The sequence below is a fragment of the Aureivirga sp. CE67 genome, from assembly GCF_015767245.1.
GTDB lineage: Bacteria > Bacteroidota > Bacteroidia > Flavobacteriales > Flavobacteriaceae > Aureivirga.
On record NZ_JADOTV010000002.1, the window covers coordinates 1 to 57671 of the forward strand.

Consider the following 57671-nt stretch of genomic DNA (forward strand, 5'->3'; position numbering starts at 1 on the left):
AGATTTCTTTATAAGGGTCGTGGGAGACTACCACGTTGATAGGCTATAGGTGTAAAGGCAGTAATGTCATAGCCAAGTAGTACTAATAACCCGTAGGCTTATGTACTAGCCGCTTTTTTATAAATATTCAAGATTAACAATTATAACGATATAAATTATTTCAGTATGTTACCTTATTAAGGTGATTATTGCGGTAGGGCTCACCTCTTTCCATCCCGAACAGAGAAGTTAAGCCTACCAGCGCAGATGGTACTGCCTTTGGTGGGAGAGTATGTCATCGCCTTTCTTTGAATCCTGATTCTTTTTTTGAATCAGGATTTTTTTTGCTTGAAACTTTCCTGAGGGGAAAGTTCATAGTGTTGCACACTATGCTTGTTTATATCGTCCCTTTGGGACTTTTTTTGTTTTTAGGGTTTACTCCTTTTTCTTATTTTCATTCAATTTATTTTCCTTTTTGTTTTACTAGTAATCTTTTGTAGAATGTTTCTGTTTTTCTGTTATTTGTGTGGTCATGAGTTACAAACTCACGCCAGCGAAAATTTAAAATTGATAAATCGTAGTAGAACGTGATGATTCTACCTTCAGAGAATCAACCGAGAAGGTTCTTAATCTAATGGTATGTGGTTATAGTTACTTAATTTAATTGTTTTAGCGGTTTTTAGAGTTGTTTGATAGAAATGTGAGGGTTTTGTTTGTTTTTGCGTTAGGGATTGTAGTGGCATCCTTTTTTGCTTTTCAGTTTGTTGCTTTTAGCAAAAAAGATATAACGAAAAGCCCGGCCTGGAGGGAAACGCCCAAATAATGATATTTGACTATTTATTTTTTAAATAATGATTTTAATTAAAAATGCCGAAATATGGATAGAATCTCATTTGTTGATAAGTTTTAAATCTAAATATGAAGGAATTTATTTTTGATATTTGAAAGGAAGACATAAAACATTCAAAATGAAAAACAATCATAATCTTTTCTAATCTATAAAATTAGTTGTAATTATGACTTAGTTTCAAGTTTACTTCAAAACTTAATTTGTAAATTTGTCATATGATTGAAGAAAAGAAAGTAACATCTGAAAAAACAGTTTTGATTGGTGTCATCACTCAATTACAAAACGAAGAAAAATCAAAAGAATATTTAGATGAATTAGAGTTTTTGACAACGACTGCTGGAGGAAATGCGGTAAAGAGATTTGTTCAAAAACTTGACAACCCACACCCAAAAACTTTCGTAGGAACTGGGAAACTAGATGAAATCAAGCAATATATTGATGGACATAATATTGGAACAGCAATATTTGATGATGAATTATCACCAGCACAATTAAGAAATATTGAAAAAATCTTAGATTGTAAAATCCTAGATAGAACTACTTTGATTCTTGATATCTTCGCACAAAGAGCGCAAACTAGCTATGCAAGAACACAAGTAGAATTGGCACAATGTCAATACATGCTTCCAAGATTAACTAGACTTTGGACGCACCTTGATAAACAAAAAGGGGGAATTGGACTTAGAGGACCAGGGGAAACAGAGATCGAAACGGATAGACGTATTATTCGTGATAAAATTGCTCTATTAAAAAAGAAGTTACAGACTATTGATAAACAAATGGCTGTACAAAGAAAAAATAGAGGAAAGATGGTTCGTGTTGCTTTGGTAGGATATACAAACGTTGGAAAGTCGACGTTGATGAATGCTATTAGTAAAAGTGAAGTGTTTGCAGAAAATAAACTTTTCGCTACATTAGATACTACTGTTAGAAAAGTTGTTATCAAAAATATTCCTTTCTTGATGACAGATACAGTAGGATTCATTCGTAAACTTCCTACGCAATTGGTTGAGTCTTTTAAATCAACTCTTGATGAAGTTCGTGAAGCAGATTTACTTTTACATGTTGTAGATATTTCTCATGGAAGTTTCGAAGATCATATTCATTCTGTAAATGAAATTTTACAAGACATTAAAAGTGCAGATAAACCAACTATAATGGTTTTTAATAAAATCGATCAGTACACGCATAAAACAATTGCGGAAGATGACTTGACTACAGAAAAAACGAAAGAACATTATACATTAGAAGATTGGAAGCAAACTTGGATGTCGAAAATGAAAGATCAATGTATTTTCATTTCTGCAACTAACAAAGAAAATTTCGAAGATTTTAAAGAAAAGGTTTATCAAGAAGTTCGTAAAATTCATGTTGAACGCTTCCCTTATAACAATTTCTTATACGACGAATATACAGAAGAGTAAAATTTAAGGCTCTTTTAGACATAAAAAAACACCGAAAATCAATAAGACTTTCGGTGTTTTTTATTTATATCTAAAGAAAAGATTACGAAATCATTTCTCCATTTCTTACATTATCTTCTTCAGCTTGCACAAAACTTAATTTTCCATCTTGTGTTTCTGCCATTAAGATCATTCCTTGACTTTCTACACCTCTCAATTTTCTTGGAGCTAAGTTCACTAAAACGCTCACTTTTTTCCCAATAATATCTTCAGGTTTGAAGCTTTCCGCAATTCCAGAAACGATTGTTCTTGTATCAATTCCTGTATCAACTTTTAAAACTAAAAGTTTCTTTGCTTTTGGCATTTTTTCCGCCTCGATAATCGTTCCTGTACGAATATCCATTTTAGTAAAATCTTCGAAAGTGATTGTTTCTTTCTCTGGTTCTACTACTTTATTTGCTTGTTCGTTTGCCAATTTTGTAGCTTCTAATTTATCTAATTGTGCTTGTACATCTTTATCTTCCACTTTTGAAAATAAAACTTCAGGCTTTCCAGTTTGAATTTGGTGACCAGCAGGAATTAAAACATCTTTTTCTGAAATTTCATCCCATCCAAGAGTTTCTATTTTTAAAATATTTTGAAGTTTTTTCGCTGTAAAAGGAATAAATGGCTCAGAAACTACTGTAAGAGCAGCTGCAAATTGTAAAGCAACATACATGATTGTTTTTACTCTCTCAGGATCTTCCTTGATTTTCTTCCAAGGTTCTTCATCTCCTAAATATTTATTTCCTAATCTAGAAAGATTCATCATTTCTTGAGAAGCTTCTCTGAAACGATATCTTTCAATTGATTTTCCAACAATTCCAGGATAGTTTTTAATTTCCTCCAGAACTTCTAAATCTAATTCTGAGAACTCATTTGGAGTAGGAACAATTCCATCGTAATATTTGTTAGTTAAGACAATAACTCTATTTACGAAGTTTCCAAAGTTAGCTACTAATTCATTGTTGTTTCTAGCTTGGAAATCTGACCAAGTGAAATCATTATCTTTTGTTTCTGGAGCATTCGCAGTTAAAGCATAACGTAAAACATCTTGCTTTCCTGGGAATTCTTCTAAATATTCATGTAACCAAACTGCCCAGTTTTTAGAAGTAGAAAGTTTATTTCCTTCTAAATTTAAAAACTCATTTGCAGGTACATTTTCTGGTAAAATATAATCTCCATGTGCTTTCAACATACTTGGGAAAATAATACAGTGGAATACAATATTATCTTTCCCGATGAAGTGTACTAATTTTGTATTTTCATCTTTCCAATATGGCTCCCAATCTTTTCCTTCTCTTTCTGCCCACTCTTTCGTTGCAGAAATATATCCAATTGGCGCATCAAACCAAACATAAAGAACTTTTCCTTCTGCTCCTTCAACAGGAACTGGAATTCCCCAGTCTAAATCTCTGGTTACAGCTCTTGGACGTAAACCATCCTCAATCCATGATTTTACTTGACCAAGTACATTTGGTTTCCAATCATCTTTATGCCCTTCTAAGATCCACTCTTTTAAGAAATCTTGATGCTTATCTAATGGTAAATACCAGTGTTTTGTTTCTTTTAAAGAAGGAACATTTCCAGTAATTGCAGATTTAGGATTAATTAAATCTGTAGCATTATGAGAAGTTCCACATTTTTCACACTGATCTCCGTAAGATTCTTCATTTCCACATTTAGGACAAGTACCAACAACAAAACGATCTGCTAAAAATTGTTTTGCTTCTTCGTCATAAAGTTGTTCTGTAACTTCTTCTACGAATTTTCCTTCGTTGTAAAGTTTTGTAAAGAAATCAGAAGCTGTTTTGTGGTGCACCTCTGCTGAAGTTCTTGAATAATTATCAAAAGAAATTCCGAAATCCTCGAAAGATTTTTTAATAATTGCATGATATTTATCCACAACATCCTGTGGTGTAATACCTTCTTTTTTTGCTTTGATCGTAATTGGAACTCCGTGTTCATCAGAACCACAAACAAAAACTACGTCTTGCTTTTTTTGACGTAAATATCTTGAGTAAATATCTGCTGGAACATACACTCCTGCCAAATGCCCAATATGAACAGGTCCATTTGTATAAGGTAGTGCTGCAGTGATTGTATATTTCTTTTGATTTGCCATATTCTTAATTTCTTAAGATGCAAAAGTAAGAAAAAGCATAAACTTCTCACCGAACTGATTTAAACTTTTTAAGTAAAATAAAAGCTAATTTACTTTGTCTCAGAGTTGAATTAAAAAGATTAAATCTGTTACTTATAATCTTTGTCAAAAAAATGTATTTTTACGAAAACTTTTTTATGAGAATTTTTAAACTTCAAATTTTACTTATTTCATTAATTACTTTGTTGAGTTGTAATACAGCAAATTCTAGCACGAAAAAAGAAGCAACTCCAACAAAATCAGAAAAAAATATGTCGCAAAATTTAATCAGACCTCCTTATTTAAAAAAGGGAGATACCATTATGATTGTTGCTCCTGCTGGAGTAATCAAAACAAGAGCTTTTGTTGAAAAAGGAAAGAAATTAGCCGAAAGTTGGGGTTTAAAAGTTATTGTTGGCGATGCAGTTTTTAAAAAACATCATCATTTTGCTGCGACAGATGAAAATCGTTTAAAAGATTTACAAAAAGGTTTGGATGATCCTTCGATTAAAGCTGTTTGGTCTGCTCGTGGTGGATATGGAACTGTGCGAATTGTAGATGATTTAGATTTTACAAAATTCAAAGAAAATCCGAAATGGATTGTTGGTTTTTCAGACATCACAGTTTTACACAATAAAATTAACCAATTAGGATATGAAACACTTCATGCGATGATGCCAGTAAATTTAATGGCAGAAGCTGCAAAGAGAAAACATACAGTTTCTACTTTCAAAAAAGCGATTTTTGGAGAAGATTTATCTTACACAATCCCAAGTTCAATTTATAATAAAGAAGGACAAGTTTCTGGAGAATTAGTTGGAGGAAATCTTTCGATTCTTTATAGTTTAGTTGGAACTCCTTTAAATATTGATACAAAAGATAAAATTGTTTTCATCGAAGAAGTTGGTGAATATTTATACCACATCGACAGAATGATGATTACAATGGATAAAGCTGGTTTCTTCAAAGATTGTAAAGGAGTTATTGTTGGAGATGTTTCTAGAGTTCGAAAAAATAATCCAGAATTTGGAAATAATTTAGAGCAAATCATTTTAGAGATTGTAGAAAAATATAATATTCCTGTTTGTTTTGATTTCCCTGCTGGGCATGAACCAGACAATAGAGCAATCTTTATGGGAAGAACAATTGATATGAATGTGACAAAACAAAATGTGAAGATTCAGTTTTAAATAAAAACTAAAAAAATACAAAACCTCCGTCAAGAAACTCAGTACTGACGGAGGTTTTTTGTTTTATATTATTTTTTAAATTCTACTTTTTCTCTTTTTATATAACCTACTTTTGAATTGGATTTTACTTTCACTTTTACCCATTTTCCTTTTTTTGCTAAAAAAATTAATTCTTCTCCATAATTCATGGTCATTTTTGAACTAGCATCATTTATTGGTTTTGCTTGAAGACTACAAAACTTCACATTCACATACATGATTTTTAAATAAGTATCCGAATTTTTCTGGTTTGAAAAATGTAATCCACTTGGTTTACTAGAAGATTTCCCACTACAAACACCACAATTTCCTCCATCTTTTTTACAATGTTTGCATCTAGAACAATCTGTACAAACTTTACAATTAGATTTCCCGACACATCTTCCTCCATCTTCGCCAATACAACACATTGCTAATTCTTTTCCTTTTTCGGTTGTTTGAGCAAAAATAGTTGAAGTACAAACCAAGAAAAATACACCAAAAAATATCTTTATTATTTTATTCATTTTGATTAAATCTTTTAATTTTTGGTAAAGTAAAAGATTCTCTTTCATACAAAATTGTGGAAACCCGTAAAGTGAAATGATTTTAAAATCATTATATTTAAAATAAAACACAAAATGGTACAACACAACGAATTAGGAAAACAAGGAGAACAAATTGCTGTAGATTATTTGATTAAAAATGGTTATGAAATTTTAGAGCGAAATTGGTATTATAGAAAAGCAGAAGTAGATATTATTGCGCAAAAAGGAGACTATGTTTGTTGCGTAGAAGTGAAAACTAGAAACTCTGCATTTTTCGGTAATCCACAGGATTTTGTTAATGAAAAAAAAATCAAATTACAGGTCTTAGCGATGGATTATTATATGAATGAAAAAGATTTGGACTATGAAGTTCGTTTTGATATTATCGCGATAATCTTAAACAAAAAAAATACGGAAATAGAACATCTAGAAGATGCATTTTTGTACTTTGAATAACATAAGTTTTTGTTAAAAAAGATTTATTTTTCAACAAATCGCAGAATATTTTGTTAATAATTTAGCCTTTTTTTAAAAAAATATTAAACAGAAAATTCTTCTATTTTTTAGAAAAAATATTATAAAAAACTGAATTTAATATTTTTATAAATACTTTTTAATTGATTTATTAAATTTAATTCAAAGAATTAATTTCTGTTAAAAAATATTTTTTAAGGTTTTCCTTTTAAAAAAGAAAAATTATCATATAGCGCATTGAATTTTAGATGTATATTTGCAATCAAAATATTGAAAACACAAAATAACATATACTAAATTATGGAATCTAAAATAAATGCTTTCATGGATTACGTTCAAGAGCGTAATTCAAACGAGCCAGAATTTTTACAGGCTGTAAAAGAGGTTGCTGAAACAATTATCCCATTTATAGAGAAAAACCCTAAATATCAAGGTAAGAAGTTATTAGAGCGTATGGTTGAGCCAGAGCGTGTGATCATGTTCCGTGTGCCATGGGTTGATGCTAATGGAGAAGTTCAAGTAAACAGAGGATTTCGTGTTGAGTTCAATTCTGCTATTGGGCCATACAAAGGAGGTTTACGTTTCCACCCAACAGTAAACTTAAGTGTTTTAAAATTCTTAGGATTCGAGCAAGTATTTAAAAACTCATTAACTACACTTCCAATGGGAGGTGGAAAAGGAGGATCTGATTTCGATCCAAAAGGAAAAACAGATGCTGAAGTAATGCGTTTTACACAATCTTTCATGTCTGAGTTATTCCGTCACATTGGACCAAACACAGATATTCCTGCTGGAGATATCGGAGTTGGTGGTCGTGAGATCGGATTCATGTTCGGACAATACAAAAGACTTAAAAACGAGTTTACAGGAGTATTAACAGGAAAAGCTATGCACTCAGGAGGTTCATTAATCCGTCCTGAAGCAACTGGATACGGAACTGTATACTTCGCTGAAAACATGTTAAAAACTAAAGGAGATTCTTTCGAAGGTAAAACAGTTGCTATTTCTGGATCAGGAAACGTAGCTCAGTTTGCTGCTGAAAAATCTATGGAATTAGGAGCTAAAGTTCTTACTTTCTCTGATTCTTCTGGATATATCTTAGATGAAGAAGGAATTGATGCTGAAAAATTAGCTTTCGTTATGGAATTAAAGAACGTGAAAAGAGGAAGAATCTCTGAGTACGTTGAGAAATATCCAAACGCTAAGTTCTTCGCAGGTGAAAGACCATGGGAAGTAAAAGCTGATATCGCTCTTCCTTGTGCAACTCAAAATGAGTTAAACGGAGATGAGGCTAAAGTATTAGTTGAAAACGGAGTAATGTGTGTTGCTGAAGGAGCAAACATGCCAACTACACCAGAGGCTATCGCTATCTTCCAAGCTGCTAAAGTATTATTCTCACCTGGAAAAGCTTCTAACGCAGGAGGTGTTGCTACATCTGGATTAGAGATGTCTCAAAACTCTTTACGTTACAACTGGACTCGTGAGGAAGTTGATGCTAAATTATTCCAAATCATGAATGATATCCACGCTTCTTGTGTGAAGTATGGAACATTAGAAAATGGATATGTTGATTACGTATTAGGAGCAAACATCGCTGGATTCGTAAAAGTTGCAGATGCAATGATTGACCAAGGAGTTGTTTAATTCGACTTTTATAAAAATATTAAAAAAGCTATCTCATTTGAGATAGCTTTTTTTTTGCACATTCTTTATTTTATTAAGTCAAATTAACACTTTTATTATGAAACTTTTACTACTTTTGAGCAATACCTATTCAGTTTTAAGTGGTTTGAGAACCAATATAGAATTTAATTCAATAACAATTATCTTTAAAAACCAACATAATTGACGCTGTCTTGAACCACTTATTTTTTATTTTGAATTTCTTTTGTTAATCAAAATAAATATTTCTGTTATAAAAAAAGAACAATTTAATTTACTTCGAAGAGTTCTTCCTATCTAAATTACTTCTGAAAGTTTAAATAACATTAATAAACATTATCACGCTTAAAATCTCATGAGAGAATTTTGTTTTAATAAAACACACCCCTAGCTCTCAAGAGAGGAACTTGATAATCTATATACCTTTATACAAAATCAAATGTGATTATATTAAAAAGACATAGATTTTTTATTAATCTTAATCTAGGTTAACTTGATTTCTTAATCTACATCATTTCGCAAGATTTACAATCTTCTCAACTTTGTTTCATCAAGAATAAAGAATTAAAAATCATAAGACGATGAATAAAAATTTGAAAGAAAATGTAAAAGAATTAAATACGATGATTCTGGAAGGAAAAATTCTAGAAGCATTTGATAAATTCTATGCAGAAGACGTAAAAATGCAAGAAAATGACCAACAACCTTCGATAGGTAAAGAGAATTGTAGATTGAATGAAGAAGCTTTTGTAAATGGAATTACTGAATTTAGAGGAGCAAAAGTTTTAAACTCGATTGTTTCTGATGGTGTTGTAGCTACAGAGTGGTTTTTCGATTATACACACAAAGACTTCGGAACAAGAACTTATACACAAATTGCCGTTCAAAGATGGAACGAGCAAGGACAAATCATCAGTGAAACTTTTTATTATAACAATTAATTCAAAACTTTAAGACAAATGAAAAAATTAGCAATTCTATTTATATTTTTTATCGCAATAACTGTAAATGCGCAAAACTGGAATGTAGATCCTTATCATTCTAATGTAAACTTTTCTGTAAGTCACCTTGTTATTTCTGAAGTAGACGGAAGTTTTAAGGTATATAATGGAAGTATTGAACAAAAGAAATCTAAAGATTTTTCTGATGCAGTTTTTAAGTTTGAAATTGATGCAAATTCAATTAATACACAAAATGAAAAAAGAGATGGACATTTGAAAGCAGAAGACTTTTTCTATACTTCAAAATATCCAAAAATTTCTTTTGTTAGTACTTCTGTAAAGAAAAAAGGAGCGAATAATTATATCATCAAAGGAAATTTAACGATGCGTGGTGTAACGAAAAAAGTAACTCTAAAAGCTAAACATGGAGGAACTATTCAGAACGATGGTTATGGAAATACAAAAGCTGGATTTATTATTTCAGGAACAATTGACAGAACGGACTTTGGAGTTGCTTGGAATGCAAAAACAGAACATGGGGGAATGACTGTTGGTGAAGATGTTGATTTTAAAATCAAACTAGAATACGTAAAAGGTTAATTGATATTCATAGTTATTTATTATTAAATTAAAAGAAAGAAGCATCTTCAATAATGAAGATGCTTCTTCTGAAAAATAGTATAAACAGTTAACCCGTATATTTTTTAAACGATGTTTTTTAAAATTATATTGTTTCTTTTACCCCTTTTGAAACTCTAACCCTTTTGAAGAATAAATTACTCCTTCATCATCTAGAATAAGATATTTTACATTATCCATAGATTCGATTAATTCAATTCCTTTCTGAATTCCCATAATGTAAACCGTTGTTGCAAGAGCATCTGCCATTTCTGCGTCAGAAGTTACAATTGTTACACTCTGAATACCTGAAAGTAATGTACCTGTCTTAGGATCGATAATATGCTTATATTTTTTACCATTTTTACTTACAAAACTTTGGTAATTTCCAGAAGTCACCATTGAAGCATTTTCTAATTCAAATTTTAAAGCATTCATATCTGACTCAGAGTTTCCGATGAATGTTTTCCATTTTCCATCTTTCGGATGTGCTCCCCAACAAGTAAGATCTCCTCCAGCATTGATAAATCCAGACTTTACTCCCATATCTTGAAGTTTCTTTTTCACCGTTTCTACAGCATATCCTTTATCAATAGCTCCAAAACCGATTTTCATTCCTTTTTCTTTTAAGAAAACTGTAGAATTTGCTTCATCAATTTCGATATTTCTAAAATTAATTTGCTCTACAGAAGTTGTAAGAGAACTAGCATCTGGAGAAGATCCCATAAGATCATTAAAATTCCATGTTTTCTTTACAGATGCAAAAGAAATGTCAAAATAACCATTAGACATCTCAGAAACAGCAACACTTCTTTTAATGATGTCAATAATTTCTTTAGAAACTTTTACTGCAGAAATTCCTGCTTTGTCGTTTATTTTCGAGGTTTCAGATTCAAAATGTTTTGATGAAATTAATTTATCAATTCGATCTATTTCTTCTTGTGCTATTTTTAAATATTTTTTTCCTTCTATTTCATTTCCTGCTTCCACAGAATATTGAAAAGTAGCTCCTCCCATTTGTTTTGTTTTTACCTCATAGATATTTTGAGAAAAAACAGTTGAGAAAGCAAATGATAAAACTGCTGTGAATAAGTAATTGTTTTTCATTATTGGTAGTTTAGCTAAATACAAATATTTAGATTGATTGGGATTGATGAAATATTTTGTATTACTATCAGATACTTTTAATGACTTTTTGTAGATTTTTTTAAAATTTGGGGTTTTAAATTATACTATTTTTTTCTTTTTCTTTCATCTTCCTTTTCCTAAAAAATGTATTCGAAATTGTAATTGTTTAAATGATTGTTGAAGCGAAATTATAGAATAATACCAAAACAAAATAACTAAAAATAAACTATCTTATTTTTTATGTTAAAATCAATACATTATTCATAAATTATTTAATAATATATAACATTAAAATATTTATTATAAATTTTTATCAATATTAAATCATTTAAAATTCTGTGTTTTTATGTTTTGATCTAAAATATTTAGAATTATAAACAAAAAAACTGCCTTAACTTAATAAGACAGTTTTTGATATGTTTATAAAAATTTTTTAGATACTACATTAAATTATTTTAAATCTAAAGTTGTAGTTCCAACGATATCTCCTTCGATATACACGTTTGCAGTATATGTTCCTTTTGTAATTTTCTTTCTATCTACATTGATTACTGTAAGAACTTCTAAAATATCTGTTTTATCATATTCTACAGTATTCACCTCTGTAAATTCAATCTGAGAACCGTTATTTAAACCAATAACTCCTTGAGGATTTACAGCTGCCTTGTTAGGTCCTAAAATCTCAATATATACAGGAACTTCTTTTACGTTTTCCTCAACTAAAGGATTTTCTTCAATTAATAAACTTACCTTAAATACATCTGTATTTCTAGATTTGTTTGTTAATTTTAATTTTCCTTTACTACGTTCTTTCATTCCTACTAACTGTAAGTGATCAATTTTTAGTTTTGCACCTAAAGCTACTTTATCTTCTAAAGATTCTTTTTTTCTCTTTAAGTCTTCTGCTAAATTAGTTTGACTTTCTAAGCTTAACTGTGTATCAGCAAGATTTGTCTTTAAGATTTCGTTTTCTTCCTTGATTCTCGTGTTCTCTTCTTGAAGTTTTTTCAACTCAGCATTAGCCTTTTTATATCTTCCTAAATATTTCTGATATAAACCATAGTTTTTAGATACTTTCCCGTCAAGTTCCTCTTTCATTGAAGTATATTCAGCTACTTTAGCTTCAATTTCAGCTTTCAATTCATCATTACTCGCTGTCATTTGCTCTAACTCAGCTAATTTTACTTCAATATCAGACTTTAATTCTTGTTCTGTCTGTTCTGCTATCTTTTTATGAGCTTCATGTTCCGAATTCTGATAAATTAAGTATCCGATAGAACCAATTAATAAAAGTGCAAGAATTACAATTACAATTTTACCTGATGATTTATTTGTTTCTTCTTCCATTGTGTATACGACTATTTTGAAATTATTTAAATTTTAACAAAACTAATATTTATAAATATATTTCCTACTTTAAATTAAAATTATTTTCGAGGTAATAATTTAATTCATTAAGGTAACATATTGTAAAACAACTGTTAAAAAAGTGTGAATAAAAAAATCTTGTTTAATATTTTCTTAACTTAACGGAGTAAAGTCATAATTAGTACAAAAGCATGAAAATAGTTACTCCAATATTAGATTTATTTTATCCTCAATATTGTTTAGGTTGTTTTGAAGAAGTCGCAGACGATAATTTTAATATTTGTCTGGACTGTAGAACCAATTTACCTATCACGAATTTCAGTATTATTGAAAATAATGATTTAAAAAGAAAATTTCAGGGTAGGCTAAACATAAAGCATGCCACTTCTCTGTATTATTTTAATAAAAAAAATAAAATTCAAAATCTTGTTCACGTATTGAAATACAGGAACAAACAAAAAATAGGTGAATTTTTTGGAGAAATTTTAGGAGAGGAAATTCTACAAAGTGACTATTTTACTTCCATAGATTATGTAATACCTATTCCGTTACATCCACAAAAATTCAGAAAAAGAGGTTATAATCAAAATACGCTTTTTGGTAAAACTATTGCCAAAAAGATTAATGCTGCTTTTTGTGAAGAAAATGTGCAACGTATTAAAAAAACAGAATCTCAGACTAGAAAATCAAAAGATGAAAGATTTCATAATACTGAAAATATTTTCAAGATAAATGATTTGGAAAAATATGAAGGAAAACACATCTTACTTATAGATGATATCATCACAACTGGCGCAACCATAGAATCTTGTGCTAAAGAATTACTAAAAGTAAAAAACCTTGAAATAAGTATTGCTAGTATCGCCTTTACACACTAAAATTATTATTTTTTTTATGTAATTTGGCAAAATAAATTGTTTATTTGCAACAAAATAAATAAGGATGAAACAAAAGTTATTTTTTATCATTTTTGCCATTGGATTGATCGTTGTAAGTTGTGCGAAAAGAGGAATGCCAACAGGAGGACCTAAAGATGAAACACCACCATATTTTGTTTCTTCTTCACCAAAAAATGAATCTACAGATTTTGACGAAAAAAAGATTAGAATTAATTTTAATAAATATGTAAAACTTCAGAATTTATTCAATCAACTGATTATTTCTCCACCTATGGAAAATGCACCAGAAATAACTCCAATGGGTGGTGCTACGAAGTTTATCAATATTAAAATAAAAGATACTTTACGAAAGAATACTACTTATATTTTAAATTTTGGAAACAGTATAGTAGGAAACAATGAAGGAAATGTTTTAAAGGATTTCAAATATGTTTTTTCTACAGGAGATTATATCGATTCTTTAAAAGTTTCTGGGAGAATTGAAGAAGCTTTTTCTCATGAAACAGATAAAAATGTTTCTGTTTTACTTTATGAAGTGAATGGAAAATTTACAGATTCTATCATTTATAAAGAAAATCCAAAATATATTTCAAATACTTTAGATTCTACAGCTTTTAATTTTACGAATCTTAAGAAAGGAAAATATTTGATGGTTGCACTAAAAGGAAGTTCTGCAACCTCTTATAAATACAATCCAAAAACAATGAAAATAGGTTTTGTAAATGAACCGATTACGCTTCCAACAGATTCTACTTACACAATAAAACTTTTCAAAGAAGAGTTACCATTAAACGTATACAGACCAAAAGAAGAGTATCAAGGAAAGTTGGATTTTGGTTATGAAGGAAATGTAAAAGACTTAAAAATTGATGTAACATCAAATGTACCTTCGGATTTTGAGTATTTTATTAATAAAGAAGTAGACAAGGATACATTGAATTATTGGTTCAAGCCTTATGAAGGAATCGACTCTTTAAGTTTTGATGTTTCTAAAGGAAAATATCAAGAAAATTATACTGTAAAACTTAGAACGAAAAAAAATGATTCTTTAAAAATTACAAATAATGTTTCAAAAGTTTTACATCTAAACGATACACTTAGTTTTTCTTCAAATATTCCACTTTCAGCTATTGATTCGACAAAATTTGAACTTTTTGAAAAAGATTCTATTAAAGTTACAGATAAAAATATATATTTATCAAAATCTAAGAATAAGCTATTTATAGATTTTGAAAAGAGACAAAATGAAAGTTATAGATTAAATATTCTTCCTGATGCAATTGAAGATTTCTTTGGAGAAAAGAATGATACAATTCAACTTGCTTTCAAAACAAAATCTGTAGAAGATTATGGAAATTTATTCTTAGACATTGAAGGAATCAAAGAATACCCAATTATAGTTCAACTTTTAGATCAAAAATATAATGTTCTAAAAACTATTTTATCAGATAAAGAAGAAACACTAAAATTTGATAAACTAGAGCAAGACACTTATTTAGTCAGAATAATAATGGATACAAACGGGAATGGAAAATGGGATACAGGAAACTACTTAGAAAAGGTACAACCTGAGGAAATCTATTATTACAAGGCTAAAATTAAGATTAGGCCAAATGCTGATATTTTTGAAAAAATAATTTTAAACTAATCAATTGTAAATAAAGGCATATACACGAAAATAAAATATAATGAAATACACAATCCCCACAATTATTATTCTGTTTTTAAGTTCAGTTTATTTTTCTAAATCCCATGCACAATTTGGCTCTAGTTTCGAATTAGGAGCTTATGCTGGTCCTGCTTCCATTAAAACTGATTATGGTGAAAGATATCATTTTGAAGGTTATGTAGGTTTTTCTGCAGGTATTGTTAATTATATAAACTTTACAGATATTTCAGGATATCCTAGAAGACATAGATTCTTCAACCAACATTTTAGAATGAAAAATGAATTATCTTTTATCTATACAACATTAGAACATACTGGGAAATATGTTGCGGATGATAGAACTTCTGAAAATGCTGAAAAATTAAGAGCAATGACAGGAAGTACATTAGTTGTGAATTTAACAACTGGTTTTGAATTCCACTTAAAAGATATTTCTGATTACGAATCTAGTTATTATCAAACAGGTTTTAATTGGTCTCCATATGTTGGAATCGGTTTAGGACTATCATACTACAATCCTGAAATGGAATCTTCTCTTGGTAATTGGGAAGAAGATAGATCTATTTTATACGGAAAATGGAGCAAAGTTGGAACAGTAAACATGGATCCTGGAACAACATTTTCTACAACTTTCAGTACAGGTACTAGATTTAAAGTTAGTGAAAAATCAAATATATTATTAGAAGCAAACTGGAGATTATTCTGGTCTGATTGGATTGACGGATTAAATGCAAGAGCTGTCGAAAACAAATACAACGATTGGTCATTTGTTGTACAAGTTGGATATATTTTCCAATTAGATTAAAATCGAAAAAAGATATTTTAGTTAAAGCTATTTCAACATTGAAATAGCTTTTTTTTGTTTAAAAAACTATGCATTCTCATAGAATAATTTCCAAGAAAGAATCCATTATATTTGTTTAACAATTTTAATAAAAACAATCTTTATGAAAAAATACATATTGCTGTTTGTATTGTTATTTATTTCGATAACAATTCAAGCACAAGAAACCGTAGTTTCAGAAATAAAGCCTGTAAATATTGGACCTTCTGTGATGAGCGGAAGAATTGTAGATATTGCAGTAAATCCTAAAAATCCAACAGAATTTTATGTTGCTTATGCTTCTGGTGGACTTTGGCATTCGGATAATAATGGAACAAGTTTAGAACCTGTTTTAGACAGTTCGGAAACGCAAAATATTGGTTGTGTTTCTGTAGATTGGAAAAATGAAGTGATTTATGTTGGAACTGGAGAAGTAAATTCTTCTCGTTCTTCTTATGCTGGAATTGGAATTTTAAAAAGTTCTAACAAAGGAAAAACTTGGGAAAATATTGGTTTAAAAGATTCACAACATATCAGTAGAATTATTATTGATGAAAAGAATCCGCTAGAATTAACTGTTGCCGTAATCGGTCATCTTTATACAACAAATAAAGAAAGAGGAATTTTTAAATCTTATGACGGAGGAAAAACTTGGCAGAAAACACTTTTCATTAATGATAATACAGGAATTATCGATTTAGTTGCTTCGCCAAATAATAAAAATACAATGTATGCTGCTGCTTGGGAAAGAAGTCGTAAAGCATGGAATTTTGTTGGAAGTGGAAAAGGTTCTGGAATTTATAAAAGTACAGATAACGGAAAAACTTGGAATCTTTTAACAACGGAAAAATCAGGGTTTCCTATTGGAGAAGGAGTTGGAAGAATTGGTTTAACAGCTTTTGATTCGGAAGTTATTTATGCCTTTTTAGACAATCAATTTCGAAGAGAAAAAACAGACAAAAAAGAATCTGTAAACGTATTGACAAAAGACGATTTTAAAAATATGTCTGTAGAAACTTTTTTAAACTTAAAAGATAAAAAGTTAAATAAGTTTTTAAAACAAAATGGATTTCAAGAAAAATATAGAGCTCAAAATGTAAAAAACATGGTGAAAAAAGGAAACATCCAACCTTCAGATATTGCAAAATATTTAGAAGATGCAAATGCGATGTTATTCGATACACCAGTAAAAGGAGCAGAGCTTTATAAATCTACAGACGGAGGAAAAACTTGGAAAAAGACACATAAAGATTATATCGAGGATATTTATTATTCGTACGGATATTATTTTGGTTTGGTAAAAGTAGATCCAAAAAATAGTGAAAATGTATACATTGGAGGAGTACCGATTTTAAAGTCAAAAGACGGAGGAAAGACATTTACTTCGATTCAAAAAGATAATGTACACGCAGATCATCATGCACTTTGGATTTCGCCAATACAAAAAGGTCATTTAATTAATGGAAACGATGGAGGATTGAATATTTCATATGATGATGGAGAAACTTGGATTAAATGTAATCAGCCTTCAGTTGGGCAATTTTATGCTGTAAATGTAGATAATCAGGCGAATTATAACGTGTATGGAGGTTTACAAGATAATGGCGTTTGGTTTGGACCTCATAATAATGTGGAAAGTAGAGAATGGACGCAAACAGGTCATTACGCTTATGAATCTATCATGGGAGGAGATGGAATGCAAATTATGATTGATGATAGAAACCCGAATATTGTTTATACAGGGTTTCAGTTCGGAAATTATTATCGTTTAAACCTAGCCACAAAAGCACAGAAATACATTCAACCAAAACATGATTTAGGAGAAGCTCCACTTCGTTTTAATTGGCAAACACCAATTTTACTTTCGAAACATAATCAAGATATTTTGTATTTAGGTTCAAATAAATTACATCGTTCTTTAGACAAAGGAGATAATTTCAAAGCAATTTCTGAAGACTTAACAAATGGAGGGAAAAAAGGAAATGTTGCTTATGGAACTTTAACTTCTATTGATGAATCTGCTTTTCAGTTTGGAGAATTATTGATTGGAACAGATGATGGAAATGTGCAATATTCAGAAGATGGTGGTGGATCTTGGAAGTTAATTTCTAAAAATTTACCTCAGAATCTTTGGGTTTCTAGAGTGATTTTCTCTCAATTTGAAAAAGGAAGATTTTATGTTGCTTTAAATGGGTATAGATTTGATGATTTTACACCTTATTTATTCGTAACCGAAGATGCTGGAAAAACTTGGAAAAACATCAGTTCTAATTTACCAAATCATCCAATAAATGTTGTTCGTGAAGATTTTGTAGACGAAGATATTTTATATGTTGGAACAGATAATGGTGTTTTTGTTTCTTTTGATAAAGGTGCAAATTGGCAAATTATTGATGCAAATATGCCAAAAGTTGCAGTACACGATTTAGCAATTCAGAAGCAAGCAAAAGAAATAGTAATCGGAACACATGGACGTTCGATTTATGTAATGGATTTAAATGCTGTGCAGCAATATAAAAATGTAAAAGATTCTGAAATTGCAATTATTGACATTCCAGAAGTTCATTTTTCTAAAAACTGGGGAAGTGCTTGGAGCAAATGGATCGAGCCAAATACGCCTAAATCTACTATTTCTTTCTTTGTGAAAAATGCTGGAGATTACAAAATTTCTATTTTAGGAGAAAATGAAAAAACACTTTTCACAACAGAAATGAAAGCTGTAAAAGGATTTAATTTCTTTGAGTATACTATTTCTATGAATGAAAAATTAGGAAAAAAATATGCAAAGAAACATGAAGATTTTTCAGTTGTAAAAGCTAAAGATGGAAACTTTTATTTACCAAAAGGAAAATATCAATTAGAGATTTCTAAAGGGAAAACAAAAGCTATTAAAGAATTTGAAGTGAAATAATTTTCATTTTATAAACCAAAAAAGCAGCGCTAAAAACGCTGCTTTTTTTATATCTATTTTTTTAATTTTCTAGCTCAACATCATGATTGCTTTTTTCAAAGCTACTACTAAAGCATCGATTTCTTCTTTTGTATTATAAAACGCAAATGAAGCTCTAATAGTTCCAGGAATATTATAGAAATTCATGATTGGCTGCGTACAATGGTGTCCTGTACGAACAGCAATTCCTAATTTGTCAATAATAGTTCCGATATCATAAGGGTGAATTCCTTCAATATTGAAAGAAATTACACTTGTTTTATGTTCAGAAGTACCATAAATCTTCAAACCTTCGATTTCAGATAATCTTTTTGTACCATAATCTAAAAGTTCTAATTCGTAAGCTTTGATGTTTTCAATTCCGATTTCATTGATATAATCAATTGCAGTTCCGAAAACAATTCCTGCTTCTATATTTGGTGTTCCTGCTTCAAATTTATGAGGTAATTCAGCATAAGTAGTTTTCTCGAAAGTAACTTCTTTGATCATTTCTCCTCCTCCGTGATAAGGTGGAAGTTTGTTTAACCACTCTTCTTTTCCGTATAAGAATCCAATTCCTGTTGGTCCATACATTTTATGAGCAGAACAAGTATAAAAATCACAATCTAACTTTTGTAAATCTACTTTTTCATGTGGTGTTGCTTGCGCTCCATCAATTAAAACAGCTGCGTTTACAGCATGTGCTTTTTCAATAATTTCTTCAATTGGATTTACAGTTCCAAGTGCATTTGAAATATGATTTACAGCAACTATTTTTGTTTTTTCTGAAAGAAGTTCTTCGTATGTTTTCATATCCAAACTTCCATCTTCAAACATCGGAATTACCTTTAATACTGCTCCTGTTCTTTCACAAAGAAATTGCCAAGGAACAATATTAGAATGATGTTCTAAAGCTGAAATTATAATCTCATCTCCCTTATTTACTAAAGTTGTAAAAGAGTTTGCAACTAAATTAATTGCCTCTGTTGTTCCTCTAGTGAAAATAATTTCATGTGCATGTTTTGCATTAAAATGTTTTTGAATTTTAAAACGCGATTCTTCATAAGCATCCGTCGCTAATTGACTCAAAGTATGAACTCCTCTATGAATATTAGAATTAATTGTTTCATAATAGTTTTCAATAGCATCAATTACAACTTTTGGCTTTTGGCTAGAAGCTGCATTATCAAAATAAATTAAAGGTTTTCCATTTACTGTTCTGTGTAAAATTGGAAAATCATTACGCACCTTATTTATATCAATCATATTGTATTCAATTTCAGTGTTGCAAAGGTACTATATATTATCTTACAAAATGTTAAAGACTTATTTAGAATCTCTATAGAACTATAATTGCGGTAAATTCTTTTATTCTAGCATATCCAATTTATGAATCACATCCGTAATTCCTCGATTGAAGGAAATTAGATTTTTTCTAAAATAAAAAACATCATAAGTTAAAAACTCAATTTTTTTTCCTTTTGGTTTCATCCCAAGAAAACATTCTTTATCGTGCGTTCCTGAAAATTTTAAAACCAAAACAACTTTATCTTTTTCACCAAACAATTCTTCAATTTCTACTTTTAAATTAGAAAAACATTGATTTAAAATCGCATTCAAAGTTTTAATTCCATCCACATCATGTTTATCTAATTCATCAATAATAAAATGGCTCTCCATGTCATCTGTACAGATTTCATTCATGTAGTCAGGATTGTCTTTTACAAAAACTTCCTCTACCAAAGATTTTACTATTTCCAATTTTTTAGATGCCATAATTATTGGTTATTTAAGCATTTCTAATTGCTGAACAACATTCGCGATACTTTTATGATAAGCAATCAATCCTTTTTCGAAATAAAAAATATCATAAGAATCAAAAATAAACTTTTTCCCTTTTGGTTCTATTCCCATAAATTTTTCTCCATCATGAACAGCCGAAACTTTTAACAAAGCAAAAACTTTATTTCCACTTTCAATTAATTCTTCTATTTCAAATTTCACATCAGAAAAACACTCATGAAACATAATCGTTAACTGCCTTAATCCTTCCACATCATTAATATCCAGTTCTTCAAAAATCTGATGACTTACCATATTTTTTGTAAACAAAGTATCATAATATTCCACTTTGTTCTTCATGAAAACTTCATTAACGAGTGTTTTAACAATGTCCTTTTTTTTAGAAGTCATAATCAAATTGAATTTTGAAAAACAGTATTATTTCAACATTTCTAAATTTCTCAACATATTCGATATTCCCCAATGTGCAGAAATCAAGTTTCCTTCAAAATAAAACACATTGAAAGATTCGAATTTAAATCGTTTTCCTTTTGGTTCCATTCCCAAAAATAGATCTCCATCATGTTTTCCAGAAATTTCAAGAACTACACAAACTTTTTCTTTCTCAGAAAATAATTCTTTGATTTCAACATGAAAATCAGAAAAACAGTTATGAAATAAAGTATTGATCGATTTTAATTCTTCGATTCCATTTTCTTCAAAGTGTCCTGCAATTGTTCCTAGGCTTTTCATATTTTTAGTGAAAAGCGTATCAAAAACTTCAAAATTGTAATTATTAAACAACTCTTTCACTAGAGTTTTAATCACCTCTTGTTTTTTACAAGCCATAAAGCATTCGATTTAGAAATTTTGCATTTCATTTCTGAGTTTTTTCCGAAGAAAATCACTACAAGTTATCGATACTTTATGATATTAAAGAATTCTCAGTTTTGATTTAACAGAACTTTATCTCAAAACTTAAAGAATTGTTAGCGTTTAAAACTTAATTCTATTCTGAAATCTTATGGTTTTGTTTTAAATAAATTAAAAGAGTAATCCATAAAGTCATATTTGCATAAAACATAGCATCTTTTGGCAAATCAAAAAGAAAAACACCTCCGATGGTAGAATAAGAAACAATTACCCAAATCAGTTTAAAAATATCCAAAAGCTTTTTTTCTTTCTTTTTATTAAAATGAAGCAAATAAGAAATGATAATTCCCAAAACTCCTATTGGAATAACATAAGGATTTTCAAATTTTATTTTTAGAAAAACACCAGCTCCAAGAATTAAAAAAGAGGTGATTATAAACCAGAAATAACGAGTTTTTCGAAGTGTTCCTTTCCAAAGTAGAAGTAAAATTCCGTAAATCTCAAAAATCCATAAACCACCATGCATGATTTTTGGAAACAAATAATTTTCAGAAAAAAGAGATAAAACTCCTCCAAAAACAGCAATCAGTATTCCGATATACAATGGAATATTTAAATATTTATTTTTCATCTTTTATCCTCTTCGACTTCTAAAAAATCGTTTTAATAAATCTGCGCAATCTTCTTCCAAAACACCACTTATAACTTCTGTTTTCGGATGTAAAGTAGTGTTTAAAGCTTTAAATCCTCGTTTTGGTTCACTCGCTCCGTAAACTATTTTTCCTATTTGTGTCCAATAACTCGCTCCTGCACACATCTGACAAGGTTCTAAAGTCACATAAAGTGTGCATTCTTTCAAGAATTTTCCTCCCAAAAAATTTGCTGCTGCGGTAAAAACTTGCATTTCTGCGTGTGCTGTAACATCTCCCAGAGTTTCAGTCAAATTATGCGCTTTTGCAATGATTTGGTTTTGCATCACAATCACAGCTCCAACAGGAACTTCTCCTTTATCAAAAGCAATTTCGGCTTCATTTAAAGCCTTTTTCATAAAATATATATCGTCAAATGGTTGTATCATCAAGTTAGATTTTAGGTTTTACAAAATTACGCAGGATAATTTTTATTTGAACAAAACTAAAATACGTAATTTTGCAAAGTGGAAAGAAGGATATTAGAACATATAAAGGAACCAGAAGATATAAGAAATTTTTCTGTTGCAGAATTGACACAATTGGCAGCGGAATTACGTGAATTTATCATAGAAATTGTAGCCTCGAAAGAAGGACATCTTGGAGCAAGTTTGGGAGTTGTAGAACTTACAATTGCTTTGCATTATTGTTTTCAAACACCAGAAGATTTACTGGTTTGGGATGTCGGTCATCAGGCTTATGGTCATAAAATTTTAACAGGAAGAAAAGAACAATTTCATACGAATCGAGAATTTGGTGGAATTGCTGGTTTTCCAAAGATTTCTGAAAGTAAATACGATGCTTTTGGTGTTGGACATTCTTCTACTTCTATTTCTGCAATTCTTGGAATGGCATTAGCTTCAAAACTGCAAGGAGATACAGAAAAACATCATATTGCTGTAATTGGAGATGCTTCGATTGTCTCTGGAATGTCTTTAGAAGCTTTGAATCATTTGGGAGAAACGAATGCGAATGTTTTAGTAGTTTTAAACGATAATTCTATTGGAATTGATCCGAGTGTTGGAGCTTTAAAACATCATTTTGAAACGATTTCTTCTGGAGAAAATTCTGCAGATTCTGTGTTTGAAAGTTTTAATATTCCTTATTTTGGAGTAGTTGATGGACACGATATTTCTATTTTATTGGAAGAATTAGAAGAAATCAAAAAAATCAAAGGGCCGAAAGTTTTACATGTAAAAACAGTAAAAGGAAAAGGACTTAGACAAGCAGAAGCAAATCAAGTAAAATATCACGCTCCAGGAAAATTTGATAGTAAAACAGGAGATTTATTTCCAAAGAAAAAAGAACAATCTCCGATTAAATATCAAGATGTTTTTGGAAAAACAATTTTAGATTTAGCTGAGAAAAATGCAAAAATTGTTGCAATAACTCCAGCAATGCCAACAGGTTCTTCGTTGAAGTACATGATGGAAGCTTTTCCTGAAAGAGCTATTGATGTTGGAATTTCGGAAGAACATGCAGTTACTTTAGCTGCTGGTTTTGCTACACAAGGAATGATTCCTTATTGCGCAATTTATTCCACTTTTTTACAAAGAAGTTATGATCAAATTATTCATGATGTTGCACTTCAAAATCTACCTGTAGTTTTTTGTATTGACAGAGCTGGATTGGTTGGCGAAGATGGACCAACACATCATGGTGTTTTTGATTTGGCTTATTTACGTTTGATTCCAAATATGATCATTTTTTCTCCGATGGATGAAATTGAACTTCGGAATATGTTATATACTTCTCAATTAGGAATTGAAGGCCCTTTAGCAATTCGTTATCCAAGAGGTTTAGGAGAACATTTGGAATGGGAAAAACCTTATGAAAAAATCGAAATTGGAAAAGGAAGTTGTTTACAAGAAGGTTCTGATGTTGCTGTTTTAACAATAGGAAATATGGGGAATTCAATGAAGAGAATTTCTAAAGATTTACCTCAAGGAAAAGTAGCGCATTATGATATGCAGTTTGTAAAACCTTTAGATAAGAATTTACTTCATGAGATTTTTGAAAAATTTGATACAGTAATTACCATTGAAGATGGAACTATTGTTGGTGGTTTTGGAAGTGCTGTATTAGAATTTATGAGTGAAAATTCGTATCAAAATAAAAAATGTATTCGATTAGGAATTCCTGATGCATTCGTTACACATGGGAAAATTGTAGATTTACAAAAAATATGTGGAATTGATGATGTATCAATTCTTGAAGAGATAAAAAGATGTCTTTTATAATTTAAAAAGGCTCTTAGTTTAAAACAAAAAACACCGAAAGTCTTATTGATTTTCGGTGTTTTTTGTTTTATGAATATTTTTCTGTCTTTTTGACTTAGGGATTGCAGTGGCATCCTTTTTTGCTTTTCTTCATTTTGCTTCTTTAGCAAAAAAGATATAGCGGAAAGCCCGACCCGAAATGTAATGTAGGGGAAGTTCCTTATCAAATTTATTTTTTAAACATAAAATAAACTGCTAGAATAAGGAAAATAAACCCAACGAAATGATTCCATTTTAAGGTTTCATCTTTGAAAAAAATCAAAGTGAAAATGGTAAACATAATTAAGGTAATTACTTCTTGAATCACTTTTAATTGTACCAAAGTAAATGGGCCGCCGTTTTCTTCAAATCCAATTCGGTTTGCAGGGATTAATAAACAATATTCGAAAAATGCGATTCCCCAACTGAAAACGATTATGGAAAATAATCCTAGTTTGTGAAACCATTTGAATTCTACTAATTTTAAATGTCCATACCATGCAAGAGTCATGAATGTGTTGGAAAAAATCAGTAAACAGATTGTAATTAATCCTCTCATATGGCTGAAGTTTTAGACGTTTCTATCTAATTTAACTTTTTTCAGCCAAATAAAAAAACTACTTGATTTTTAAAGTCTTCAAAATAGCCTCTAATTCAAACATTTGATCTCTTTTTTCAGACATTGGTGCTACCGTAAAACCTTCTACAACGATTATACGATTATTTGCTTTGTCTAAAACAGTATAGTTGATAAAAGGGCCTGCTAAGAAATCATTGAATAATTCCCATTTTCCTTTTGTTTCATAAGTTTTTTTACCATCTAAAGTAACTTCAAAAGTGTGAGGTGTGTAAGCAGCTTCTGTGATCATATAACTTCCTTCTTTAGTTCCTGGAATGTATTTTTGACCGATGCTGTCTCTAAATTTTGTGATGTTTTCTCCGTTTAAATCATCTTCATTTGAAATTGGGTAGCTATACACTAAAAGGTTCATAGTTCCTTTTGTATAAGTTCTACGCATCCATAGGAAATCTCCTGAATCTTCCACTAAACGATATTTTCTTGGGATTTCTAATTCGATGTTCAGATTTTCTAAAGTTTTTAGTTCTGCATCTTTCCAAAGACTTTCTTTTCGGAAGTTGTTTTGAATTACTTTGATATCTGATTTTTTGAACTCTTGAACGATGTCTTTTTTATGTTTAGAAATTTCAGCTAAAAGATCTTTTTCTGTAACTCCTGTGATTTGAACAATCTTTTGAGGCGTTGCATACACGTCTTTTTTTGTTCTGAAATCAGTGTTCTTTCCTAAATCTATGTAAAGAATATTTCTAGTATTGCGGAAAAGTTCGTCAAAATCTTTTGTAGAAACTTGAGAAACTTTGAATTGATTTTCTGGTTGTGGTAAACCAAGAATAGGTTGCCTGATGATGTTTCGGATGGAATCTCCGACTGCTCCTTTCCATTCGGCAGGATCCATTACAATTAAAACGTGGTTCGAACTTCCGTTGGAACTCCCTAGAATTAATTTTTCTTTTTTATTAGAACAACTTAATGTTATAAATAACAATAAAAGTATACTAAAAACTCTTTGCATGATAGATTTTGTATTAATTAATTTTTAGCCAAACAAACCAAATATTATTCCAAATTACAAGTTTTTTTATTTAAATATTGTGATTAATTAAAAAATATTTTAAATTAGCGTAAAATAAACGCAAAATAAAATGAATTATTTACACTTAGATTCAGAATTTACGCCTTTTCAAAAAGGGATTGATTATAAATACTTTACTTTTTCTGGAGGAGAACCAAGTATTTTGATTGCAAAAGATTTTGACAAAACACTTCCGGTAACGATAACTTGTCGAATTCGTGAATTTAATTCCATCGGGAAATTACTTCTTGCGGTAGATGCTTTGAGAAGGTTAGGAGTTGTAGAAATTCATCTTTTGATTCCATATTTTCCTGGAGCAAGGCAAGATCGAATTATGCAAAAAGGTGAAGCTTTTACTGCAAAAGTCTATGCGGATTTGATTAATAATTTACATCTAAAATCAGTTTCTGTTTTTGATGTACATTCTGAAATTACGCCAACTTTGCTTCATAATTGTAATTCTATTTCCAACATAAATTTTGTAAAAAAATGTCTCGAGAATTTTGAAGAGGACTACTGTTTAGTAGCGCCAGATTTGGGAGCTTCGAAAAAGATTTATAGTGTAGCAAAGGAATTGGAGAACGAAAATGTGATTTTTTGTCATAAAAACCGAGATATAAGAACAGGAAGAATTACACATACGGAAGTTTTTAAAGAAGATTTGGAGCAAAAAACTTGTGTGATAATTGATGATATTTGTGATAAAGGAACTACTTTTATAGAAGTAGCAAAAGTGCTCAAAAGAAAGAATGCTGGAAAGTTGATTTTGATTATCAGTCACGGAATTTTTAGTGCAGGTTTTGAAGTTTTGTTTGAATATTATGATGAGATTTTTACAACCGATAGTTTCCGAACATTTCCTGAAATTGAAAATCTACATCAGATAGATTTTGAATTGGCACTTTAAAAAGTTTTAAAAAATAGTATATGAAAAAAACATTTGTCATTGGTGATATTCATGGAGGATTGAAGGCTTTGAAAGAAATATTGGAAAAAGCTCCTATAGAAAAAGATGATCTTTTGATTTTTTTGGGAGATTATGTGGATGGATGGAGTGAATCTTCAAAAGTGATTCAGTTTTTGATAGAATTGGAGAAAAAGCAATCTTGTATTTTTATTGAAGGAAATCATGATTTGTGGTGTAGAAAATGGTTGGAAAATGGAGAAACTCCATCGACTTGGTTACTTCACGGAGGAAGAGAAACGATAGAAAGTTATAAGCGAAATAAAAATATATCTAGAGAGGAACATTTGAGCTTTTTAAAAAATCTTGTGAAGTTTTATGTTGATAAAGAAAATCGACTTTTTATTCATGCAGGATTTACTTCCACTTATGGACCAGAAAGAGAATTGAGTCGAGATAATCATATTTGGGATCGAACACTTTGGGAATTAGCTTTAGCAACACAAAAAGACTTGGAAGAAGATCATATTTTTTACCCAAAAAGATTAAAATTATTTAAGGAAATATTTATCGGACATACGCCAACTACAAGAGTTTCTTGTACAATACCAATGCAAGCTATGAATGTTTGGAATGTAGATACGGGAGCAGCTTTTAAAGGAAAGCTTTCGATTATGGATATAGATTCGCAAGAGTATTGGCAAAGTGAAGCACTACCAATTTTATATCCGATGGAGAAAGGAAGAAATAAAGATTAAATAAAAAATCCACAACTAAAAACTGGTTGTGGATTTTTGTTTAAAATATATTTTGTTTTAAAAAGTAAGTTCTCCTCTTAGTGGCATTTCGAAGTATTTTTTGAAATCTTCAAAAGAAAGATTTTCTCCAAGTAAATACATCATTTTTACAATAGCAGATTCTGTAGTCAGATCTTTTCCGTTGATTACGCCAATGTTTAAAAGTTCTTGACTCGTTTCATAATGTCCAAGAATCACACTTCCTCCAGCACATTGTGTAACATCTACAATTCGGATATTTTTCTCTACAGCTTCTTTTAGAAGATTTACAAACCAAGTTTCAGTTGGTGCATTACCCGAACCATAAGTTTCCAAAACAATTCCTTTAAGGTTTGGAATATTAATAATTGCACGAACTGTAACTTCATTAATTCCTGGGAAAATCTTTAAAATCACCACATCGTTTATCATGTTTTTTCTTGTGATTAAATTTTCTTGAAATTCTCCTTTTCCTAATAAAAGATGCTCGTTGAATTTAAGTTTTACACCACTTTCTGCTAAAGGAGGGAAATTCATTGAAGTAAACGCTTCGAACTGATCTGCATTTATTTTGGTAGTTCTATTGGCTCTATAAAGTTTATATTCAAAATAAAGACAAACTTCTTTAATAATTGGTGTTCCTTCTTCATGAGAAGCTGCAATATGAATAGAAGTAATCAGATTTTCTTTTGCATCTGTTCTTAAATCTCCAATAGGAAGTTGCGATCCTGTAAAGATCACCGGTTTCTGAAGGTTTTCGAACATAAAACTAACAGCAGAAGAAGTATAAGCCATCGTATCCGAACCTGTAAGTATTACAAATCCGTCATAGTTGGCGTAATTTTCTTCGATAATATCGACTATTTGATTCCAGTAAGGAATATTCATGTTGGAGGAATCGATAGGTTCTTCAAAGGAAATGGTTTCAATCTCACATCCAAGTTGATGAAGTTCTGGAATTCTTTCTTGGATTTTCTCAAAATTGAAAGGTCTTAAAGCTCCTGTTTGATAATCTTTAATCATACCAATTGTACCTCCAGTGTACAGTAATAAAATCTTAGGATTATTAGTCATATTATCTAGAAATATTGATTGTACTTAAAGTCTCAAAGATACTTAGAAAAAGAGAATACTTCTAAGGAAACCTACTTTTGAGAAATTAAATTTTATAAAAAATTAGCAATCAATATTTTAGAGATAAAATAGGAATGATTAATTTAAAGTAACAATTTAAAAATCAGGATTATGAAAGAATTTATGCATTACAATACGGTTTCTGAAGCTATTACAGAACTGAAAAAAGAAGGTTTTGTAATAGATTATAATTTGAAAGAAAATTGTTTGCTGTGTGAACATTCCAAATATGAATTGAAAAACTATGAAATAGTAGGAGTTTATAGATATGAGGGAGAAACAGATCCTTCGGATGAGGCAGCAGTTTATGCAATTCAAGAAAAGGGAGGAGATAATAAAGGAGTTTTGGTAGATGGTTATGGTTTTTCTTCTAACACGTCTGAAGTTGCTGAGGTTTTAAAAGAATTAAAGTTTAACAAAAAGTAAAACTTATAGAAAAATAAAATTTTTGGTTGACAGTTTTTAAGTAAAATGAAAATAGAAGGGTGAAGTATTGAAAATGTTCTTTTTTACTTAAATCATTATTGTATTATTTTTTTAAAAAGTTTATTTAAAATTTACTTTTTTTGTATTGAAATTTTATATTTTAACAAAAAAAATAAAAATACAGCTAGAAGTATATGCAGACACTTTCATTTGATGTCAATTATGATTATACCTTGATTGGAATTCATACTATAGAAGAGGATTATAGGCTTGCTTATTTGATCAATCAAAAAATTAATACTTGTTTAGAAAAGGCTAAAAATAACTTAGATTTTACGAATAAGAACGCTAGTTTTTGTATTTTTGAATTTAGAGATAAACAGAATTTTACAGACTATTTTTTGATTGCAAACAAATCGGAAAACTTGGAAGACTCTTCTAATTCTGAAACTTTATTTGAAGAAACTTCTGAAGTTTTAGAAAAGGCTGTTTACCTTATTCCAGAAAAAAAGAAAGTAGATTATTTTCTAAAAATAGATAGAGATTTAGGTAAAAACGATATGGATAATCTGATTAATCAAATAAATGAGATTGAACAAGTAATCACCTCTTATTCTATTATTCCAAAATCATTAAAATCAAAAGATTTTTTAATTTTTTAAAATTATGCCAACAACAAAAAAGACTAAAATAGTAGCAACATTAGGACCTGCTTGTTCTGACAAGAAGACAATGCTGAAAATGATAAAAGCAGGGGTGAATGTTTTCAGAATTAATTTTTCACATGCAAACTACGAGATTGTAAAGAAAAATATAGAGATAATTAGAGAGCTTAATAAAGAGCATAATTTTAATACAGCAATTTTAGCTGATTTACAAGGTCCAAAACTTAGAGTTGGGACCATGAAAGAAAATGTTCTAAATGTAGGAGATATTTTTACTTTTACAACCAAAGAATGTGTTGGAGATGGTAAAAAAGCATTTATGACATATCAAAACTTTCCGAAAGATGTAGAAGCAGGAGAGCATATTTTGGTAGATGATGGAAAATTATTATTTGAAGTAATTTCTACAAATGGAGAGGATGAAGTACAAGCAAAGGTACTTCGAGGAGGTTCTCTAAAATCTAAAAAAGGTGTAAACCTTCCAAATACAAAAATTTCCTTACCAGCATTAACAGAAAAAGATATTAAAGACGCAAACTTTGCGGTGGAACAAGGTGTAGACTGGATTGCTTTATCATTTGTGAGAACTGCAGAAGATTTGCAATCGTTACATAAATTAATTGCAGAGAAATCAGAAGAAAAGATTCCTGTAATTGCTAAAATTGAGAAACCTGAAGCTATTGAAAATTTAGATGCTTTAATTCCTTATTGTGATGGAATCATGGTAGCTCGTGGAGATTTAGGAGTAGAATTACCAATGCAAGAAGTTCCTCTTTTACAAAAGAAATTAGTACAAAGAGCAAAACAAGCAAGAATTCCAGTAATTATTGCAACGCAAATGATGGAAAGTATGATTCAAAATCAAGTTCCAACAAGAGCTGAGGTAAACGATGTTGCGAATTCAATTATGGATGGAGCAGATGCGGTAATGTTATCAGGAGAAACTTCAGTAGGAGAATATCCGGTGACAGTAATTCAGCAGATGGCGAAAATTATTAAAGGAGTGGAGAATTCTCCATTAATTCAGGTGCCAAAAGATCCTCCATTTATCAAAACAAATAGGTATGTTACAAAAGCGGTTTGTTATCATGCAGCTTCTGTTTCTGATGAAATTGATGCAAAAGCAATTGCAACGTTGACAAATTCAGGTTATACAGCATTCCAAATTTCTGCTTGGAGACCAAATGCGGATATTATCACATTTACTTCTAATAAGAAACTTCTAACAATGTTAAACTTACTTTGGGGAGTAAATGCTTATTATTATGATAAAAGAGTAAGTACAGATGAAACTGTAGAGGATATCAATAATTTCGCAAAAGAAAATGGAATTGTAAAAGAAGGAGATTTTGTAGTAACACTTACTTCTATGCCAGTAAAAGTAAAAGGAATGGTAAATACACTTCGTATTTCAGAGATTGAATAGTTTCTATAAAATTTAAATAAATACAAAAAGCCAATGATTTAATCATTGGCTTTTTTGTACTAATTTATTCAAAACTATAATAAAAAAAACCCCGATTGCTTTAAGCAACCGAGGTATAAATAAATCAACCCCAAAGATTTACCTATTGTTTATTTTAATCTCTTAATTTTATTATAAAATATTAAAACAACTAAACTTTAATACCTTATTTCTTACATTTCAAAGATAGGGAATAACTTAATGTAAAAACTTAAGAATTAATGAATGTATAAGAAAATCTAACAAATGGTATGTTTTTCTTAATAAATGGCAAATTCCAATGGTATACTCATTGTGACTTTTGTTCCTTTCTCATCGAAATTTTTAAGATCAATGATATTAACATCGATATCTTCGCCTTTAAAAAGTAGTTTTATACGTTCTTTTGTAGCAAAAGTTCCAAAAGATTTTTTCCTATTTAAAGTATCTTTTTTTAGATGTAATGATTTTTCAACTCCAATTCCATTATCAATGATTTCAATAATCGCATTTGAATCTTCTTTAAAGATGTTCAAAGTTATTTTTTTATCGTCTTCTGCTTTTACCAATCCATGCCAAATAGCATTTTCAATATAAGGTTGTAAAAATAGCGGAGGAATGTTGATATTATTTAAATCAATGTCTGGAGAAATATTTAACTCATATTCAAAACCACCACGAACTCTTAACTGCTCAATTTTGATATAAATATTTAATATATCAAGTTCTTCTTTAAGTGAAACAATCAGTTTGGATGAATTGTTTAGAATTTCTCGTATTAATCGTGAAAACTTAGTGATATAATCCGAAGCTTTTTCTACATCATTTTGAATGATAAAATTATTGATAGAGTTTAAAGAATTGAAAAGAAAATGTGGGTTCATTTGACTTCGTAGAGCGGTCATTTTCATTTTTTCTAATTCTTTTGAGTTTATAGCTAGTTGTAATTCTGCTTGTACTCTTCTGTCTTCTTCTTTTTTAGAAATATAACCAATGATGATTGCGAAAATAAAACTTTCTAAAATCGCTCCTATATAGATGAAAAAGGTAGGATTGATGTTGATATCATTCATGAAGTCTTCTCCTGAGAAAAAGCTTATGAATAAAGCAATGTTTGCAAAAATGATATAAATTAAAGAACCGAATATAAAGTATTTTACCTCTTTTTCCTTGATGAAATAATATTTGAAATATATGATAATCGAACACAAAGTAAGCAATATCATAATTGTATAAAATATCGTAAGTTGGGTATTAAAATTTGTATAAAGTTTTACAACAGGAAAAACAATCCCTAAAACAAAGAGGGATTTAGCAATTTTGGAAAATAACTTGTTTAAAAACTGAGATCTTTTCTGAATTTTCAATATACAGATGGCCAAATAGGTATAAAAACCCGCTGAGAAAAATTGTATGGTGAAATCAAAAAAGTTAAAAACATCAAGCAAAGCATTTGAATCTAATAATACATCAATTAAAAAGATCCATTGAAAACCTACAAAAAGACTGTAGTATAGATATACTTTTTTTCTATTTTGTATGAATACTAATAAGTGGTAAAGAAATAAAATTAATAATCCTCCTCGTATCCAAGAGAAAAATTCGTCTCCTACATCAAAATACATTTTAGTTTAAGTCAAGTTTTTTAAATAATTCATTTTTTTTATTTCTACTTACACTTGCTATCATTCCATTACTCATCATTAACTCTCCACCAATTCCTTTAGAATATTCTTTTACATGACTCAAATTAATCAAATATGAATTATGAACTCTAAAGAAATGGGTGTGTGTAAATTTCTTTTCTACTTCTTTTAAAGTTTTTGAAACCACAATATTTACTCCATCATTCAGATAAATTGTTGTGTAACTTTTATCAGATTTCAACATTACAATGTCACATTTATCTAATAGATAAACTTTTCCATCTGCTGCAATATTGATTTTTTCATTTTGCTTATGGAAGTTGCTTAAAAATGTTTGAAAGTGATCTTCAAAAATATCTTCTTTCTTACGCACTTTTTCAACAGCCTCAATCAACTCGTCTTTATCGACAGGTTTTAATAAATAGTCAATTGCTGAAACCTTAATTGCCTTCAGTGCAAATTCGCTATAAGCTGTATTAAAAATAAGTTTAAAATTTCTGTATTCTAACTTTTCTAATAAAGTAAAACCATTCATTTCTGGCATTTCAATATCCAAAAAGACCAAATCTGGTTTTTGATTATTTATAGTTTCAATAGCATTTTGAGCAGTATTACATTTTGTAACAGATACATCGTCAATATATCGATTCAATTTCCATTCTAATGCTTCTAAAGCATCTTTTTCATCATCAACAATTACAATTCTTAACATAGTAATATCATTAAAAAATTAAGAGAATAGGGTTTATTCTGCAAGATACTAATTTTAAGAATTCTTTAACTATTTTCTATTTTAACATTTTTTGTTATCTTATTTCCAAAATTATCTACAATTGTGATAGTATAAATTCCAGTATCTGGCTCTACACTAATTTCGTGAATAGTTTCTGTCTTTCCAATATATTTATCGTTCAGATACCAAAAAAGCGTTGTGTTTGATTCTTTATGCGTTGCTTTTAAAACTACTTCTGATTTTTTTCCATCAAAATCTCTTGGAATGTAAATTGTAGAAATATCTTTAGGATAAATAAATTCCATCATTTTTTGCTCTTCAGAAACACAATCATTTCTAAACTTTGGAAGTGTTTTATAAAAAACATTTTTCTTTTTGTAATAAAATTCCATCAAAGGAGGGAGGATGAAATAATTTTTATGCACAATTTTAGTCAAAGGTTCACAAGAACTATTTACTTGAAATTGCTCGGTTTCGTCTAGATGTACTCTTTTATGATAATTACATGGGAGAGTTTCCAGTCCAGCTTTTGAAAGTAATTCTGTAGATTTTTCATCACAATAAATAGTAGCGATTTTTCCACTTTTTTCACAAACTTCAGCTTCGTACAAATCATCTAATGGAGGAGAAAACCAATCCGAATTTGGTAAAATATCAAAAACTGAAAAAAGAACTGGCGCAGCAGCTTTTACTCCAACTAGTCCAGGTCTACCTTCTCCATCTGCATTTCCTACCCAAACTCCCACAGTATATTTTTTTGTAGTTCCAATTGCCCAAGCATCACGAAAACCAAAACTCGTTCCTGTTTTCCAAGCAACTTTTTCTGCCGAGACATAATTGTTCCAATTATCAAAACCTTCTGGACGTTCTACTTTATTCAAAGCTTTAAAAGTAAGATACATCGAGCTTGCATCGAAAATTGGTTTTTCATCTGTCTTTTTTCCAAAATCTACTTTTTGATCGAAAATATAATTTGGTTCCACAAATTCTTTTGAGAAATAAGAACTTTCGTTTTCTACAAAATGATTGACGGTTCCAGCAAAACCAGCGTAAGTTCGTGTCAAATCCCAAAGATTGCTTTCTGCTCCACCTAAAATCAAAGACAAACCATAATGATCTGGATGTTTTCGAATGTTAGTGAAATTCAATTTTTTTAAATCATCATAAAATTTTTGCAAACCATATTTTCGTAAAGAAATTACCGCAGGAATATTCAAAGATCTCGAAAGTGCTTCATCTGCAGGAACTGCTCCGTCAAAGTCTTTATGGAAATTACTCGGTTTATAATTTTTGTACTGAATCGGAATATCAGCAATCAAACTTTTTGGTAATAAACTTCCGTCATCCAACATTCCAGCGTATAAAATTGGCTTCAAAATGCTTCCCGTACTTCTTGGTTTAGTAATAATATCCACATCTTTTTGATGTTTTTTCGTTGTTGGCGTATTTCCAACATAAGCCAAAACATCTCTTGTTTCTACATCTAAAACCAAAACAGCAATATTGTATATTTTGTTTTGCGAAAGTTGTCGATATTGTCTTTCTACAATCGAATTAATTTTGTTTTGAAGCTCATAATCCAAAGTGGTTTTGATTGTTTTTTGTGCTTTCTGCTGATGTACTTTTTCTACAAAATGTGGCGAAACTTGAGGAAGACGATGTGTTTTTTGTGGTAATTCTTCCAAGATCGCCAATTGGTAAGTTAGCGAATCTATAATTTCTTCTTTGTGTAATTTTTGCAATAAACGATTTCTTTTTTTCAAAAGTCGCTCTTGGTTTTTTCCAGGATAAATCAAACTTGGTGCATTTGGTAAAACAGCTAAAGTTGCAGATTCTGCCCAAGAAAGATTTTCTGGTTTTTGTCTAAAATATCGCCAAGCAGCCATATCTAGTCCAATCACATTTCCACCATAAGGAGCATGTGAAGCGTACAAAGCTAAAATCTCATCTTTAGAATGACGAAATTCTAATCTTGTTGCCAGAATTAGTTCGTATAATTTTTCAGAATAAGTTCTTTTTTTTCCTTTTCTATGTAATCTGATTACTTGTTGTGTTAAAGTACTTCCTCCTCTTTTTGTCTTTCCACTTTTGATATTTAAATACAAAGATTTTGTAATCGAAACTGGATTGAATCCTAGATGGTAATAAAAATAAGCATCTTCAAATTCTAGAATACAATGTTTAAATTTTTCTGGAACATCTTTTCTTTCAGGAAAACGCCACTGTCCATCTTTTGCAATTTTTGCACCCAAAAGTTGTTCTTCTTTGCTCAAAACAACTGTTGCATATGGAACATCAAATAATTTTTTTGGTAAAAGGAAATAATAAATAATTGCTAGAACTAGCAATATGAGATATCTTTTTTTAAGTATTTTTTTTGAGATTTTAGAAGCCAATTTTTTTAAAAGTATTAAAAACGGATAAGAACTCAATCTTATCCGTTTTTTGTTTTTTTAATTAAAATCATATTGAACAGTCAGCTGAACTGTTGGTCTTACGAAGTATAAATCGTTATTGCTTTTGATGTATTGGTGTACATATCCTAATTGAATATTTCCATGATCAAAAACTTTTCTACCTAGACCAAGATACAACCAGTTTCTATCAAAATCTACTTGGTCAAAGTTTTCTCCAAGGTTGAACCATAATTCGTCAAAAACATGTACGAAATATTTTTCTCCAATCGGATGTTTTAAAGTCAAACGATATCTTCCTCGGTTGGTAAATTTATATTCTTCAATTTCTGTCAAATCTGCATTGTACGTTCCTCTAAAACGGTGCTCCACACGATATCTGTGTGAGAACTTTAGTTTTCCAGAACTGTGTTTTAAAGTTACTTGTTCCCAAATATTGTGCTCTGGTAAGTTTACATCTGATGCTGGATTGGTATCTGCAAAATTTAATAAATAACTATAACCAGCTGTTGCAATTACGTTTTTGTTGATTTTATAATTTACAAACGGACGTAAAATTAATTGTGATTTGTCACTTAAAAAATTTGTTTGTCTCCAATGAAATTCATTTCCAACACTCCATTTTTCGTTGATGTTATAATGATTTAGTAATAAAAACCAAGCATCCGAACGTTCTTGCTTTTCTTGGGCTTTAGCAAAAAAACCGGATAAACATAAAACCAAAAACAGAATAATTTTTTTCCCTTTATTCATATATAATGTATTTTGAAGTTTTTGTTAATAAATACAAATATATCTATTTCCTTAAGTTTTAATAGAACTTGGTCTTACAACTTGAAAATAAAATGAATAAAAATATAGGAAGAAATTAATTTTTTAAGAAAAAGCATAGGTTGTGCTTTGGCAAAAGGATTTTATTCCAATCAGAAATGGAATACTGAAAGGGTGTAGTAAAAAAATGGGGTTTCGAAAAGGGACTTAATTTTGATTATGAATTAACCAAAAATATAAGTGAATAATGCCATTAAAGATAATACTACTACAATCATAATTTTTGTTTTTATTAGAATTTGATACAAAAATAATTAATGTCGCAAATGTACGAACTACATCTTTGGGTAGTTTCATTTTTTCTAATAAAAAAGTGTTAATAAATATCTAAATTTTAACACAATAATATTTTTTGTTTGCCATAACTTTGCAATATCTCAATAAAGGGGTGCCTACATCGGCTGAGATCATACCCAAGGAACCTGAGCAGGTAATGCTGCTAAGGGAAATTTAATTATCAACAATCATAAACACCGTTGAATAATTACCTCTTTTTATTCATTTCTATTTTAATGAATTATTTAATTACTTTAAAAAAAGTGAAGTTTCTAGTAACTTTTTTTATGTTTTCAATTTTGGCTTTACATGCGCAAAGTAAATACCAATTTAAGGGACAGGTAGTCGATAGGAATCAATCTCCACTTTCTGGAGCAAATATTACTGTAGGAAACCTACGTACTATTTCTGATTCTGAAGGTTATTTCTTGTTTACTTTAGAGGAAGGAACACATGAGATTAAAATCACTTATGTTGGTTTTAAAACATTGACAGAAGAATTAAACATACAATCAAACGAATCTTTAATTTTCTTGATGACTTCTGAAGAAGTTGCTTTGGAAGAAGTTTTGGTAAAATCGGTTCGTGTTTCGGAAACAGCTCCTGTAACACATTCTAATTTGAACAAAAAACAAATTGAAGAAAGAAATCTTGCACAAGATATTCCAGTTTTGATGAACTTTTTGCCAGCAGTAGTAACAACTTCAGATGCTGGAGCAGGAGTAGGATATACAGGAATTCGTGTTCGTGGTAGTGATGCAACGAGAGTAAACGTAACGATTAATGGAATTGCTTTAAATGATTCGGAATCTCAAGGAACTTTTTGGGTAAACTTACCTGATTTTGCTTCTTCAACACAAAGTATTCAGCTACAAAGAGGAGTTGGAACTTCTACAAATGGAGCTGGAGCTTTTGGAGCTTCGATTAATTTATTGACAGATGCAGATTCTGAAAAAGCATATGGAGAAATTGCAAATTCTGTAGGTTCTTACAATACGCATAAACATACTTTCAAGTTCGGAACAGGATTAATTAATAAGCATTTTAATTTTTCAGGAAGATTATCTGTGATCAAATCAGATGGATATATTGATAGAGCTTCTTCGGATTTAAAATCTTATTTCTTGACAGGTTCTTATAAAGATGAGAATACTTTCATTAAAGCTTTACTTTTTGGTGGAGGAGAAGTTACTTACCAAGCTTGGAATGGAATTGATAAAGAAACTTTAGAAAAAGACAGAACTTATAATCCTGCCGGAGAATATACAGATGAGTTTGGTAATAAAAGATATTATGAAAACGAAGTAGATAACTATAAGCAAGATCATGCACAGTTACATATCAATCATAAATTCAACCAAAACTGGACTGGAAATGTAGCTTTCCATTATACTTTTGGAAGGGGATATTATGAAAACTACAAAGAAGACGAAGATTTTGCTGAATATGGTTTAGAACCAATTACTATTGGAGGAGAAACTATTGAAACAACAGATTTAGTGCGTCGTAAATGGTTGAAGAATCACTACTACGGAACTACTTTTTCTTTAAACTACCAAAATGATAAAATAGATTTCAGAGTTGGTGGAGCTTGGAGTAGATATAATGGATTACACTTCGGAAGAGTTATCTGGGCAAGATATGCTAGTACAAGTGAGCCAGATCATGAATATTACAATGACTACGGAAACAAAAATGATGCGAATATTTATGCAAAATTAACGTATCAATTATCGGATAAATTTGAGTTGTTTGGAGATTTACAATTTAGAACTGTAAACTACAAAGCAAACGGAGTTGCTCCAGAATTGGTAGATGATACTTTCAATTTCTTCAATCCAAAAGCTGGTATTACATATCGTTTAAACGATTCGAATAATCTTTATTTCTCTTATGCAAGAGCAAACAGAGAACCAAAAAGAGATGATTATGAAAGTGCTCCAGACAACAAGCCAGAGCATGAAACATTAAATGATTTTGAGTTAGGATGGCGTTTGAATAAAGAAAACTTTATTTTAAACACAAACTTATACTATATGGCTTATGATAACCAATTAGTATTAACAGGAGGAATCAATGATGTAGGAAGTCCTGTTTCTGAAAATGTAGGAAAAAGCTATAGAGCCGGTTTAGAAATTGACGCAAGAATTCAATTATTCAAAGATGTTTTAGCAATTCAGCCAAATGTTGCTTTAAGTATGAATAAAAACCAAGATTATTATGCAAAAATCGATGGTGAATTAAAGAATTTTGGTGATACAGATTTATCATTTTCTCCAAATGTAATTGCTGGAAATATCATTTCTTTTACACCAGTGAAAAACTTTAATATTTCTTTCTTAACCAAATTTGTAGGAGAGCAGTTTATGAGTAATCTTGAAATTAAACAATCAAAATTAGATAGTTATTTTGTTAATGATTTAAGTGTTCAGTATACAATTTTACCAAAGAAATTATTCGAGAGTATTACGTTTACAGGATTAATCAATAATATTTTAGATGAAGAATATGTATCGAATGGTTATTTCTATAGCTATGATGATACTTGGTCGGATCCTAATCAGGTAACGACACTTTACGGAGCTGGATATTATCCACAAGCTACGAGAAACTTCTTAGTTGGCGTAACAATGCGTTTCTAAGTTGATATAATTTGTTTGAAATCAGAAAGAGGTTGCTTTTTACGGCAACCTCTTTTTTTATTTTATTTGCTTTAAATTTTAAACAGCAAAAATTGTTTCTAATTCTTTTAAAGTAGATTCAGAAGTAATAATATCTTTGATTACTTCTCCTTTTTCTAAAACTACAATTCTATTACAAACATCTGTTACATGTCCTAAATCGTGACTAGAAATTAGAAGTGTAATGTCTTTATCTTCTACTAATTTTTGCAACATGTTTTTCAAACGAATTTGTGTTGTTGGATCCAGATTTGCAAAAGGCTCATCTAAAATAATAACTTCTGGGTTTCCAATAAGTGAGGCAACAATTCCTACTTTTTTCTGATTTCCTTTCGAAAGATCTCTTAAGTATTTTTTTGCTCCAAGAATTTCTTCATTAAAAAACTCTGAAAAAGAATTTAATAAATTTTCCAAATCTCCTTTAGAAACATTTCGAATTCCAGCAATAAAATCGAAGTATTCGTTTGGTGTCAAATATTCAATCAAGAAAGTTTCATCGATAAAAGAACCAGTAAATTGTTTCCAATCTTCACTTTTATGTACTTCAATTCCTTTGTTTGAAATAGTTCCTGTTGTTGGTTTGATTAAATCTAGTAATGAATTAAAAAGTGTTGTTTTTCCTGCACCATTATTTCCTACCAAACCAAGACATTCTCCTTTTTGAATTGTTAATTCTGGAATGCTTAAAACTGTATTTTCTCCGTATACTTTTGAAATATTATTTATCTGTATCATTCTTTTTCTATTTTATTAGTTTGAAAATGCTTCAATTGTAATATACTTTCTCTTGATATATAATTCTGCAATTTTTTTCATCCAGAATTTTTGGAAAATTAAACCTACAACTCCTAAAAACCCAAGGACTCCCAATCCGATATAAAGATGCCCGAATAAACTTCCTAAAGAAACAATTGCGACTGGAATACCAAAAGTTGGAATTCCCGCAAGCCATTGTGCTAGTCCTGATCCTTGATAATTAAAAGCTGCAGCTTTTCCTAGTTCTATTTTCTTTTTATTAAATGCTCCCAGAAAAAGAAGCGCAAAAGTATTTACTCCAATATTGTATAAATATGCTGCAATCAAATAGTATATATTCTCAATTCCAAAATACACATAAGGAATCGCTAAAAGGAATAATAGCGTTGTAGCCATTGTCATTAAATATCTTTTAGAATTCAAATATTGCTCATATTTGATATTTTGACTCATCAACATTTTGTAGAAAGAAGCATCCCAAGCCGGAATAAACTGTCCGAAATTTAAAAGAAAAGCTCCTGTCATTAATAGGAAAATCATCACATTGAAAAATGTCAAATCTGCATATCTTGGATTGTTTAAAAATATTAAACCATAACCAAGTAAAATAGCTGACATAAATAGTACACTTCTCGGGCGTTTGTTTCTCCAAATAAGTTTCACATCATTTTTGATAAAAGGTGCGATATTTCCAAATCTGTCCAACCATGAAAGATCTGTAGTTTCCACATCTTTTGTTCCCTTTTTAAGAGATTTATCTAAATAAAGTAGACTTCTAGTAAACTTGAAAACTACTATATAGGATGCGATAAAAAGCATTAAAGGAACAGTTATTAACCAAATATGGTTGTAAAATGATGAGAAAACCATTTCCGAATAAATTGTTATATCGAAAATTTGGAAATATTGTAGACCAAATAAAACAGCAACTGTACCTAATAAACCGAAAAAGAACTTATCATTTTTGTTTAATAAAAAGTTGATGGAATTATTTGTCAGAATTAAAAATAAAATACTTACCACCCATGTGATTACTTGTGTTGGCTCTAAATTTCCTTTATAAACTAAAAAGAAACTAAAAGGAACTAAAAACACAAAAGCGTAAATATTAAAAAAAGAAAATAGAGTTTTTCGGATTAAATAATGTACCATTTTTGACTTCTTGATGGGAAGAATTAAAAGTGGTTTGACATTCATTACAGGCATTTTTTGTAAGAAATATCGCATTAATAAATCCACTGAAATTACATACCACAAAAAAGAATTTACTAATGAAAAAGGAGCTCTCTCTGGGAAAAATTCTTCTAATATGAAATAACCTCCAAATCCCATTATTAAAGTTAAGGCAAGTATATACAAAGCTCCTAAAGACATTAAAATTTTTAATGCAATACTTTTTTGCCAGTGTGATGATCTGAAGAATTTTTTAAACTCTAACTTTAAAAATTTAAATTCCATTTTTTCTACTTTTTATTTATAAGTATCATAACATAATAAATTGTTACACGGCTTGTTAAAAAATAATTACTGTAAAATTAACGCAAAATAATTTGTAAGGTTAAAAAGTAATTATATATTTGCGTCATACTAACGCAAAATAAAACAACTATGAATCCACTTTTATTAACAGATGGTTATAAGTTGGGACATCATAAGCAGTATCCTGAGAATACAACATTAGTTTATTCAAATTGGACACCAAGAAAGAGTCGTGTGGAAGGAGTAGAGGAAGTTGTATTTTTTGGTTTACAATATTTTATCAAAGAGTATTTGATAGATCAGTTTCAGCAATATTTTTTTCAAAGAGAAAAAGAAGAAGTGTTGCAGGAATACAAAGATTATGTTGATGCTTATTTGAATGAAGATTACGATGTTTCACATATTGGAAAATTACACGATTTGGGTTATTTACCAATTGAAATTAAAGCATTGGAAGAAGGAACTTCTGTTCCGATTCGAACTCCGATGTTTACCATGAAAAATACACTTCCAGAGTTTTATTGGTTAACGAATTATTTGGAGACTTTAATTTCAAATTCGATTTGGCTTCCATGTAATTCTGCAACAATAGCAAGGAAGTATCATCAAGTTTTGTGCAAATATGCTTTAGAAACAAATCCTGAAGCAATTGATTTTGTGACTTGGCAAGGACATGATTTTTCGATGCGAGGAATGGCAGGAAAAGATGCATCAATTTTGAGCGGAATGGCACATGCTGTTTTTTTCAATGGAAGCGATACTTTACCAGTTTCTTATGCTTTAAAAAAATATTATCACACAGAAAATGTCATCGGAAGTGTAAATGCGACCGAACACAGTGTGATGTGTGCAGGAAACAAAGAAAATGAGTTAGAAACTTTTCAGCGTTTGTTGCAAATTTATCCGAAAGGAATTCTTTCTATTGTTTCGGATACTTGGGATTTGTGGAAAGTAATTTCTGAATTTTTACCAAAATTAAAACAAGAAATTCTTGAAAGAGATGGAAAAGTGGTGATTCGTCCAGACTCAGGAGATCCGGTTTTAATTATTTGTGGAAATCCAGAAAGTGAAAATGAGTTGGAAAGAAAAGGAGTCGTTCAGTTGCTTTGGGAAATTTTTGGAGGAATCGAAAATGAGCAAGGTTTTAAAGTTTTAAATCCAAAAATTGGAGCAATTTACGGAGATAGTATTACGATGCAACGAGCAGAAGAAATTTGTGAAAGATTAAAACGAAAAGGTTTTGCATCTACAAATATTGTGCTCGGAATAGGTTCTTTTACCTATCAATATAATACGAGAGATACTTTCGGTTTTGCCATGAAAACTACTTATGTAGAAGTAAATGGTGAGAAAAGAAATATTTTTAAAGATCCGATTACGGATAATGGAACGAAAAAATCAGCAAAAGGATTGTTGAAAATATATAGAGAAGAGGGAAAAATTTGCTTTAAAGATACTTGCACAGAAAAAGAAGAAAAAGAAGGTATGTTAGAAACAGTTTTTAAAAATGGAATTTTGGTCAAAGAAATGACTTTGGCAGAAATTCGAAGCAATGTCACCAGCGAAACTGTTTCTGTTTAATGTTTGTTTATTTTTATGAGAAGCTTCTAATTTAATTTAAAATTAGGAGCTTTTTCTTTTAATAAAACTTTATTTTAGAGCTCTTTTAAACTAAAAACATAACCAAAGATGAAAAAATCGCTATTTCTTTTCCTATTTCTTACTACAATTTCAGTTTTTGCTCAAAAAAATAAAGTTGAACCAGTAGAAATTTCTTTTAAAGATTTTTTGAATGCAAGAGATTTTACCGTTTCTAATAATCAAAAAGAAGCTTATTTTTCTTTACAAAGTTTGGATGAAAAGCAAGCAATAATTGTAAAAACAGTTCAAAAAAATGGAAAATGGAAAGAAGTTGAAATGGTTAATTTTTCTGGAGAATATAGAGATATCGAACCTTTTTTATCTCCAGATAATTTGAGATTATATTTTGCTTCGGATAGGCCTTTGTCTAAAAATGAGAAAAAAGCAAAAGATTTTGATATTTGGTATGTGGAGAGAAAATCGATTAAAGGAAAATGGTCAGCGCCAAAAAATATCGGAAAACCGATTAATACAAAATTCAATGAGTTTTATCCTTCGGTGAGTAGAAATAATAATATGTATTATACTTCAGATTCTTTAAACAAAACCAAAAAAGATGAGATTTTTTTGAGTAAATGGAATGGAAAGAATTATGAAAAACCAGTTTCTGTAGGAGAGAATATCAATACAAATGGTTATGAATTTAATGCTTTTATTGCTCCAGATGAATCTTTTTTAATGTATACAATTTATAAAGCTCCAGAAGGAATCGGAAGTGGAGATTTGTTTATTAGTTTTAAAGATGAAAGAGATGAATTTCAAAAACCAATTCATTTGAAAGATTTGGTAAATTCAGATAGAATGGATTATTGTCCTTTTTATGATATAAACACACAAATCCTTTATTTTACTAGTAAACGAAATGAAGTTTCTGCAAAAAAAGTAAAAAACCTTTCTGAATTTATGGATAATGTAGGGAAATATGAAAATGGTTTGAGTAGAATTTATAAAATCAAAATTGACTTAAAGAAATTAAAAGGATAAAGAGACAATATTTATTAGAATTTTTACGATTGTGATGTATAGAAATTTTAAATTTTGATTCTATTTTTTTGTTTAAAAAAGAATAACGAAGTTTAGAAAAAAATGAAAGATATATTTTTAAGTCGTTGATTTCATGTAGAAAAAACACAAAAAGTTTTGTCTTGGAAAAAAATCAAAATTTTAGTGTTTTTAAATTATGTTATATCTTTACCAGTTGATTAAGGAAAAATTAGTAAGAATCCAATCGTCATCAGAAGAATGACGTCTAAATATATAAATTAAACTATGGGTTGTAGTAGTTGCTCAACCAATTCGGGCGGAGTGCCTAAGGGATGTAAAAGCAATGGAAGTTGCGCTACAGGAAATTGTAGTAGCGAGAAGTTGCAAGTATTTGACTGGTTGTCGAATATGACATTACCTACAGGACAGAAGCCTTTTGATATTGTAGAGATTAGATTTAAAAACGGAAGAAAAGGTTTTTATAAAAATACATTGAAATCTCCTGTTACGATGGGAGATGTTTTAGCTGTAGAAGGAAATCCAGGATTTGATGTTGGAACGGTTTCTTTGGCTGGAGAGTTGGTACGTGTTCAAATGCGTAAAAAAAATGTTGCTATTGATGGAGAAGAAGTAAAAACGATTATTCGTAAAGCTTCGCAAAAAGATATTGATACATGGCAATATGCGAGAGGAAGAGAGATTGAAACTCAAAGAAAAGGGCGAGAGATTATTGGGAAACTTGGTCTGAAAATGAAACTTTCGGATGTAGAGTTCCAAGGAGATGGGAACAAAGCTACTTTTTATTATACAGCGGATGATCGTGTAGATTTCCGTCAGTTGATTCGTGATTTTGCGAGTGAATTCAGTATTCGTATTGAAATGAAACAAGTTGGTCTTCGTCAAGAAGCTGCTCGTTTGGGAGGAATCGGATCTTGTGGTAGAGAACTTTGTTGTTCTACATGGATGACTGATTTTAGAAAAGTAAATACGGCAGCTGCGAGATACCAACAACTTTCTCTGAATCCGCAAAAATTAGCAGGACAGTGTGGAAAGCTAAAATGTTGTTTGAATTATGAATTAGATTCTTACCTGGATGCTTTAGGAGATTTTCCGAAACAAGATGTTGTTTTAAATACTGAAAGAGGAGAAGCTGTTTTTATCAAAATGGATATTTTCAAAAAGTTACTTTGGTATACTTATAAAGAAGATAGATCAAAATGGTATAAATTAGAGTTGGATCAGGTAAAAGAAATCATTGAATTAAATGAAGAAGGAGAGCCAGGTTTAGCTTTAGATGAGTATGAGGAAAAAGGAGTAGAAGAATTAGAAAAAGTAGATTTTGAAAAAGTTGTAGGACAAGACAGCTTGACAAGATTTGATGCTCCAAAGAAAAGAAGACGTAAAAAGCCTTCTAGAAATAGGAAAAAACCAGCTTCGAACAATAACCAGCGTACGAATGGTAATTCTGAACAAAATTCTAAGAAAGAAACTTCTGGAAATAATAACAACAGAAAGAATGGAAATCAGAATAGAAATCAGAATAGAAAGACGGAAGCTAAATCTGAAAATGGAAATAAACCTGTAAATAAACAAAATGGTTCTGGAAATAGAAACAGAAAGAATCAGCAAAATGGTGGTGCTAAAAAGCAAAATGATGCGAACAAGCAACATAACAAAAATGGAGCTGAAAACAAGGTTGTAAAGAAAAATCCAAATCAGAAAAACCCGAACCAGAAAAATCCAAATCAAAAGAATCCGAACCAGAAAAATGCGAATCCGAAAAATAACCAACAGCAAAAGCAACAGGTAAATAAAAATTCGCAAAACAAGAATACACAAAATAAGGAAAGAAACGAGAAGCAAAAGCCAAACCCGAAACAAGCAAAGGCTAAAAATCCTTCGAGTAACAATCCTAAAGGTCCAGCAAATAATAGGAATAATAAGAAACCTATTCCTAAAAATACAAAGCAGAAGCCAAATCCGAATCCAAATTCTAAAGTAGAAAATGGAAATCATAAAGGAAATTCGGCTGCGAAGAAAAGACCAAATAGAAATAATAATAAACGAAGAAAACCGAATACTCCAAAAGATACCAATAAAGATGCGTAAAATAGTAATGATTTTAATCACAGGTTTTTCACTAATAGCCTGTGATTCGAATAGAGTTTTTGATAAATATCAAACAATTCCAAATAATGAATGGGAATCAGAAAATATTATTGAATTCGAAGTACCGGTTACGGATACTATTTCAAGAAATAATGTTTTTATTAATTTGAGGAATAATAAAGATTATAAATTCAATAACTTGTTCTTAATTACGCAGATGGAGTTTCCTAATGGTATGAAACTTGTAGACACGCTCGAATATCGAATGACAACAAGTGACGGACATTGGTTAGGAAAAGGAAGTTCGGATACGAAGGAGAATATTTTATTCTATAAAGAAGGTAAACAATTCCCTGAGCAAGGAACGTATAAGTTTTCAGTACAGCAAGCAATGCGAGAAAGCTCTGATGTTGAAGGAAAAGATCCTTTAGAAGGTGTTTCAGATGTAGGAATTCGTATAGAAAAGATTAGAAATTAATTATTATAATACACTTAAAAAAATGACAGAACAAGTAAAAAGTTCGCCAAACAAATTTAAAAAATACGTTATTTGGTTTTGGGCAATAGTAGCCAGTGGTATTTTTTCAGTTGTTTTAATTTTTGTATTAACATCTAATGGAGCTTTTGGAGAACTTCCAACATTCAAGTCGATTGAAAACCCTGATCGTAATTATGCAACAGAGATTATTTCTGCAGATGGTAAAATTCTAGGAACATACTTTAAAGAAAATAGAACTCCAGTTACTTTTAAAGAATTACCAGAAAATATAGTAGAGGCTTTGGTTGCGACTGAAGATGAAAGGTATTATGAGCACTCTGGAATTGATGCTTATGGAACGGTAAGAGCAATTACTAAATTTGGTAAAGGTGGAGGAGCAAGTACTATTTCGCAACAGCTTGCAAAGGGTTTATTTACTAAGAAGAGATCTTTAAGTACAATCGGAAGAATTAAGCAAAAATTAAAAGAGTGGGTTATTGCTGTTCGTTTAGAAAGACAATACACAAAGAATGAAATCATTACAATGTATTTGAATAATTATGATTTTAATAATTTGGCTGTTGGTATTAATTCTGCTTCTAGGATTTATTTTGGAAAAGAACCAAAAGATTTAAATGTTGAGGAATCAGCAATGTTTGTTGGAATGTTAAAAAATTCAACTTTATTTAATCCAACAAAAGAAAGAAGAAAAGATACTGTTTTACACAGAAGAAATGTTGTGTTAAAACAGATGGCGAAAGCAAATTACATCACTGAAAAAGAAAAAGATTCTCTACAAAAATTACCTTTAGGTTTAAATTTACAAAGAGAAGACCATAGTGATGGATATGCAACTTATTTTAGAGAGCATCTTCGTGCTTTCATGAAAGATTGGACTGCAAATAATCTTAAAGAAGATGGTGAAGAATATGATATATATAAAGATGGTTTAAAGATTTATGTGACGATTGATTCTAGAATGCAAAAGCATGCTGAGGAAGCAATGGAACAACACATGGCTAATCTTCAAAAATCATTTTTTAAAGAGCAAAAAAGAAATAAAAATGCACCATTCTATGGGATGTCTAAGAAGAAAGTAGATAAATATTTACTTAAGAAAATTCGATATACAGGTAGATGGGAAAGAATGAAAAAGAATGGTAAAACAAAGGAAGAAATTATAGCTTCTTTTAACACAGAAAGACCAATGAAAGTGTTTTCTTGGAATGGTGTAAAAGACACTGTAATGACTCCTTTAGATTCTGTTCGTTATTATAAGCATTTTCTACGTGCAGGATTAATGTCTACGGAACCACAAACAGGACATATTAAAGCTTGGGTTGGTGGAATTAATTATAAATATTTTAAATTCGATAACGTAAAAAGTAAAGGAGGAAGACAAGTAGGTTCAACTTTTAAGCCTTTTGTTTATGCTTCAGCAATTAATCAATTACAATATTCTCCTTGTAAAGAATTTACAAATGTTCCTTATACAATTCCAAAAGAAAAATATGGAATGGCTGATGATTGGACTCCAAAAAATTCAGATGGAAAATATGGAAACATTTTAACTTTAAAAGAAGCTTTAGCAGGTTCTGTAAATACGATTACAGCGAGATTAATTGATGAGGTAGGACCTGAAACGGTAGTACGTTTAGCAAATGATTTAGGTATTTCTAAAGAAATTCAACCAAATCCATCTATTGCTTTAGGAGCCGTAGAATTAAACTTATACGATATGGTCGGAGCGTATTCTACTTTAGCAAATAAAGGATTACGTATTGATCAAATGATTGTTACAAGAATTGAGGATAAAAACGGAACTGTTTTAGAAGATTTTATGCCAAAAACACATGAAATTTTAAGTGAAGAATCGTCTTATGTTGTTTTAGATTTATTAAAAGGTGTAACAGAATCAGGATCGGGAATAAGATTAAGAACAAAATATGGAAAATATCCAGATAATGTAGTTACAGGTTATCCATATGAATTTAAGAATCCAATTGCTGGTAAGACAGGAACAACACAAAATCAATCAGATGGTTGGTTTATGGGAGTTGTACCAAATCTTACAACAGGAGTTTGGGTTGGAGGAGATGAATATTCAATTCACTTTAGAGGAATAGCAAGAGGACAAGGAGCTTCTATGGCACTTCCTATTTGGGCTTTATATCATAAAGCTCTATATGCAGATCCTGAATTGAATATTAGTCAAGAAGATTTTGAAAAACCAGAAGAATTATCAATTGAAATAGACTGTGGAAAGAAGGATGATGTTGAGGAAGTCGAAGAGGATTCTTATGAAGAAGAAGATGATGATATCTTAAATGACAACTAAATTGACTTTCAAAACTAAAATATAAATGATAAATAAAGTAGTAAACAACGTTCAGGAAGCTCTTGAAGGTGTGGAAGACGGAATGACTTTCATGCTTGGAGGTTTTGGACTTTGCGGGATACCAGAAAATAGTATTACGGAATTAGTTCGTAAAAAGGTAAAAGATTTGACTTGTATTTCAAATAATGCTGGTGTAGATGATTTCGGGTTAGGATTATTATTACACCAACGTCAAATCAAAAAGATGGTTTCTTCTTATGTAGGAGAGAATGACGAGTTTGAGCGTCAGATGCTTTCAGGAGAATTGGAAGTAGAATTAATTCCTCAAGGAACTTTAGCAGAAAGATGTAGAGCTGCAGGAGCTGGAATTCCAGCATTTTATACGCCAGCAGGATACGGAACAGAAGTAGCTGAAGGGAAAGAAACTAGAGAGTTTGATGGAAAAATGTACGTTTTAGAAAAAGCTTTTAAACCAGATTTTGCATTTGTAAAAGCTTGGAAAGGTGATACGGCAGGAAACCTAATTTTCAAAGGAACAGCGAGAAACTTTAATCCAATGATGGCAATGGCAGGTAAAATTACTGTTGCAGAAGTAGAAGAATTAGTACCAGCTGGAGAATTAGATCCTAATGAAATTCATACACCAGGAATTTTCGTGCAGAGAATTTTTGAAGGAAAAGATTATGAAAAACGTATCGAACAACGTACAGTTCGTCCAAAAAACTAAAAAATATGGCTTTAGATAAAATAGGAATTGCAAAAAGAATTGCACAAGAGTTAAACGATGGTTGGTACGTAAACTTAGGAATTGGAATACCGACATTAGTTGCAAACTATGTTCCTGCAGGAATTCAAGTAGAATTTCAGAGTGAAAATGGAATTTTAGGAATGGGACCTTTCCCATTTGATGGAGAAGAAGATGCTGATTTAATTAATGCTGGAAAACAAACAGTAACATTATTAGATGGAGCTTCTCTTTTTGATTCTGCTATGAGTTTTGCTATGATTCGTGGACAACATGTACAATTAACTGTACTTGGAGCAATGGAAGTTGCTGAAAACGGAGATATCGCAAACTGGAAAATTCCTGGAAAAATGGTGAAAGGAATGGGAGGAGCAATGGATTTAGTTGCTTCTGCAGAAAATATCATCGTTGCAATGATGCACACAAACAAAAAAGGAGAATCTAAAATCTTAAAAAGATGTTCTCTTCCTCTTACAGGAGTTGGGTGTGTGAAGAAAATTGTAACAAACTTAGCAGTTTTAGAAGTTACTCCAGAAGGGTTTAAATTAATAGAAAGAGCTCCAGGAGTTTCTGTAGAAGAAATTCAAAATGCAACAGAAGGAACATTAATCGTGGATGGAGAGATTCCAGAAATGAAGATTGACTAAAAAAATATTTGATGAAGATAATTTCCTATAATGTAAACGGAATTAGAGCTGCATTAAAAAAAGGGTTTATGGACTGGTTACAGTCTGCAAACCCTGATGTTATTTGTATTCAAGAGACAAAAGCTCAAAAAGAACAATTAGATACTACAATTTTTGAAGAAGCTGGATATCCTTATCACTACTGGTTTTCGGCACAAAAAAAAGGTTATAGCAGTGTTGCTATCTTATCGAAACATAAACCAAATCATGTAGAATACGGAACAGGAATAGAATATATGGATTTTGAAGGTAGAAATCTTCGAATCGATTTTGATAACTATTCTATCATGAGTTTATACCTTCCTTCTGGAACAAATACGGACAGATTGGAGCTTAAACTTAAATACATGGCAGATTTTCAAGAATATGTAAATGATTTGAAAAAAGAAATTCCGAATCTGATCATTTGTGGAGATTATAATATTTGTCATGAAGAAATAGATATTCACAATCCGAAGCAAAATGCTAAAAACTCAGGGTTTTTACCTGTAGAAAGAGAATGGATTGGAGAATTTATCAATCAAGGTTTTATAGATAGTTTCCGCTATTTTAATAAAGAACCTCATAATTATAGCTGGTGGAGTTATAGAGCTAATGCACGTGCGAACAATAAAGGATGGAGAATTGATTATAATATGGTAAGTGAGCCATTGAAAGATCAAATGCAGAGAGCTTACATACTACCAGAAGCTAAGCATTCTGACCATTGCCCTATCGTGGTTGAAATGAAATCGTAACTAACCAAAAATTAATATTTAACAATGATTAAAAAACTAATAATCGGTACTCTAGTTCTAGGTTTAACAACATCTTGTGTTTCTAAAAAAGTTTATTCTGATTTAGAGAAAAAATACAACAACTTAGCAGCATCTAAGCGTAAGATGTCCAAAGAAAAAAAGGATTTGGAAGCTGAAAAAGCAAGGTTGAACAAAGAATTAAACGATTTAAAAGGTAAACACGGAGATTTAGCTAGTGCAAAAGACAATTTACAAAGTGAATATGATGCATTAAAATCTCAGTTTGATAAACTTCAAGAAGATTACGATTTATTAGAGGCAAAAAGTTCTTCTACAATCAAGAAGAATTTAGCAAGAAACAAAGATCTTTTAGCACAATTAGAAGCAAAAGAAAATGCTTTAGCTGAAGAAAATGCTCGTTTGAGTAAACTTCAAGAAGAATTAGCACAAAGATCTGCAAGAGTAGATGAGTTAGAAAAATTAATGGCAGCTAATGAGGCGAAAATGTTAGCTCTAAAAAGTGCCGTTTCTAATGCATTAAAAGCTTTTGAAGGAAAAGGTTTGACGGTAGAACATAAAAATGGTAAGGTTTATGTATCTATGGAAAACAAACTTTTATTTAACTCAGGAAGTTGGGCTGTTGGATCAGAAGGAAAGAAAGCAATTAAAACATTAGCATCTGTTTTAAGTGAAAATACAGATATCAATGTTTTGATTGAAGGACACACAGATAATGTACCTTTTGCAAAACGTGGAGCAATTTTAGATAACTGGGATTTGTCAACGAAGAGAGCAACCGCAATCGTTCGTGTATTACAAGGAAATGGAGTTGGACCTGAGCAGATTTCTGCCGCAGGAAGAAGTGAATATGTACCTATTGAAACAAATAAAACAAAAATAGGTAAAGCAAAGAACCGTAGAATCGAAATCATCTTGGAACCTAATTTAGATGAAATTTCGAAGCTACTAAATGAGTAAATTTTATGAGAAGACTAATTGTCACATTATTATTTTTAGGTACAATTTCAATTTATGCACAAAAAGATTCTACGAATGTAGTTTCTAAAAGTTCAGATCAAATATTAGATTCTGTATCGGTTTCAAAAGATAGTTTAGCATTAGCCAAAAATGATTCTATTCAAAATGCAATTTTAAGAAAAGAAGGTTTTAAAACTGCAGCACAAATAGATAGTTTATGGTTGGTAGAAATGTATAAATCGTCTTTATATGATACCGTTCCTTTTTTGATAAAGGATACAGAGATGATGCAATTTGAAGAAAAATTATTGACAAAAGAAGTTTTAAAAGAACGTTTGGCACATTTGAATAGTCAAACACCTTTTAAGATTGAATACAATCCGATTTTGGAAAATTTGATCAATAATTACTTAAAAAGAAGAAAAAGATCATTATCTAAAGTAATGGAAAGAGCACAATATTACTTTCCAATGTTCGAAGAACACTTAGATAAATATGATTTGCCTTTAGAGATAAAATATTTAGCAATTGTAGAATCTGCATTGCAACCAAGAATTAAATCTTGGGCTGGAGCTAAAGGTCTGTGGCAATTTATGTATCAAACAGGAAAACAATATGACCTGAAAGTGAGTTCTTATGTGGATGAGCGTTCAGATCCGATTAGAGCAACGGAAGCTGCTTGTCAATATTTAGAAGATTTGTATAAAATTTTTGGGGAATGGGATTTAGCTTTAGCAGCTTATAATTCTGGACCTGGAAATGTGACAAAAGCGATTCGTCGTTCTGGAGGTCATAGAAATTATTGGAATATTCGTAATTATTTACCAAGAGAAACTGCCGGATATGTTCCTGCTTTTTATGCAACACTTTATTTATTTGAATATAAAGAGGAGCATGATTTATTTGCAGCTTCAAACAAAGTAGCATTTTTTGAAACAGATACTGTTCAGGTGAAAAGATTTATTTCTTTTGAACAAATCGAGAAAAAAGTAGATGTGGATATTGATTTGATTCGTTATTTGAATCCGCAATATCGATTAGAAATTATTCCTTATGTAAAAGATAAAGAATATGTTTTGACTTTACCAAAAGATGCAATTGCAAGATTTGTTGAAAATGAAGCAGAGATTTATGCTTATATAGATGCAGAAGAAGCGAAACAAGAAAAACCATTACCAAAATATACGGAAATGGGGAATCGAATTCGCTATAAAGTGAAATCTGGGGATTATTTAGGTAAGATTGCGAAAAAATACCGAGTTTCTGTTCGGAAAATTAAACAATGGAATAATTTAAGATCAAATAATTTGAGGATCGGTCAACGTTTGACGATTTATCCGAGAAATTATTAAGAATAAAATTTAAAAGTCTGATTTATATTATAAAATCAGGCTTTTTTATTTATAAAAAATTGACTTGAAAACTCCTGTTCTGAATAAATTTGTATTTTTACCATCCTTTAACAATATTCTAACAAGAATGAAGTTAAGAAATTAGGTAAATACAATTATTTTGAAAAGAAGCTATTACATATATTTTGGTCTAGTTGGTTTGTTGGCAATAGTGAGTTGTTCTACAAGAAAGAATAAGTTTCTAAATAGACAATATCATGGTTTAACCACGAAGTATAATGTTTTGTATAATGGAAAATTGGCTTATGAAGATGGTGTAAAAGAATTAGAACAAAATTATTCTGATAATTTTTGGGAAATTTTACCAATTGAGCCAATCAAAATTGAAGAACAGTTGATGCCAACTATCGGTGAACAACAGAAAAATACTTCAAAATCATTTGAAAGAGCAGAAGAAAAAGCTGTAAAAGCAGTGCAAAAACACTCGATGAATATCGGAGGAAAAGAAAGAAATTCACAAACAGATGAAGCTTTTTTCTTACTAGGGAAATCTAGATATTATTCTCAGAGATTTGTGCCAGCTTTAGAAGCTTTTAACTATGTAATTAAAAAATACCCGGATGCAAGTTTGATCAATGAGACAATTTATTGGAAAGCTAAAACGGAAATTAGACTTAGAAATCAAGAACAAGCGATTTCTGAGTTGAAAAAACTTTTGGAACGAAAAAAACTTCCAGATGCTATTCGTGAAAAAGCAAATACAGCTTTAGCGATGGCTTATTATAGCCTAGATAGCGTTCAGCATACGATTGATTATTTAAAAAGTGCTACAAGAACTTCAGAAAATAAAGCACAGACAGCAAGGAATTTATTTATTTTAGGACAATTATACAGAAGCCAGGAAAAATTAGATTCTTCAAATAATGCTTTTTACAAAGTAGCTAAAATGAAGAAAATTCCTTACAAATATAGAATCAATGCTGAGCTAGAAAAGGTTAAGAATATTGATGAAAATTCAGATTTGGCTGCAGTAGAGAAAAAACTTAAAAAGTTAGAAAGAAATAGAGATAATCGCCCTTATTTAGAACAGATTTATTATCATTTGGGAAATGTTAAAAGATTAAAAAAGGAAGATTCTATTGCTGCAATTAGCTTTAAAAAAGGTTTAAGACAAAAAATTACAACGCCTTTTCAGAAAGAATTATCTTATGAAAAATTAGGAGATATTTATTTTGATGAAGCTAAGTATTCACTTTCAGGTTCTTATTACGATAGTGTATTGGAAATTGCAAAATATCCTAAATCAAAACGTGTAAGAAGAATTAAGAGAAAGAGAAAAAACTTAGAAAATGTAATCAAGTATGAGGAGCTTGCACATAGAAATGATAGCATTCTTTATGTGGCAAATCTTTCTCCGATTGAGCAACAAAAATATTATCAAAAATATATTGATGCGTTAAAGAAAAAAGAAGAAGAAGAAAGACAGAGACAGTTGAATGCAAACTTATATGCAGCTGGAAATGGAGGAGGATCTTCTATTGGACCAAAAGGAAAAGGAGGAAAATGGTATTTCTATAATGCACAAACAGTTGGTTTTGGTAAAGGTGAATTTAAGAAAAAATGGGGTACAAGACCTTTAGAAGATAATTGGAGACTTTCGGATAAGAGTATTATCAAACAAAATGATGTTGAAGATAACGAAGATGTAGCTAGTGCAGAAGGAGAAGCTAAGAAAAAAGGATTTTCAAAGTATGACGTAAACTTCTATATTTTCCAAGTTCCAGTTTTTGAGTCTGAATTAGATTCGATCAAAGGAGTTCGAGATGATGCTTATTATAATTTAGGATTGATTTATAAGGAAGATTTCAAAAAATATCCTGAAACGGTTCAGAAATTAGAAAAATTATTAGATTTTCAACCAAAAGAATTTTTAGTATTACCAACAAAATATAATCTTTATAAAACTTATCTTTTAATGGAAGATCAGGTTAATTCAGATAAATATAAAGAAGATATTACTAAAAATTACCCAGAATCTAGATATGCTTTAATTATCACAAATCCAGAGCAATTATTAGCTAGAGAAAATGATGAGTCTTCTCCAGAGAATATTTATAAGAAGATTTTTGTGAAGTATAAGAACAAATTATACACAGAAACGATAAAGGATTGTGAGAAAGCAATTGGTCAATTTGCAGATATGCCATTAATTCCAAAATTTGAATTATTAAAAGCATACGCAGTTGGAAAAAAACAAGGTAAAAAAGATTTTATAAAAGCCTTAGAGTTTGTAGCTTTGAATTATCCGAATACAGAAGAGGGTAAAAAAGCTTCAGAAGTAATGAAAATTCTAAAGGATAAAAAATAATTATTTTAAAACACAAGAAAATGTTTAGTGATAAAAAAGTTAGAGAAACATCTAGTAACCCCCAATCATTAGAAAGAAATACGATTGCGAAAAGTACTTCTATAACAGGAGATATCACGTCTGATGGTGATTTCCGAATTGATGGTTTTGTGGAAGGAAATATCAAAACTGCAGGTAGAGTCGTTATTGGAAAAGAAGGGAAGGTAGAAGGAACTATCACTTGTTCAAATGCTGATATTGAAGGAACTTTTACTGGTCAAATCAAAGTAAGTCAATTATTGTCATTAAAATCAACAGCAAGGCTTACTGGGGAAACTGTTACAGGAAAGCTTTTTGTGGAGCCTGATGCATTAGTAAATGGATCTATTGAAATGAATAATGGTTCTGTTAAAGAATTACGTAATGCAACAAAAGAAAAAACAGCTTAATAATTATATACGCTTTTCAGCAATGGGGCTTCAAATGGGAGTTACCATTGCTGCTGGAGCTATTTTTGGACAATGGCTCGATAAAAAATATCCAAATTCTTACCAGATTTATACCGTAATTTTTTCACTTCTTGCGGTTTTTGCTTCCATTTATAATATCGTGAGGCAAGTACTTAAAATAAGTAAAAAGAAAGATGAAGAAGAAAAATAATCTTTCAAACTTCCATATTTCAGATTCTTAATTGTAATTTTGTGCTCGATTTTTAATAAAAAAATAAAGAATGAAATCGCCATATCTACATTTACTAAAAACATTTTTGCCATTTGCAATTTTGCTTTTTATAGCACAATTTTTCATTGTTCGATCTCTAGAATTAGAAGATAAATTATTTTATTCAACAATTAGTATTTATTTATTTCACACAATTATTACTGGTTTAACATGTGTTTCTTTAGTTGCAATTCATAAAGTTGCTCCAGACAAAACTGGGTTAGGATATCTTGCAATGGGAGTTATTAAAATGCTTGCATCTATAGTGTTTTTAATACCTTTAATCAAAGCGGGTAAGGAAAATTATATTCCAGATGTCTTCGAATTTTTCATACCATTCTTCCTTTTTTTACTGTATGAAATGATATTTGCTGTAGGGATATTAAATTCATCAAAAAATAAAGCTGATTAAATAGTTTGATTTTTCAATTTATTATGTAGATTTGCACGGAATTT

The 57671-nt window shown here is 30.2% G+C and carries 50 protein-coding genes, 2 rRNA genes and 1 riboswitch; of the genes, 33 read left to right on the forward strand and 19 right to left on the reverse strand.

From position 1 onward, the window contains the following. The 3 genes from I0K12_RS03990 to hflX form a co-directional block, all read left to right on the forward strand. Positions 1–106, forward strand: a 23S ribosomal RNA gene (locus tag I0K12_RS03990); the annotation flags it as partial. Between the two features lie 71 nt (positions 107–177). Beyond that, positions 178–286, forward strand: a 5S ribosomal RNA gene (rrf, locus tag I0K12_RS03995). A gap of 758 nt (positions 287–1044) precedes the next feature. Further along, entirely contained in the window at positions 1045–2253 is a 1209-nt protein-coding gene (gene hflX, locus I0K12_RS04000; protein WP_196885601.1) for a GTPase HflX, read from the forward strand. An 82-nt stretch (positions 2254–2335) separates the two neighbouring features. Here the strand turns inward: hflX and metG are convergent, their stop codons facing one another. Next, positions 2336–4396, reverse strand: coding sequence for a methionine--tRNA ligase (metG, locus tag I0K12_RS04005; protein ID WP_196885602.1), 2061 nt, complete (start codon positions 4394–4396; stop codon positions 2336–2338). A 176-nt stretch (positions 4397–4572) separates the two neighbouring features. On the opposite strand from metG, the gene I0K12_RS04010 reads away from it, so the two are divergent. Further along, positions 4573–5604 carry an LD-carboxypeptidase gene (locus tag I0K12_RS04010; protein ID WP_196885603.1) on the forward strand — a complete coding sequence of 344 codons (1032 nt, stop codon included), beginning with the start codon at positions 4573–4575 and terminating at the stop codon, positions 5602–5604. Positions 5605–5672: 68 nt separating this feature from the next. Here the strand turns inward: I0K12_RS04010 and I0K12_RS04015 are convergent, their stop codons facing one another. Then, complete coding sequence (locus I0K12_RS04015) at positions 5673–6149, reverse strand: hypothetical protein (RefSeq protein ID WP_196885604.1); 477 nt, start codon at positions 6147–6149, stop codon at positions 5673–5675. Positions 6150–6263: 114 nt separating this feature from the next. Between I0K12_RS04015 and I0K12_RS04020 the strand changes: the two genes are divergently transcribed. From I0K12_RS04020 to I0K12_RS04035, 4 genes are all read left to right on the forward strand, one after another. After that, complete coding sequence (locus I0K12_RS04020) at positions 6264–6626, forward strand: YraN family protein (protein ID WP_196885605.1); 363 nt, start codon at positions 6264–6266, stop codon at positions 6624–6626. A 318-nt stretch (positions 6627–6944) separates the two neighbouring features. After that, positions 6945–8288 carry an NADP-specific glutamate dehydrogenase gene (gene gdhA / locus I0K12_RS04025; RefSeq protein WP_196885606.1) on the forward strand — a complete coding sequence of 448 codons (1344 nt, stop codon included), beginning with the start codon at positions 6945–6947 and terminating at the stop codon, positions 8286–8288. 599 nt (positions 8289–8887) lie between these two features. Continuing rightward, positions 8888–9247 carry a SnoaL-like domain-containing protein gene (locus I0K12_RS04030; RefSeq protein ID WP_196885607.1) on the forward strand — a complete coding sequence of 120 codons (360 nt, stop codon included), beginning with the start codon at positions 8888–8890 and terminating at the stop codon, positions 9245–9247. 18 nt (positions 9248–9265) lie between these two features. Continuing rightward, on the forward strand, positions 9266–9847 hold the full coding sequence (locus tag I0K12_RS04035; protein ID WP_196885608.1) for a YceI family protein: 582 nt from the start codon (positions 9266–9268) through the stop codon (positions 9845–9847). A gap of 138 nt (positions 9848–9985) precedes the next feature. On the opposite strand, the gene I0K12_RS04040 is transcribed toward I0K12_RS04035, so the two are convergent. Both I0K12_RS04040 and I0K12_RS04045 read right to left on the reverse strand, forming a co-directional pair. After that, positions 9986–10972 (reverse strand): FAD:protein FMN transferase, encoded by a 987-nt coding sequence (locus tag I0K12_RS04040; protein WP_196885609.1) that lies wholly within the window; start codon positions 10970–10972, stop codon positions 9986–9988. 471 nt (positions 10973–11443) lie between these two features. Then, a complete protein-coding gene (locus I0K12_RS04045) occupies positions 11444–12340 on the reverse strand; it encodes a hypothetical protein (protein ID WP_196885610.1) in 897 nt (298 codons plus the stop codon). 212 nt (positions 12341–12552) lie between these two features. Between I0K12_RS04045 and I0K12_RS04050 the strand changes: the two genes are divergently transcribed. From I0K12_RS04050 to I0K12_RS04065, 4 genes are all read left to right on the forward strand, one after another. Then, on the forward strand, positions 12553–13239 hold the full coding sequence (locus tag I0K12_RS04050; protein WP_196885611.1) for a ComF family protein: 687 nt from the start codon (positions 12553–12555) through the stop codon (positions 13237–13239). Positions 13240–13303: 64 nt separating this feature from the next. Then, positions 13304–14908, forward strand: a complete 1605-nt coding sequence (locus tag I0K12_RS04055; protein WP_196885612.1) for an Ig-like domain-containing protein — start codon at positions 13304–13306, stop codon at positions 14906–14908. Between the two features lie 40 nt (positions 14909–14948). Further along, the gene (locus I0K12_RS04060; protein WP_196885613.1) at positions 14949–15734 is read left to right on the forward strand and encodes a THC0290_0291 family protein; all 786 of its coding nucleotides are present in this window, start codon (positions 14949–14951) and stop codon (positions 15732–15734) included. 142 nt (positions 15735–15876) lie between these two features. Further along, positions 15877–18663, forward strand: coding sequence for a VPS10 domain-containing protein (locus tag I0K12_RS04065; protein WP_196885614.1), 2787 nt, complete (start codon positions 15877–15879; stop codon positions 18661–18663). A 69-nt stretch (positions 18664–18732) separates the two neighbouring features. On the opposite strand, the gene I0K12_RS04070 is transcribed toward I0K12_RS04065, so the two are convergent. From I0K12_RS04070 to I0K12_RS04095, 6 genes are all read right to left on the reverse strand, one after another. Continuing rightward, positions 18733–19947: an aminotransferase class V-fold PLP-dependent enzyme gene (locus I0K12_RS04070; RefSeq protein WP_231372699.1), complete on the reverse strand. Its 1215-nt coding sequence runs from the start codon at positions 19945–19947 to the stop codon at positions 18733–18735. 102 nt (positions 19948–20049) lie between these two features. Continuing rightward, positions 20050–20457 (reverse strand): ester cyclase, encoded by a 408-nt coding sequence (locus tag I0K12_RS04075; RefSeq protein ID WP_196885615.1) that lies wholly within the window; start codon positions 20455–20457, stop codon positions 20050–20052. A 9-nt stretch (positions 20458–20466) separates the two neighbouring features. After that, positions 20467–20874, reverse strand: a complete 408-nt coding sequence (locus I0K12_RS04080) for an ester cyclase (protein WP_255552862.1) — start codon at positions 20872–20874, stop codon at positions 20467–20469. 27 nt (positions 20875–20901) lie between these two features. Next, a complete protein-coding gene (locus I0K12_RS04085) occupies positions 20902–21312 on the reverse strand; it encodes an ester cyclase (RefSeq protein WP_196885617.1) in 411 nt (136 codons plus the stop codon). Positions 21313–21472: 160 nt separating this feature from the next. Beyond that, positions 21473–21967 (reverse strand): hypothetical protein, encoded by a 495-nt coding sequence (locus I0K12_RS04090; RefSeq protein ID WP_196885618.1) that lies wholly within the window; start codon positions 21965–21967, stop codon positions 21473–21475. Between the two features lie 3 nt (positions 21968–21970). Continuing rightward, positions 21971–22414: a nucleoside deaminase gene (locus I0K12_RS04095; RefSeq protein WP_196885619.1), complete on the reverse strand. Its 444-nt coding sequence runs from the start codon at positions 22412–22414 to the stop codon at positions 21971–21973. 78 nt (positions 22415–22492) lie between these two features. Here I0K12_RS04095 and I0K12_RS04100 point away from each other — a divergent pair, with 78 nt between their 5' ends. Then, a complete protein-coding gene (locus I0K12_RS04100; protein ID WP_196885620.1) occupies positions 22493–24265 on the forward strand; it encodes a 1-deoxy-D-xylulose-5-phosphate synthase in 1773 nt (590 codons plus the stop codon). A 208-nt stretch (positions 24266–24473) separates the two neighbouring features. Here I0K12_RS04100 and I0K12_RS04105 read toward each other — a convergent pair whose 3' ends face one another. Further along, positions 24474–24842, reverse strand: a complete 369-nt coding sequence (locus tag I0K12_RS04105; RefSeq protein ID WP_196885621.1) for a DMT family protein — start codon at positions 24840–24842, stop codon at positions 24474–24476. 58 nt (positions 24843–24900) lie between these two features. After that, positions 24901–25875: a DUF4837 family protein gene (locus tag I0K12_RS04110; protein WP_196885622.1), complete on the reverse strand. Its 975-nt coding sequence runs from the start codon at positions 25873–25875 to the stop codon at positions 24901–24903. Between the two features lie 130 nt (positions 25876–26005). On the opposite strand from I0K12_RS04110, the gene prs reads away from it, so the two are divergent. Together prs and I0K12_RS04120 are read left to right on the forward strand one after the other, a co-directional pair. Further along, positions 26006–26842, forward strand: a complete 837-nt coding sequence (prs, locus tag I0K12_RS04115) for a ribose-phosphate diphosphokinase (RefSeq protein WP_196885623.1) — start codon at positions 26006–26008, stop codon at positions 26840–26842. Between the two features lie 20 nt (positions 26843–26862). Then, positions 26863–27597 (forward strand): metallophosphoesterase family protein, encoded by a 735-nt coding sequence (locus I0K12_RS04120; RefSeq protein WP_196885624.1) that lies wholly within the window; start codon positions 26863–26865, stop codon positions 27595–27597. A gap of 57 nt (positions 27598–27654) precedes the next feature. On the opposite strand, the gene I0K12_RS04125 is transcribed toward I0K12_RS04120, so the two are convergent. Then, on the reverse strand, positions 27655–28689 hold the full coding sequence (locus tag I0K12_RS04125; RefSeq protein ID WP_196885625.1) for an asparaginase: 1035 nt from the start codon (positions 28687–28689) through the stop codon (positions 27655–27657). Between the two features lie 171 nt (positions 28690–28860). Between I0K12_RS04125 and I0K12_RS04130 the strand changes: the two genes are divergently transcribed. The 3 genes from I0K12_RS04130 (at position 28861) to pyk (ending at position 31266) form a co-directional block, all read left to right on the forward strand. After that, entirely contained in the window at positions 28861–29175 is a 315-nt protein-coding gene (locus I0K12_RS04130) for a hypothetical protein (protein ID WP_196885626.1), read from the forward strand. Positions 29176–29369: 194 nt separating this feature from the next. Then, a complete protein-coding gene (locus I0K12_RS04135; RefSeq protein ID WP_196885627.1) occupies positions 29370–29837 on the forward strand; it encodes an IPExxxVDY family protein in 468 nt (155 codons plus the stop codon). A 4-nt stretch (positions 29838–29841) separates the two neighbouring features. After that, positions 29842–31266 (forward strand): pyruvate kinase, encoded by a 1425-nt coding sequence (gene pyk / locus I0K12_RS04140; protein ID WP_196885628.1) that lies wholly within the window; start codon positions 29842–29844, stop codon positions 31264–31266. Positions 31267–31565: 299 nt separating this feature from the next. Here pyk and I0K12_RS04145 read toward each other — a convergent pair whose 3' ends face one another. The 4 genes from I0K12_RS04145 to I0K12_RS04160 form a co-directional block, all read right to left on the reverse strand. Further along, entirely contained in the window at positions 31566–32909 is a 1344-nt protein-coding gene (locus I0K12_RS04145) for a sensor histidine kinase (RefSeq protein ID WP_196885629.1), read from the reverse strand. A gap of 1 nt (position 32910) precedes the next feature. Continuing rightward, the gene (locus I0K12_RS04150; protein WP_196885630.1) at positions 32911–33642 is read right to left on the reverse strand and encodes a LytR/AlgR family response regulator transcription factor; all 732 of its coding nucleotides are present in this window, start codon (positions 33640–33642) and stop codon (positions 32911–32913) included. 65 nt (positions 33643–33707) lie between these two features. Next, a complete protein-coding gene (pbpC, locus tag I0K12_RS04155; RefSeq protein WP_231372700.1) occupies positions 33708–36011 on the reverse strand; it encodes a penicillin-binding protein 1C in 2304 nt (767 codons plus the stop codon). Between the two features lie 105 nt (positions 36012–36116). Further along, on the reverse strand, positions 36117–36830 hold the full coding sequence (locus I0K12_RS04160) for a DUF2490 domain-containing protein (protein ID WP_196885632.1): 714 nt from the start codon (positions 36828–36830) through the stop codon (positions 36117–36119). A gap of 452 nt (positions 36831–37282) precedes the next feature. Continuing rightward, positions 37283–37372: riboswitch (TPP riboswitch) on the forward strand. A gap of 99 nt (positions 37373–37471) precedes the next feature. Between I0K12_RS04160 and I0K12_RS04165 the strand changes: the two genes are divergently transcribed. Next, positions 37472–39826: a TonB-dependent receptor gene (locus I0K12_RS04165; protein ID WP_410548816.1), complete on the forward strand. Its 2355-nt coding sequence runs from the start codon at positions 37472–37474 to the stop codon at positions 39824–39826. A 78-nt stretch (positions 39827–39904) separates the two neighbouring features. On the opposite strand, the gene I0K12_RS04170 is transcribed toward I0K12_RS04165, so the two are convergent. Together I0K12_RS04170 and I0K12_RS04175 are read right to left on the reverse strand one after the other, a co-directional pair. Then, positions 39905–40600: an ABC transporter ATP-binding protein gene (locus I0K12_RS04170; RefSeq protein WP_196885634.1), complete on the reverse strand. Its 696-nt coding sequence runs from the start codon at positions 40598–40600 to the stop codon at positions 39905–39907. 15 nt (positions 40601–40615) lie between these two features. Continuing rightward, complete coding sequence (locus I0K12_RS04175; protein ID WP_196885635.1) at positions 40616–42079, reverse strand: DUF5687 family protein; 1464 nt, start codon at positions 42077–42079, stop codon at positions 40616–40618. Positions 42080–42229: 150 nt separating this feature from the next. On the opposite strand from I0K12_RS04175, the gene I0K12_RS04180 reads away from it, so the two are divergent. The 14 genes from I0K12_RS04180 (at position 42230) to I0K12_RS04245 (ending at position 57627) form a co-directional block, all read left to right on the forward strand. After that, complete coding sequence (locus tag I0K12_RS04180; RefSeq protein ID WP_196885636.1) at positions 42230–43681, forward strand: nicotinate phosphoribosyltransferase; 1452 nt, start codon at positions 42230–42232, stop codon at positions 43679–43681. A 108-nt stretch (positions 43682–43789) separates the two neighbouring features. After that, complete coding sequence (locus tag I0K12_RS04185) at positions 43790–44725, forward strand: PD40 domain-containing protein (protein WP_196885637.1); 936 nt, start codon at positions 43790–43792, stop codon at positions 44723–44725. 285 nt (positions 44726–45010) lie between these two features. Next, the gene (locus tag I0K12_RS04190) at positions 45011–46834 is read left to right on the forward strand and encodes a stage 0 sporulation family protein (RefSeq protein WP_196885638.1); all 1824 of its coding nucleotides are present in this window, start codon (positions 45011–45013) and stop codon (positions 46832–46834) included. Beyond that, on the forward strand, positions 46827–47312 hold the full coding sequence (locus I0K12_RS04195) for a gliding motility lipoprotein GldH (protein ID WP_196885639.1): 486 nt from the start codon (positions 46827–46829) through the stop codon (positions 47310–47312). Before I0K12_RS04190 ends, I0K12_RS04195 begins: the two co-directional genes overlap by 8 nt. A 22-nt stretch (positions 47313–47334) precedes the next feature. Further along, positions 47335–49650, forward strand: coding sequence for a transglycosylase domain-containing protein (locus tag I0K12_RS04200; protein WP_196885640.1), 2316 nt, complete (start codon positions 47335–47337; stop codon positions 49648–49650). 25 nt (positions 49651–49675) lie between these two features. After that, on the forward strand, positions 49676–50377 hold the full coding sequence (locus I0K12_RS04205; RefSeq protein ID WP_196885641.1) for a CoA transferase subunit A: 702 nt from the start codon (positions 49676–49678) through the stop codon (positions 50375–50377). A 5-nt stretch (positions 50378–50382) separates the two neighbouring features. Beyond that, complete coding sequence (locus I0K12_RS04210; protein ID WP_196885642.1) at positions 50383–51042, forward strand: CoA transferase subunit B; 660 nt, start codon at positions 50383–50385, stop codon at positions 51040–51042. 11 nt (positions 51043–51053) lie between these two features. Further along, positions 51054–51818, forward strand: a complete 765-nt coding sequence (locus tag I0K12_RS04215; RefSeq protein ID WP_196885643.1) for an exodeoxyribonuclease III — start codon at positions 51054–51056, stop codon at positions 51816–51818. Between the two features lie 24 nt (positions 51819–51842). Next, entirely contained in the window at positions 51843–52796 is a 954-nt protein-coding gene (locus tag I0K12_RS04220) for a flagellar motor protein MotB (RefSeq protein ID WP_196885644.1), read from the forward strand. A gap of 5 nt (positions 52797–52801) precedes the next feature. Next, on the forward strand, positions 52802–54148 hold the full coding sequence (locus I0K12_RS04225) for a lytic transglycosylase domain-containing protein (protein ID WP_196885645.1): 1347 nt from the start codon (positions 52802–52804) through the stop codon (positions 54146–54148). A 160-nt stretch (positions 54149–54308) separates the two neighbouring features. After that, on the forward strand, positions 54309–56516 hold the full coding sequence (locus I0K12_RS04230; RefSeq protein ID WP_196885646.1) for a tetratricopeptide repeat protein: 2208 nt from the start codon (positions 54309–54311) through the stop codon (positions 56514–56516). A gap of 20 nt (positions 56517–56536) precedes the next feature. After that, a complete protein-coding gene (locus I0K12_RS04235; RefSeq protein WP_196885647.1) occupies positions 56537–56944 on the forward strand; it encodes a polymer-forming cytoskeletal protein in 408 nt (135 codons plus the stop codon). Next, positions 56919–57155: an AtpZ/AtpI family protein gene (locus I0K12_RS04240; RefSeq protein WP_196885648.1), complete on the forward strand. Its 237-nt coding sequence runs from the start codon at positions 56919–56921 to the stop codon at positions 57153–57155. Before I0K12_RS04235 ends, I0K12_RS04240 begins: the two co-directional genes overlap by 26 nt. Positions 57156–57225: 70 nt before the next feature. Next, a complete protein-coding gene (locus tag I0K12_RS04245) occupies positions 57226–57627 on the forward strand; it encodes a DUF6168 family protein (protein ID WP_196885649.1) in 402 nt (133 codons plus the stop codon). The last annotated feature ends 44 nt before the right edge of the window (positions 57628–57671 follow it).

Coding starts and splice junctions, on each gene's coding strand:
- I0K12_RS04050 (WP_196885611.1), top strand. CDS start 12,553: ATGAAAATAGTTACTCCAATATTAGATTTATTTTATCCTCAATATTGT.
- I0K12_RS04215 (WP_196885643.1), top strand. CDS start 51,054: ATGAAGATAATTTCCTATAATGTAAACGGAATTAGAGCTGCATTAAAA.
- gdhA (WP_196885606.1), top strand. CDS start 6,945: ATGGAATCTAAAATAAATGCTTTCATGGATTACGTTCAAGAGCGTAAT.
- I0K12_RS04205 (WP_196885641.1), top strand. CDS start 49,676: ATGATAAATAAAGTAGTAAACAACGTTCAGGAAGCTCTTGAAGGTGTG.
- I0K12_RS04130 (WP_196885626.1), top strand. CDS start 28,861: ATGAAAGAATTTATGCATTACAATACGGTTTCTGAAGCTATTACAGAA.
- I0K12_RS04070 (WP_231372699.1), bottom strand. CDS start 19,947: ATGATTGATATAAATAAGGTGCGTAATGATTTTCCAATTTTACACAGA.
- I0K12_RS04225 (WP_196885645.1), top strand. CDS start 52,802: ATGAGAAGACTAATTGTCACATTATTATTTTTAGGTACAATTTCAATT.
- pyk (WP_196885628.1), top strand. CDS start 29,842: ATGCCAACAACAAAAAAGACTAAAATAGTAGCAACATTAGGACCTGCT.
- I0K12_RS04245 (WP_196885649.1), top strand. CDS start 57,226: ATGAAATCGCCATATCTACATTTACTAAAAACATTTTTGCCATTTGCA.
- I0K12_RS04055 (WP_196885612.1), top strand. CDS start 13,304: ATGAAACAAAAGTTATTTTTTATCATTTTTGCCATTGGATTGATCGTT.
- I0K12_RS04095 (WP_196885619.1), bottom strand. CDS start 22,414: ATGATACAACCATTTGACGATATATATTTTATGAAAAAGGCTTTAAAT.
- I0K12_RS04235 (WP_196885647.1), top strand. CDS start 56,537: ATGTTTAGTGATAAAAAAGTTAGAGAAACATCTAGTAACCCCCAATCA.
- I0K12_RS04185 (WP_196885637.1), top strand. CDS start 43,790: ATGAAAAAATCGCTATTTCTTTTCCTATTTCTTACTACAATTTCAGTT.
- I0K12_RS04015 (WP_196885604.1), bottom strand. CDS start 6,149: ATGAATAAAATAATAAAGATATTTTTTGGTGTATTTTTCTTGGTTTGT.
- I0K12_RS04190 (WP_196885638.1), top strand. CDS start 45,011: ATGGGTTGTAGTAGTTGCTCAACCAATTCGGGCGGAGTGCCTAAGGGA.
- I0K12_RS04060 (WP_196885613.1), top strand. CDS start 14,949: ATGAAATACACAATCCCCACAATTATTATTCTGTTTTTAAGTTCAGTT.
- I0K12_RS04030 (WP_196885607.1), top strand. CDS start 8,888: ATGAATAAAAATTTGAAAGAAAATGTAAAAGAATTAAATACGATGATT.
- I0K12_RS04020 (WP_196885605.1), top strand. CDS start 6,264: ATGGTACAACACAACGAATTAGGAAAACAAGGAGAACAAATTGCTGTA.
- I0K12_RS04220 (WP_196885644.1), top strand. CDS start 51,843: ATGATTAAAAAACTAATAATCGGTACTCTAGTTCTAGGTTTAACAACA.
- I0K12_RS04240 (WP_196885648.1), top strand. CDS start 56,919: ATGCAACAAAAGAAAAAACAGCTTAATAATTATATACGCTTTTCAGCA.
- I0K12_RS04125 (WP_196885625.1), bottom strand. CDS start 28,689: ATGACTAATAATCCTAAGATTTTATTACTGTACACTGGAGGTACAATT.
- I0K12_RS04075 (WP_196885615.1), bottom strand. CDS start 20,457: ATGGCATCTAAAAAATTGGAAATAGTAAAATCTTTGGTAGAGGAAGTT.
- I0K12_RS04200 (WP_196885640.1), top strand. CDS start 47,335: ATGACAGAACAAGTAAAAAGTTCGCCAAACAAATTTAAAAAATACGTT.
- I0K12_RS04085 (WP_196885617.1), bottom strand. CDS start 21,312: ATGGCTTGTAAAAAACAAGAGGTGATTAAAACTCTAGTGAAAGAGTTG.
- I0K12_RS04135 (WP_196885627.1), top strand. CDS start 29,370: ATGCAGACACTTTCATTTGATGTCAATTATGATTATACCTTGATTGGA.
- I0K12_RS04105 (WP_196885621.1), bottom strand. CDS start 24,842: ATGAGAGGATTAATTACAATCTGTTTACTGATTTTTTCCAACACATTC.
- I0K12_RS04160 (WP_196885632.1), bottom strand. CDS start 36,830: ATGAATAAAGGGAAAAAAATTATTCTGTTTTTGGTTTTATGTTTATCC.
- I0K12_RS04010 (WP_196885603.1), top strand. CDS start 4,573: ATGAGAATTTTTAAACTTCAAATTTTACTTATTTCATTAATTACTTTG.
- I0K12_RS04035 (WP_196885608.1), top strand. CDS start 9,266: ATGAAAAAATTAGCAATTCTATTTATATTTTTTATCGCAATAACTGTA.
- hflX (WP_196885601.1), top strand. CDS start 1,045: ATGATTGAAGAAAAGAAAGTAACATCTGAAAAAACAGTTTTGATTGGT.
- I0K12_RS04065 (WP_196885614.1), top strand. CDS start 15,877: ATGAAAAAATACATATTGCTGTTTGTATTGTTATTTATTTCGATAACA.
- prs (WP_196885623.1), top strand. CDS start 26,006: ATGAATTATTTACACTTAGATTCAGAATTTACGCCTTTTCAAAAAGGG.
- I0K12_RS04145 (WP_196885629.1), bottom strand. CDS start 32,909: ATGTATTTTGATGTAGGAGACGAATTTTTCTCTTGGATACGAGGAGGA.
- I0K12_RS04165 (WP_410548816.1), top strand. CDS start 37,472: ATGTTTTCAATTTTGGCTTTACATGCGCAAAGTAAATACCAATTTAAG.
- I0K12_RS04180 (WP_196885636.1), top strand. CDS start 42,230: ATGAATCCACTTTTATTAACAGATGGTTATAAGTTGGGACATCATAAG.
- I0K12_RS04120 (WP_196885624.1), top strand. CDS start 26,863: ATGAAAAAAACATTTGTCATTGGTGATATTCATGGAGGATTGAAGGCT.
- I0K12_RS04170 (WP_196885634.1), bottom strand. CDS start 40,600: ATGATACAGATAAATAATATTTCAAAAGTATACGGAGAAAATACAGTT.
- I0K12_RS04175 (WP_196885635.1), bottom strand. CDS start 42,079: ATGGAATTTAAATTTTTAAAGTTAGAGTTTAAAAAATTCTTCAGATCA.
- I0K12_RS04195 (WP_196885639.1), top strand. CDS start 46,827: ATGCGTAAAATAGTAATGATTTTAATCACAGGTTTTTCACTAATAGCC.
- I0K12_RS04040 (WP_196885609.1), bottom strand. CDS start 10,972: ATGAAAAACAATTACTTATTCACAGCAGTTTTATCATTTGCTTTCTCA.
- I0K12_RS04080 (WP_255552862.1), bottom strand. CDS start 20,874: ATGACTTCTAAAAAAAAGGACATTGTTAAAACACTCGTTAATGAAGTT.
- I0K12_RS04150 (WP_196885630.1), bottom strand. CDS start 33,642: ATGTTAAGAATTGTAATTGTTGATGATGAAAAAGATGCTTTAGAAGCA.
- I0K12_RS04210 (WP_196885642.1), top strand. CDS start 50,383: ATGGCTTTAGATAAAATAGGAATTGCAAAAAGAATTGCACAAGAGTTA.
- I0K12_RS04045 (WP_196885610.1), bottom strand. CDS start 12,340: ATGGAAGAAGAAACAAATAAATCATCAGGTAAAATTGTAATTGTAATT.
- metG (WP_196885602.1), bottom strand. CDS start 4,396: ATGGCAAATCAAAAGAAATATACAATCACTGCAGCACTACCTTATACA.
- I0K12_RS04110 (WP_196885622.1), bottom strand. CDS start 25,875: ATGCAAAGAGTTTTTAGTATACTTTTATTGTTATTTATAACATTAAGT.
- I0K12_RS04090 (WP_196885618.1), bottom strand. CDS start 21,967: ATGAAAAATAAATATTTAAATATTCCATTGTATATCGGAATACTGATT.